Annotated in this window: 48 protein-coding genes and 2 tRNA genes (1 of these 50 running past the window's edge); 20 read left to right on the top strand and 30 right to left on the bottom strand. The window is 58.4% G+C overall.

Annotated elements, in window-relative coordinates; translation table 11 throughout:
- The 3 genes from IC231_RS13765 to IC231_RS13755 form a co-directional block, all read right to left on the bottom strand.
- On the bottom strand, positions 1-536 hold the 5' portion of the coding sequence (locus IC231_RS13765) for an AlbA family DNA-binding domain-containing protein (RefSeq protein WP_190785095.1). The gene continues 97 nt to the left of window position 1, outside the view; 536 of the gene's 633 nt are visible here — the first part of the coding sequence; its start codon is at positions 534-536; its stop codon lies beyond the left edge, outside the window.
- 64 nt (positions 537-600) lie between these two features.
- Positions 601-1,473 (bottom strand): SDR family oxidoreductase, encoded by an 873-nt coding sequence (locus tag IC231_RS13760; RefSeq protein ID WP_190785094.1) that lies wholly within the window; start codon positions 1,471-1,473, stop codon positions 601-603.
- A gap of 205 nt (positions 1,474-1,678) precedes the next feature.
- The gene (locus IC231_RS13755) at positions 1,679-2,098 is read right to left on the bottom strand and encodes a DUF3127 domain-containing protein (RefSeq protein ID WP_190785093.1); all 420 of its coding nucleotides are present in this window, start codon (positions 2,096-2,098) and stop codon (positions 1,679-1,681) included.
- A 145-nt stretch (positions 2,099-2,243) separates the two neighbouring features.
- Between IC231_RS13755 and IC231_RS13750 the strand changes: the two genes are divergently transcribed.
- Complete coding sequence (locus tag IC231_RS13750; RefSeq protein WP_190785092.1) at positions 2,244-3,239, top strand: isoaspartyl peptidase/L-asparaginase family protein; 996 nt, start codon at positions 2,244-2,246, stop codon at positions 3,237-3,239.
- Between the two features lie 113 nt (positions 3,240-3,352).
- Here the strand turns inward: IC231_RS13750 and IC231_RS13745 are convergent, their stop codons facing one another.
- Together IC231_RS13745 and IC231_RS13740 are read right to left on the bottom strand one after the other, a co-directional pair.
- Positions 3,353-4,297 carry a cyanophycinase gene (locus tag IC231_RS13745; RefSeq protein WP_190785091.1) on the bottom strand — a complete coding sequence of 315 codons (945 nt, stop codon included), beginning with the start codon at positions 4,295-4,297 and terminating at the stop codon, positions 3,353-3,355.
- A gap of 122 nt (positions 4,298-4,419) precedes the next feature.
- Positions 4,420-6,228 carry a M1 family metallopeptidase gene (locus IC231_RS13740; RefSeq protein WP_190785090.1) on the bottom strand — a complete coding sequence of 603 codons (1,809 nt, stop codon included), beginning with the start codon at positions 6,226-6,228 and terminating at the stop codon, positions 4,420-4,422.
- A gap of 338 nt (positions 6,229-6,566) precedes the next feature.
- On the opposite strand from IC231_RS13740, the gene IC231_RS13735 reads away from it, so the two are divergent.
- From IC231_RS13735 to IC231_RS13725, 3 genes are all read left to right on the top strand, one after another.
- Positions 6,567-8,372 carry a L,D-transpeptidase family protein gene (locus IC231_RS13735; RefSeq protein WP_190785089.1) on the top strand — a complete coding sequence of 602 codons (1,806 nt, stop codon included), beginning with the start codon at positions 6,567-6,569 and terminating at the stop codon, positions 8,370-8,372.
- A 308-nt stretch (positions 8,373-8,680) separates the two neighbouring features.
- A complete protein-coding gene (locus IC231_RS20440; protein WP_190785088.1) occupies positions 8,681-9,328 on the top strand; it encodes a helix-turn-helix domain-containing protein in 648 nt (215 codons plus the stop codon).
- A 754-nt stretch (positions 9,329-10,082) separates the two neighbouring features.
- Positions 10,083-10,253 carry a hypothetical protein gene (locus IC231_RS13725; RefSeq protein ID WP_190785087.1) on the top strand — a complete coding sequence of 57 codons (171 nt, stop codon included), beginning with the start codon at positions 10,083-10,085 and terminating at the stop codon, positions 10,251-10,253.
- Between the two features lie 166 nt (positions 10,254-10,419).
- On the opposite strand, the gene IC231_RS13720 is transcribed toward IC231_RS13725, so the two are convergent.
- Together IC231_RS13720 and IC231_RS13715 are read right to left on the bottom strand one after the other, a co-directional pair.
- On the bottom strand, positions 10,420-10,890 hold the full coding sequence (locus IC231_RS13720) for a hypothetical protein (protein ID WP_190785086.1): 471 nt from the start codon (positions 10,888-10,890) through the stop codon (positions 10,420-10,422).
- A gap of 189 nt (positions 10,891-11,079) precedes the next feature.
- Positions 11,080-12,513 (bottom strand): DEAD/DEAH box helicase, encoded by a 1,434-nt coding sequence (locus tag IC231_RS13715; protein WP_190785085.1) that lies wholly within the window; start codon positions 12,511-12,513, stop codon positions 11,080-11,082.
- A 374-nt stretch (positions 12,514-12,887) separates the two neighbouring features.
- Here IC231_RS13715 and IC231_RS13710 point away from each other — a divergent pair, with 374 nt between their 5' ends.
- Positions 12,888-13,403: an NUDIX domain-containing protein gene (locus tag IC231_RS13710; protein WP_190785084.1), complete on the top strand. Its 516-nt coding sequence runs from the start codon at positions 12,888-12,890 to the stop codon at positions 13,401-13,403.
- Between the two features lie 103 nt (positions 13,404-13,506).
- On the opposite strand, the gene IC231_RS13705 is transcribed toward IC231_RS13710, so the two are convergent.
- Positions 13,507-14,067 carry a hypothetical protein gene (locus IC231_RS13705; protein WP_190785083.1) on the bottom strand — a complete coding sequence of 187 codons (561 nt, stop codon included), beginning with the start codon at positions 14,065-14,067 and terminating at the stop codon, positions 13,507-13,509.
- Positions 14,068-14,313: 246 nt separating this feature from the next.
- Here IC231_RS13705 and IC231_RS13700 point away from each other — a divergent pair, with 246 nt between their 5' ends.
- Positions 14,314-16,278, top strand: a complete 1,965-nt coding sequence (locus IC231_RS13700) for an OmpA family protein (protein WP_190785082.1) — start codon at positions 14,314-14,316, stop codon at positions 16,276-16,278.
- Positions 16,279-16,310: 32 nt separating this feature from the next.
- Here the strand turns inward: IC231_RS13700 and IC231_RS13695 are convergent, their stop codons facing one another.
- The 5 genes from IC231_RS13695 to IC231_RS13675 are packed head-to-tail and all read right to left on the bottom strand — an operon-like array spanning position 16,311 to position 20,402.
- A complete protein-coding gene (locus IC231_RS13695) occupies positions 16,311-17,354 on the bottom strand; it encodes a S41 family peptidase (protein WP_190785081.1) in 1,044 nt (347 codons plus the stop codon).
- Between the two features lie 47 nt (positions 17,355-17,401).
- The gene (locus IC231_RS13690; RefSeq protein WP_190785080.1) at positions 17,402-18,067 is read right to left on the bottom strand and encodes a HEAT repeat domain-containing protein; all 666 of its coding nucleotides are present in this window, start codon (positions 18,065-18,067) and stop codon (positions 17,402-17,404) included.
- 34 nt (positions 18,068-18,101) lie between these two features.
- Positions 18,102-18,275 carry a hypothetical protein gene (locus IC231_RS13685; RefSeq protein WP_190785079.1) on the bottom strand — a complete coding sequence of 58 codons (174 nt, stop codon included), beginning with the start codon at positions 18,273-18,275 and terminating at the stop codon, positions 18,102-18,104.
- Positions 18,276-18,313: 38 nt separating this feature from the next.
- Positions 18,314-18,664: a hypothetical protein gene (locus IC231_RS13680; RefSeq protein ID WP_190785078.1), complete on the bottom strand. Its 351-nt coding sequence runs from the start codon at positions 18,662-18,664 to the stop codon at positions 18,314-18,316.
- A 28-nt stretch (positions 18,665-18,692) separates the two neighbouring features.
- Complete coding sequence (locus IC231_RS13675) at positions 18,693-20,402, bottom strand: M28 family metallopeptidase (RefSeq protein ID WP_190785077.1); 1,710 nt, start codon at positions 20,400-20,402, stop codon at positions 18,693-18,695.
- 121 nt (positions 20,403-20,523) lie between these two features.
- Here IC231_RS13675 and IC231_RS13670 point away from each other — a divergent pair, with 121 nt between their 5' ends.
- Entirely contained in the window at positions 20,524-21,291 is a 768-nt protein-coding gene (locus IC231_RS13670) for a nucleotidyltransferase domain-containing protein (protein ID WP_190785076.1), read from the top strand.
- Between the two features lie 90 nt (positions 21,292-21,381).
- Here IC231_RS13670 and IC231_RS13665 read toward each other — a convergent pair whose 3' ends face one another.
- Entirely contained in the window at positions 21,382-21,861 is a 480-nt protein-coding gene (locus IC231_RS13665) for a GNAT family N-acetyltransferase (protein ID WP_190785075.1), read from the bottom strand.
- A gap of 31 nt (positions 21,862-21,892) precedes the next feature.
- On the opposite strand from IC231_RS13665, the gene IC231_RS13660 reads away from it, so the two are divergent.
- The gene (locus tag IC231_RS13660) at positions 21,893-22,987 is read left to right on the top strand and encodes a DNA polymerase beta superfamily protein (RefSeq protein WP_190785074.1); all 1,095 of its coding nucleotides are present in this window, start codon (positions 21,893-21,895) and stop codon (positions 22,985-22,987) included.
- A 232-nt stretch (positions 22,988-23,219) separates the two neighbouring features.
- Here the strand turns inward: IC231_RS13660 and IC231_RS13655 are convergent, their stop codons facing one another.
- Positions 23,220-23,450, bottom strand: a complete 231-nt coding sequence (locus IC231_RS13655; RefSeq protein WP_190785073.1) for a hypothetical protein — start codon at positions 23,448-23,450, stop codon at positions 23,220-23,222.
- Positions 23,451-23,802: 352 nt separating this feature from the next.
- Here IC231_RS13655 and IC231_RS13650 point away from each other — a divergent pair, with 352 nt between their 5' ends.
- Complete coding sequence (locus IC231_RS13650) at positions 23,803-29,979, top strand: carboxypeptidase-like regulatory domain-containing protein (protein WP_190785072.1); 6,177 nt, start codon at positions 23,803-23,805, stop codon at positions 29,977-29,979.
- Between the two features lie 107 nt (positions 29,980-30,086).
- Positions 30,087-31,049, top strand: a complete 963-nt coding sequence (locus IC231_RS13645; protein ID WP_190785071.1) for an ADP-ribosylglycohydrolase family protein — start codon at positions 30,087-30,089, stop codon at positions 31,047-31,049.
- A gap of 73 nt (positions 31,050-31,122) precedes the next feature.
- On the opposite strand, the gene IC231_RS13640 is transcribed toward IC231_RS13645, so the two are convergent.
- The 4 genes from IC231_RS13640 to IC231_RS13625 all read right to left on the bottom strand — a co-directional run bounded on the left by IC231_RS13640 (position 31,123) and on the right by IC231_RS13625 (position 34,220).
- The gene (locus IC231_RS13640) at positions 31,123-31,368 is read right to left on the bottom strand and encodes a hypothetical protein (RefSeq protein WP_190785070.1); all 246 of its coding nucleotides are present in this window, start codon (positions 31,366-31,368) and stop codon (positions 31,123-31,125) included.
- A gap of 312 nt (positions 31,369-31,680) precedes the next feature.
- Positions 31,681-31,754: transfer RNA gene (locus IC231_RS13635), tRNA-Asp, on the bottom strand.
- A gap of 227 nt (positions 31,755-31,981) precedes the next feature.
- Complete coding sequence (locus IC231_RS13630; RefSeq protein WP_190785069.1) at positions 31,982-33,706, bottom strand: tetratricopeptide repeat protein; 1,725 nt, start codon at positions 33,704-33,706, stop codon at positions 31,982-31,984.
- Positions 33,707-33,713: 7 nt separating this feature from the next.
- Entirely contained in the window at positions 33,714-34,220 is a 507-nt protein-coding gene (locus tag IC231_RS13625) for a hypothetical protein (RefSeq protein WP_190785068.1), read from the bottom strand.
- A 252-nt stretch (positions 34,221-34,472) separates the two neighbouring features.
- On the opposite strand from IC231_RS13625, the gene IC231_RS13620 reads away from it, so the two are divergent.
- The 3 genes from IC231_RS13620 (at position 34,473) to IC231_RS13610 (ending at position 37,722) form a co-directional block, all read left to right on the top strand.
- Positions 34,473-35,771 (top strand): site-specific integrase, encoded by a 1,299-nt coding sequence (locus IC231_RS13620; protein ID WP_190785067.1) that lies wholly within the window; start codon positions 34,473-34,475, stop codon positions 35,769-35,771.
- A gap of 565 nt (positions 35,772-36,336) precedes the next feature.
- Positions 36,337-36,495: a hypothetical protein gene (locus IC231_RS13615; protein ID WP_190785066.1), complete on the top strand. Its 159-nt coding sequence runs from the start codon at positions 36,337-36,339 to the stop codon at positions 36,493-36,495.
- Between the two features lie 51 nt (positions 36,496-36,546).
- The gene (locus IC231_RS13610; protein ID WP_190785065.1) at positions 36,547-37,722 is read left to right on the top strand and encodes a hypothetical protein; all 1,176 of its coding nucleotides are present in this window, start codon (positions 36,547-36,549) and stop codon (positions 37,720-37,722) included.
- A gap of 226 nt (positions 37,723-37,948) precedes the next feature.
- Here IC231_RS13610 and IC231_RS13605 read toward each other — a convergent pair whose 3' ends face one another.
- From IC231_RS13605 to IC231_RS13585, 5 genes are all read right to left on the bottom strand, one after another.
- Positions 37,949-40,951, bottom strand: coding sequence for a type I restriction endonuclease subunit R (locus IC231_RS13605; RefSeq protein WP_190785064.1), 3,003 nt, complete (start codon positions 40,949-40,951; stop codon positions 37,949-37,951).
- Positions 40,952-40,961: 10 nt separating this feature from the next.
- Positions 40,962-42,353 carry a restriction endonuclease subunit S gene (locus tag IC231_RS13600; RefSeq protein WP_190785063.1) on the bottom strand — a complete coding sequence of 464 codons (1,392 nt, stop codon included), beginning with the start codon at positions 42,351-42,353 and terminating at the stop codon, positions 40,962-40,964.
- Positions 42,353-44,071, bottom strand: a complete 1,719-nt coding sequence (locus IC231_RS13595; RefSeq protein ID WP_190785062.1) for a type I restriction-modification system subunit M — start codon at positions 44,069-44,071, stop codon at positions 42,353-42,355. The genes IC231_RS13600 and IC231_RS13595 overlap by 1 nt, the downstream gene beginning before the upstream one ends.
- Before the next feature lie 328 nt (positions 44,072-44,399).
- Positions 44,400-44,669 (bottom strand): helix-turn-helix domain-containing protein, encoded by a 270-nt coding sequence (locus tag IC231_RS13590; protein WP_190785061.1) that lies wholly within the window; start codon positions 44,667-44,669, stop codon positions 44,400-44,402.
- A gap of 304 nt (positions 44,670-44,973) precedes the next feature.
- Positions 44,974-45,047 (bottom strand) — tRNA-Asp (locus IC231_RS13585).
- 236 nt (positions 45,048-45,283) lie between these two features.
- Between IC231_RS13585 and IC231_RS13580 the strand changes: the two genes are divergently transcribed.
- From IC231_RS13580 to IC231_RS13560, 5 genes are all read left to right on the top strand, one after another.
- The gene (locus tag IC231_RS13580; protein ID WP_190785060.1) at positions 45,284-46,231 is read left to right on the top strand and encodes an acetyl-CoA carboxylase carboxyltransferase subunit alpha; all 948 of its coding nucleotides are present in this window, start codon (positions 45,284-45,286) and stop codon (positions 46,229-46,231) included.
- A gap of 165 nt (positions 46,232-46,396) precedes the next feature.
- Positions 46,397-47,245, top strand: coding sequence for an MBL fold metallo-hydrolase (locus tag IC231_RS13575; protein ID WP_190785059.1), 849 nt, complete (start codon positions 46,397-46,399; stop codon positions 47,243-47,245).
- Positions 47,246-47,291: 46 nt separating this feature from the next.
- Positions 47,292-48,104 (top strand): patatin-like phospholipase family protein, encoded by an 813-nt coding sequence (locus tag IC231_RS13570; protein WP_190785058.1) that lies wholly within the window; start codon positions 47,292-47,294, stop codon positions 48,102-48,104.
- 106 nt (positions 48,105-48,210) lie between these two features.
- Positions 48,211-48,783: a 1-acyl-sn-glycerol-3-phosphate acyltransferase gene (locus tag IC231_RS13565; RefSeq protein WP_190785057.1), complete on the top strand. Its 573-nt coding sequence runs from the start codon at positions 48,211-48,213 to the stop codon at positions 48,781-48,783.
- A gap of 91 nt (positions 48,784-48,874) precedes the next feature.
- Positions 48,875-49,426, top strand: coding sequence for a hypothetical protein (locus IC231_RS13560; RefSeq protein WP_190785056.1), 552 nt, complete (start codon positions 48,875-48,877; stop codon positions 49,424-49,426).
- An 81-nt stretch (positions 49,427-49,507) separates the two neighbouring features.
- On the opposite strand, the gene IC231_RS13555 is transcribed toward IC231_RS13560, so the two are convergent.
- Positions 49,508-50,176: a DUF4159 domain-containing protein gene (locus tag IC231_RS13555; RefSeq protein ID WP_190785055.1), complete on the bottom strand. Its 669-nt coding sequence runs from the start codon at positions 50,174-50,176 to the stop codon at positions 49,508-49,510.
- Between the two features lie 161 nt (positions 50,177-50,337).
- Between IC231_RS13555 and IC231_RS13550 the strand changes: the two genes are divergently transcribed.
- The gene (locus IC231_RS13550) at positions 50,338-51,768 is read left to right on the top strand and encodes an RtcB family protein (protein WP_190785054.1); all 1,431 of its coding nucleotides are present in this window, start codon (positions 50,338-50,340) and stop codon (positions 51,766-51,768) included.
- Between the two features lie 8 nt (positions 51,769-51,776).
- Here the strand turns inward: IC231_RS13550 and IC231_RS13545 are convergent, their stop codons facing one another.
- Positions 51,777-52,493 (bottom strand): 16S rRNA (uracil(1498)-N(3))-methyltransferase, encoded by a 717-nt coding sequence (locus IC231_RS13545; protein WP_190785053.1) that lies wholly within the window; start codon positions 52,491-52,493, stop codon positions 51,777-51,779.
- Between the two features lie 159 nt (positions 52,494-52,652).
- Between IC231_RS13545 and IC231_RS13540 the strand changes: the two genes are divergently transcribed.
- Complete coding sequence (locus IC231_RS13540; RefSeq protein ID WP_190785052.1) at positions 52,653-53,675, top strand: SDR family oxidoreductase; 1,023 nt, start codon at positions 52,653-52,655, stop codon at positions 53,673-53,675.
- 76 nt (positions 53,676-53,751) lie between these two features.
- Here IC231_RS13540 and IC231_RS13535 read toward each other — a convergent pair whose 3' ends face one another.
- The 4 genes from IC231_RS13535 to IC231_RS13520 form a co-directional block, all read right to left on the bottom strand.
- Complete coding sequence (locus IC231_RS13535) at positions 53,752-54,570, bottom strand: hypothetical protein (protein ID WP_190785051.1); 819 nt, start codon at positions 54,568-54,570, stop codon at positions 53,752-53,754.
- Positions 54,567-55,109: a hypothetical protein gene (locus IC231_RS13530; protein ID WP_190785050.1), complete on the bottom strand. Its 543-nt coding sequence runs from the start codon at positions 55,107-55,109 to the stop codon at positions 54,567-54,569. The genes IC231_RS13535 and IC231_RS13530 overlap by 4 nt, the downstream gene beginning before the upstream one ends.
- Positions 55,110-55,197: 88 nt before the next feature.
- A complete protein-coding gene (locus IC231_RS13525) occupies positions 55,198-55,983 on the bottom strand; it encodes a S1/P1 nuclease (RefSeq protein WP_190785049.1) in 786 nt (261 codons plus the stop codon).
- A gap of 206 nt (positions 55,984-56,189) precedes the next feature.
- Positions 56,190-56,753: phosphoenolpyruvate carboxykinase (ATP) (locus IC231_RS13520; RefSeq protein ID WP_190785048.1), on the bottom strand; the 564-nt coding region annotated here is incomplete at its 5' end.

Raw genomic sequence — 56,753 nt, 5'->3', positions numbered from 1 at the left:
ATGTTGAGCAGCTTCATGTACTGCGCCAGCGTGATGCGCGGGTGGCTACCCAGATAGTCGAGTACCGCTAGTTCATCTTTATTGAGCGGCAGCTTTTCCAGGCGGGGCATTTCCAGGTCGTCGGGGCGCTGTAGGGCTTTCTCGGTGAGCTGGCTAGTTTGTACACTTTCGTCGCGTACGCGCACGTAGCCGCGCCAGTCGCCCTCCGCCACCTGGGCGCGGTGCGGCTTGTGCGCACTTTCGGGCACAGTCACGATGAGAACCGTGCGGCCGTCTTCCTCCCATTCCTTGATGTAAAGCGTCAGCGCGGGCTCTACGTAGTGTAGTGCCGCCTGGCGCAGCAGGTAGATTTCCTCCTCCGCGTCGCGCACTCCCACAATGCGGCCATCATCTTCCACGCCCACCAGCACCTGCCCGCCGTGGGTGTTGGCCAGCGACGCCAGTGTGCGCGAAATGCGCGACGGATGCGTGGTTTTCTTCTTGAATTCCAGCTGTTCGCCTTCACCCCGGCGAATGAGTTCCTGCAGATCAGTCATAAGAAATAAGATGGATGAGGCGTACCAACAACCGCCTTCTCTACACAATTGTCCTGGCAGGAGCCTATGAAATGCCGGTTTCTTCTTCCGAAATACGCCAGAGCCGGGCGGCTTCCGTGCGGCTTTGGGAGCGGGACGAGCAACGGCCGGGCCGCAGGTTTTTGAAATACGCACCACTTACGCGGGCCACTTCCGGGGCCGTGGCCAGATACAGACTGGTGCGGGCACCCTGCTCCGGACTAATCATAAACGGCTTGGCCGGCCACCACAGCGCCTTCATACCCCATGAGCTGCCCGGATGCACAAGGCCCGTATTAACCATGCCCGGATGCAGGCAGTTCGCCGTTACGTTGGTAAGCTCCAGCCGGTGCGCCAGCTCATTCGTGAACAGAATATTGGCCAGCTTGGAGTCGGCGTAGGCCGTGAGCCAGCTGTATTTTTCCGGGTTGTTGCGCGCTTCCTGCAGCGGCTCAATCTCGCCCAGCCAGTGTGCCTCCGATGCCACCGTCACTACCCGCCCGGTCTGGGCTTCGTTCAGGAGGGGCAGCAGCAGGTTGGTCAGGGCAAAAACGGCCAGATGGTTTGTTGCCCAGCTCAACTCATGGCCTTCCTCCGTAACCGTGAGCGGCCCCGGCATAATCCCGGCATTGTTGACCAGAATATCCAGCTGGCTATGGTCGCGCTGCAGGTCGGTGGCCAGCTGGCGCACGTTGGCCAGCAGCGACAAATCTGTGAGGCGAACTTCCAGCTGGGCTTCCGGTACGGCAAACTGAATGGCGGCGCGGGCCCTTTCGGCTTTGTCGGGGTTGCGGGCCACCAGTACCACGCGCGCCCCGCGGCGGGCCAGCTCACGGGCCGTCACCAGCCCGATACCACTGCTGGCGCCCGTCACCAATGCCGTTTTTCCGTGCAGCGAAGAAATAGAAGAAGCGGCCATGCGCAGAAAGGGGAGAAGCGTAAAGAAGAAACACGGACCAGTTGGCCGGCATAGGTGCGTTAACGAAGAACTACCGGGTAGAAGTTCTGACAACATGCTGCCAAACGGCTACAAGCTACGGGTCCGGTAATAGTCCGCCACTAAAAATGCCGCCCCATTTCTGGAAGCGGCATTTTTGGTAGTGCCTAAGCGCAACAAGGGTTGCTTAGAAGGGCAGGTCGTTGTCGTCGTCGGAAGCAATAGGAGCCGACGAAGCGCGCAGGTTGGGGTTTTGGTTCTGGGCCGGAGCCGCAGCCCGGGGAGCCGCCTGCTGGTAGCCGCCGCCCTGCGGAGCCGCAGCGCCGCCGGCAGCTGGCTCAATGCGCCAGGCTTCCAGGTTGGTGAAGTACAGCATCTGGCCGTTCTTGTTGAAGCCGCGGCCCCGCAGGTTGAACGCAATTTTAACCTCGTCTCCTACTTTATACTGGTCGATGAGGGCAGTTTTGTCCTGCACCAGTTGGAACTTGATATGCTCAGGGTACTGGCCATCTACAACTTCCAGAACGAATTCGCGCTTGCGGAATTTCTCGCTCACCTGCTGTTCGTCGAAAATTTCGTGCAGGCGGCCGGTAGCATCGTAAGCCATAAGGGTAATAGTTTGTGGGGGTGAAAACAGTCTGTCAAACGTACGAAAAAAAACGGGTTCCGGCTAGCCTCTTTAGCACGGCTTAGCGGCAGTAGCCTACGTACCTTTGTCTTACGTTCCCACTTTTCTTTTTGCTGCTTTACTTATGAATTCTTCCTTCGCACTGGCCATCCATGGAGGAGCCGGCACTATTTCGCGCCGGCTGATGACGCCCGAAAAGGAGCAGGCCTACCAGGCGGCGCTGCAACGGAGCCTGGAAGCCGGCCACGCCATCCTGCGGGAGGGTGGCCCTGCCCTCGACGCTGTGGAAGCCGCCGTGCGCAGTCTCGAAGACTGTCCGCTGTTCAATGCTGGCCGGGGAGCGGTATTCACGCATGAAGGCCACCATGAAATGGACGCCGCCATTATGGATGGCCGCAACCGGGCGGCCGGAGCCGTAGCCGGAGCCCGCGCCGTGCAGAATCCGATTCGGGCCGCCCGCCTCGTGATGGAAAAAACCGACCATGTGCTGCTGGCCTACCCCGGCGCCGACGAACTGGCCCGGGAGCATGGTCTGCCGTTGCAGTCTGCCGAGTACTTCTTCACTCAGCAGCGCTACGACCAGCTGCAGGAGGCGCTGCAGGAAGGCCGCATGCGCCTCGACCACTCCGAGCCGGTACACACGGAAACAACAGCGCCCGTCTCGGAGCCCGCCGCATTTGCCAGTAACCAAGACCCGAAAAAGAAAATGGGCACGGTGGGAGCCGTGGCCCGCGACCAACACGGCAACCTGGCCGCCGCGACCAGCACCGGTGGCATGACCAACAAACGCTACTCCCGCATCGGCGACTCACCTATTATCGGCAGCGGCACCTTCGCCGACAACCGTACCTGCGCCATCAGCTGTACCGGGCACGGCGAGTTTTTTCTGCGGGCCGTGGTAGCGCACGATATTAGTTGCCTGATGGAATACCGCGGGCTGAGCCTGGCCGACGCCTGCCGCGTAGTTGTGCACGACAAGCTGGCGCCTATTGGCGGCGAAGGTGGATTGGTGGCCGTAGACGCGGCCGGCAATATTGCCCTGCCCTTCAACTCTGAGGGCATGTACCGCGGCAGCATGGGTTCGGGTTCGGGCCTCTACATTGGTATTTACAAGGACTAGCGCGCCAGGTGTTTTGGGGCCTATATATATAAGGAGTAGCCTAGCGCTGTGAGCCGAGCATAAAAAGGCCTCGTATCCTGCAGGATACGAGGCCTTTTGCTCTTGAAAGCAGCCTACTGAGCCTCTGTGGATACCGGCGAAGCATTGGCATCCTGGCCGGCCGTCATCCGGATGGAGTCGGCGGCCTGTTGGCGCAGCTTCAGGTCCGGATAGAATTCGCGCTGGCGCACATCGTAAAGGTTGCCTTTCACCAGCACATGCAGTAGCATGCTTTCGATGGAAATGGCCTCGCCTTTTTTGGCGGCGGCGGCGTTGTTGTGCTCCAGCTTATGGCCGTCCATGATGATGACCATATTAGAACCGATAGCCTCCAGGTGGTTGCCCTCGGTGATGAGTACGCCGGTGTCTTCGCCCAGTCCGATACCGATGAGCTTGGGGTGGAGTGCCACTGCCTCAATAAGACGCCCGAAACGGCCGCGCTTCACAAAATGCGAGTCGATGACGACATTGTCGATCAGGCCCAGGCCGGTACCCATCTTCACGGCGCCCTTCATCAGCGCGTCGGGCACGCTGCCGCCTTTGATCATGGTTTTGGACATGGCCATGGCCCCGGCTGAAGTACCGGCAATAATGAAGTTGGGGTGCTCGTAGTAGCGCTGCTTCAGAATCTGCAGAAACTCGGAGCCGCCGAACATTTCCGTCAGCCGCGACTGGTTGCCCCCGCTCATCATCACCACGTCGGCTTGGCGCAGGCGCTCCAGGTATTCCGGCTGCCGGGCATCTTCGGGCGTCCGGATATCCATTATGTTCACGTTGTTGCAGTTGAGCATCGTGAACGAGGATATGTAGATGCGGGCCACTTCATCCGGAATCATGGAGGCCGTGGTGATGACCTCAATGCGGGGGTCTTCCTGACCGGATTCCAGAATAACCCGTTTCAGAATGCCCAACTCAAAAAAGTTGAGGTAGTATTTCTTTTTTGTGCGGGGATTGGGATACGTGCCCTTGTCCTCGTTGCCGCCTATGGCAATAAGCTTACCGAGAGGTTTGGATGTCATCAACGCAAAAAATCAACTGAAGGAAAACGAAAAATAAAACTACTGTCGTCCGAATGCAAGCTTCGGGCCAGCCAAATCAGTGTCGAGCTTCCGGAAGTGAGATTCCCAGCGGAAATCCGGCGCTATGGTTTGCCCACTAATACGTCAAAGGTGCTCGTAGCGACTGAATGGTAATTGGGCCGGGCCTCGGCGTAGAGCTGGCGGGCCCGCGCCGCGCCGCCGGGTGTGGCCAGCAGTGCTTTGTAGAGCGGCACCAGAAATTTGCGGCGGCCCACATGGGTTAGGAACTGATGCAGGGCTTCATAGGCGGGGGAGTAGCCGGCAGCAATGGTGTGCGGAAACCAGGCGGCCAGAATTTCGGCGTTGCCGGACAGCGTGAAGCCGAAGGCCGCATCCAGCTCCGTTAGCTGCGGAGTAGTCATTGCTTTGGGAAGGCCATGCAGAAAATGCACCCATTCGTGGCTGCTCCATTCGTCGGTGTTCAGCACGCGTGCCGGCGTGCCCTGCTGCCAGTTTTGCAGCGCATCCTCCACGGCATCAAATCGGGCCGAGCCGACGGGTGGAGCCACGGCCGGAATGCCGGGCCGGTTGATCCAGGCACCGAGCTGGACCTGCTCCTCCAGTCCGGGGTGCTTGTCCAGTAGCTCGCGGCGCAGGTACGCCACAAAGGAAGCGGTGTCCATACTCTGAAAACTGTGACGGGCGAAGTACTCCTTAATAAAGGTGTCCAGCGCCGGGCGGCCCACCAGGTGTTCCAAGGTGAGCAGGAGGTAGTCGCCTTTTTCGTAGGCAATTTCATTGAGGCCCTCGTCCGGGTCGCGGCCGGCCAAGTTCAGGTGCAGGTGCGTGTCAGGGCTGGTCGCTCCGAGTTCTTCCACGGTGTGGAGCAGCGCCGAATGGCCAAGCACCTGCAGCATATCGGCGTAGGGGCGGCCGTAGAGCTTCTCCATAATGCGCCGCTCAAAGTACACCGTGAAGCCTTCGTTCAGCCAGAAATCATTCCAGGTAGCATTGGTTACGAGGTTGCCACTCCAGGAATGAGCCAGCTCGTGCGCTACCAAGCTGGTCAGGCTACGGTCGCCGGCCAGAATCGTAGGCGTTACAAATGTTAAACGCGGGTTCTCCATTCCACCAAACGGAAAGGAGGGAGGCAGGACCAGCAAATCATACCGGTCCCAGCGGTAAGGCCCGTACAGGTCTTCGGCGGCGCTCACCATTTTCTCCAGATCCTCAAACTCGTTTGTTGCTACGGGCAGCGTTATCGGCTCAGCATAGATACCGGTGCGGGCACTGAGCGGCGTGAATTCCAGGTCGCCGATGGCCAGTGCCATCAGGTAGGCCGGAATCGGCTGGTCCATCCGGAAATGGTACTCGCCAGTGGTATTGCGCTTTTGCGGGTTGCTGGCACTCATCAACGCCAATAGCTCTACTGGAGCCTGCACACGGGCTTCATACGTGAACCGGATGCCGGGCGAGTCCTGGCAGGGAATCCAGGTGCGGGCCAGAATAGCCTGCGACTGGGTGAACAGAAACGGATACTGGCGGCCGGCCGTTTGCTCCGGGCTCAGCCACTGCAGAGCGGCAGCCCCCGGCGCGGTCTGGTAGCGGATGGTAACGGTAGCTGTGTCGGGATGAATGGCAATGCGCAGGGGCTGGCCCAGCACGGCATCCATAGTGCCCAGTTCAAAGGTGGTAGGCTCACCAGCTGGGCCGCCCAGCAGCACGGCCTCAATCTGCAGCTCCCGTGCATCGAGCAGCAGTTCGGTAGCGCCGGAGTTGCGGAGCTGCCAGGTAGCAGTGCCTCGTAGTAGGCGTGCCGTAAAGTCTACTGCCAGGTCGAGCGCCAGATGGTGGACGCTGACTTCGGTGGGACGGGCATAGCTGTGCGGATCGGGCGTGGTGTGCATAGGGGAGATGGTGGAAGCGGGCATAAGAAAACGAGCAGGTACATGAAAGCCGTAGCCAGCACTTTGAGGGCTACAGGGCGCGCCAAAGGTAGCCAAAACTGACCGCGTGGCTGGGAACGGCTGGGCTGGCGGCCGATAACATCTCTTCGCTAAAGCAAACGAAATGAGACCAGCACTCCTACTGCGTCCACACTTACTGGGAAGACCGCTGATAGGAAAGTCTAACAACAAAACTGCTATCTTGCAGGCAGTGGAATAAGCTGTGCTGTGGGCAACTAATAGGCCCGGAACACAGTAGAACGCGCAACTGGCTACTAGTATGCCGGTTGAGCGTGTTCTTTTATTCCCTCTTACTTACCTGCATGAATTCATCATTTCGTCCGGCTTTCCTGACTACTCTGCTGTTCTGGCTTCTGGGCCTCACGATGCTGGCCTCTGCCTCGTCGTGTAGCCAGGAGCAGAAGGAGAAAATCAAGGATGCCCTGCCTGGTGGCCCGGCCAAAGCCGGTGGCCCTCAGCCAACCCTCGACAGCGTGTACATCGTGAAGTACATGAGTGCCGAACCCAAGTTTAAAGACCAGATTGAGTGGGGCAAAAAGTTCTACCGGGAGCGGGATTTCCGCCTCGGCTGGTTCCGCAACCACGAGCTGGTACCGCAGGCCAAGACGATGCTGGGCGTTCTGAACAAGGCCGCCGATGAAGGCCTTGATCCTAAAGAATACAGAACCAAGGACTTCGATAAGCTTTTCGCTGACCTGGAGGCTGCCCAATCCGACTCTACCAAACGCAACGCCCTGGAAAAGGAGATTGACGTAGCGCTGTCCGGTACGTATTTCAACTGGGCTTCCGATTTCTACCGGGGCACCGTAGACCCGCGCGCTGTCAAGACCATTGACTGGCAGGTGAAACGCAATAAAATCAAGCTGCACAAAGCGCTGATGACGATTCTGAAGGAGCGCGAAAGCACGTACCCGTATTACGAGTTCGAGCCGCTGCATCCGGAATATGACCAGCTGAAGAAGGCCTTGGCAGAATACCGTGCGCTACAGCGCAATGGCGGCTGGGCTACTATCCCGGCAACTACCAAGCTCAAGCCGGGCCAGACCTCTCCGGCCGTAGCTGCATTGCGCCAGCGCCTGCTGGGTACCAAAGCCCCGGCGGCGGCTCCGGTTGCCGCTGCACCAACTGTTGCAGACCCGGCCGTTACTCCAGCCCGCACAGTAGCGAACAAGCCGGACAACACGGGTACTGCCGTTCCGCTCGCAGCCGCGCCCGGTGAGAAATATGATGCCGAGTTGGTGCAGGCAGTAAAGTCATTCCAGACACAAAACGGCCTCAACCCAGATGGGGTAGTAGGGGGCGAAACGTTGCGTTTGCTCAACATTCCGGTAGCCCAGCGCATCGATCAACTGATCCTGAATATGGAGCGGTGGCGCTGGATTCCGAAGCGCTTCGAGCCGAGCTATCTGCTCGTAAATATCCCCGACTATAAACTCCACATGATTGAAAACAACAAGGAGGTTTTCGACATGCGGGTTATCGTAGGAAAGGCCCTCAATGCCACCCCGGTCTTCAGCGACAAGATGGAATACGTGGTGCTGGCTCCCTACTGGAACGTGCCGTACAGCATCATCGATAAGGAGCTTCGCCCGAAGCTTGCGGCCAATGCGCAGGCTACCCTCGACCGGCTCGATATGGAGGTGGTGAAGGGCTCTGGTGCCAAGGCTACCCCCATCGATCCGAATAGCATCGACTGGGCCAACCTGACCCCGGCTACCTGGAAGTACACGCTGCGCCGTCGGCCGGGACCCAAGAACGACCTCGGCGACGTGAAGTTCATCTTCCCTAACTCCAACGATGTGTACCTGCACGACACCCCGCACGATGAGTTGTTCAGCCAGGCGAAGCGGGGCTTCAGCCACGGCTGCGTACGGGTAGCCGAGCCGCTGAAACTGGCTGAATACCTGCTGCGCAACAAGCCCGGCTGGGACATGATGAAGATCGAAGAAACCATAGCCGGTCGTGAGGAGAAGTATGTAAGCCTGCCGGAGCATCTGCCGGTCTACCTGGTCTACTTCACGGCTTGGGTAGACAACGCCGGCAACGTGCATTTCCGGGACGACATATATGGCCATGACAAGTCGCTGGCTAAAGAATACTTTAATTAAGGAAGTGGCTCCCGGCTGGCTGCAATCCGCAAGCTGAGGCCTGATAGCTAAGTCCGTATTAGTTCTTACTGGAAAGCCCCATTGTGCTGATACTGCACGATGGGGCTTTTGTTATGCCCCCACTTTCGGGCCGGTGGCTTACCGGCACTATGGAGTGAAGCTACAGGAGTAGGCTGTTTACATATGTTATACATATGTAAACAGCCAGGAATGCACACACAACTATTCAATACAATTGTATACTATCTACTACAGGTATGAGCAGGAAATTATAACTGTACATTTGTAATCAAACGAATGAAACGGTTATGGTAGAAAGGATCAGAACACTTTTGGAGGCCAGACAGCTTACGCCAACGCAGTTTGCGGATGCAATAGGGGTAGCCCGGCCCATAGTGAGCCACATAATGAGCGGCCGTAATAAGCCCAGCCTGGAGGTCGTCCAGAAGATAATAGCAGCCTTCCCCGACATTGCACTGCCATGGCTGCTCACCGGTGCCGGAACTATGGCTGCCGAGCCCGCTTCAGGCGTTAGTCTGCCTTCAGCGCCTGCGCTGCCCCCGGCTCCTGCTAGACGAAGCATTCTAAAAGCGCCAAAACCTGCCCGTGAGGCGCAGCAAGGCATCTCATTTGGCAATGGCACAGCTGAGCAGGTTACAAGTGCGCCTGTAGCAGCTTCGAGCACGGCAACAGAGGCTTTGCCACCCTCTGCGCTAAACACCGATATGCATTCTCAGGCTGCAATAGCCACAGCTACCGTGCCTGCCACCGTAGGCCACGGAAACAACCGCAACGAAGGTGCAACGGCCGTAAATCGCCAAGCCCCGGCTTCTGAGTTGGCCATGCCCTCTGAGTCGTCACTTGTAGCTCAGGTTGCTGACAAGGGAAAAGCAATAAGAAGGATCGTGATTTTCTACCGGGATGGCACATTTACCGACTACCAGCCAGAAGGCTAACAGGGGTGTCACCGCGGTGCGAATCCCCATCCGAGCACACCACGATAATATTCCGTATTAGGTATGTTTGCTATTCCTCAGTGCAATTTGTCAGTGAGCATCCAAATGGCGCTGAAAACCGTAATAGGGACAGGCAATGGGTATGGAAATACTATAGATTTATTTCGTTTATGTAGAGCTATAATTCAAAATGTCAGCATGCAAAAATAGGTACTGACACGTCTTTTGATATTTTTATTTATAGTGTTTAATATCAATAGTTTATGAATTTTGATTGAAGTTATGGTATATGTTGATTTAGGTTGAAAAAGGTGTTTTTGATTGTTGGTATAGTTGTATTGGTGCCTAAGAGGGGTGTAAGGCTTTCTGGTACTAGGTTTTGCTAAGCCTTTTGACAAGCCTCTTGGCAGGGTATAGTGAAATAAACACCGCGTTTTGCCCGGCTAATAGAATTGGGGTTGCTAAAGTTAGTAACAAGCTATAGACAGGCTTTGGACCAGTACGCACGAACTCGCCTTCCGGCACCTACGGCCAGGTACCACAGCCAGGGAAACAAGCCCAGCAGGCTCGGCGACGAATACTCGGTAGGTTGACATAGAAGGCTCCGAAGCGGATACGATTCTCGTTGTTTACTTATGTAATAAACTGCTGCTGGCCCAGACGCTTGCGCCTGACCTGGCTGTGCCTTCTGCAGCCGGAATTCATAGGGCAAAAGGTGCTTTGTGATTTTACGGGTGGTGCTTACCTTTGGGCCATGAAAAAATTCCGTCTGCTTTTCCTGCTTGCCGCCAGCACCCCGCTGTTTCTGACTTCCTGCTCGCAAGCCCCCGACGCCGAGAAAGACCCGAATGCTGATGCGGAATACAAGCGTGCCCACCGCGCCGAGAATTACCGCGAAGCACAACGCAGCAACGTTAACTACTAGGTTCCGCTAGTTCTCTGCAAGGGCCTGTCAGGCTTGGCTTCTGCTAAAGAGGCAAAGTTGCCCTGCAGGAGGCCGCGTACTACCTCATAAAAAGCCCCACCCGACGCCAGTCAGGTGGGGCTTTAAGGTTGTATAAGCTAGGAGCGGGATGTTCAAGCTGACTTGGCTAGGCAAGCACGGCCGGAGCCGGCAGCAGATGCGGGAGTTGGATATCGGCCAGCAGGTGGTTTTCCAGCAGGTCGGCCCAGGTACGCAGGTACAGCACCACGTCGTCGCGCTGGTTGTGGCGCAGGGCATTGCGGCGCTCGAACGGAATGGCCGCCAATACAGCCGGGTCGGAGAGGCGCTCTAAATGCGTGAGGTCGGTACGGGTGAAGCCAGCGGCCAGCATCTCGTCAATTGTCTGGTCGATGGGCAGGCTGCTGGTGGGGCAGTAGTCAAGCAGCTGCCGCTCCCAGTCGCCGTAGCGCTGCATCGCACGGGCGTGAATCTCGGCTTTGGTGAGCTTGGTAATCGTCTGGGCCAAGTGGCCGCAGTTGCAGCTGCCCATGTGGCCCCATTGATAAGGCGCTTGCGTGGCAAGGTGCTGGGCTGTGTCGCGGAGTGCCTGAATGACGGCAAGGGTACGTTGAGCCATAGGACGAAGAATGTAAACGTGGGTTAACTACGGTGCCAGCTATAAAATGCTTGAGTCCTGCATTTTGTTTCGCTGCGCCTGCAGCTTTACCGGCCTACCGGCAGTACGGCTACCTGCAGTGCCTGCCAGGCACAAAAACGGCCCTGGCAGGAGCCAGGGCCGTTGTAAGGTATGCGAAGTTGGGAGGGGCTATTGCGGACGTCCGCCGCCGTTGCCGCCGCGGTAGCGCCGGCCCTGCCCACCGTTCTGGCCACCACCGGCCCGTTCTCCGGCCGAGCGTGAGGCCGAAGCAGCCGACGAGTTCCGCTGGCCGCTGTGGCTGCGCTCCTGCCCACCGCGTGGGGCACCACCTGCCTGGGGCTGGCGTGGGGCACGCGCTGCGCCGGCACCTTCGCGGCCGGGGCGGGCCGGGCGGCCAGCCGGGCCTTTCGGGCGCTTAATGGGCGAGCCGCCGTGCAACAGTACCGGCTCTACCTGGTCGGTGCTGTACGGGTGGTCTTCCACCAGGTCTATCTGGCGCCGAATGAGCTTCTGAATATCCTGCAGATAAGCACGCTCCTCATCCTCCACAAACGTGAAGGCCGTGCCAAAGGCACCCGCGCGGCCGGTGCGGCCGATACGGTGCACATAGGTTTCGGGCTCATTGGGCACTTCGTAGTTGATAACGTGCGTCAGCTCATCTACGTCGATGCCCCGGGCGGCAATGTCAGTAGCGACCAGTACCCGTGTGCTGCCGGACTTGAAGTTGCTGAGGGCCCGCTGGCGGTGGTTCTGCGACTTGTTGCCGTGGATGGCTTCGGCCGGAATATTCACCTTGGCCAGCGCCTTCACCACTTTGTCGGCGCCGTGTTTGGTGCGCGTGAACACCAGCACCCGACGGATGCTCATATCCTGCAGCAGATGTTCCAGCAGGGCCGGCTTGTCGCCTTTGTCTACCAGATACACTGCCTGCGTGACGGTGTCGGCGGTGCTTGAAACGGGCGTAACGGCTACTTTCACCGGGTTCGGCTTCAGGATGCTGGACGCCAGCTCCTGAATCTGGCCGGGCATGGTAGCCGAGAAGAACAGCGTTTGGCGCGAAGTAGGCAGCTTCGGCAGAATCCGCTTGATGTCGTGGATAAAGCCCATGTCCAGCATCCGGTCGGCCTCGTCCAGCACAAATACCTCCACGTGGCGCAGGTCAACGAAGCCCTGGCCCATCAGGTCGAGCAGGCGGCCGGGAGTCGCAATCAGCACTTCCACGCCGCGCTTGAGCGTCTGTACCTGGCTGTGCTGGCTCACACCCCCGAAGATGACGCTGGAGCGCAGCTTGGGCAAATGCCGCCCGTAGGCTTTGAAACTTTCGCCGATCTGGATAGCCAGCTCGCGCGTTGGGGTCAGGACGAGGCAGCGGATGCGGCCGGGGGCGTGGCGCTCTACCTGAGCCGTCTGGTGCAGAATCTGAAGAATAGGAACGGTAAAGGCGGCGGTTTTGCCGGTACCGGTCTGCGCTACGCCCAGCAAATCGTGGCCTTCCAGTACGTGCGGAATAGCCTGCTGCTGAATAGGGGTAGGGGTCGTGTAGCCTTCTTCGTGCAGGGCACGCAGAATAGGCTCAATAAGGTTAAGGTCGTCGAAAAGCATCAAAGGAAAATGAAAAAGCGAGGCCGCCAGCAGAGGTGGCGAATCCAGCAGACATACGGTTGAGTCTGCAAAGGTCGTTGTTTTGCGTCGAGTTGGGGGTGCCAGCTTCGTTTCAGGCTGGGCTGCCGCAGCAGATCCGCAGGGAAGGGCCGCAAAAAAGCAGCTCTACACTACTTCCGGCAAACAAAACGACGGGCCGGTGCCGTGAGAAATTAATACGGATAAAAAAATTAAACGACTGACTACCAGGGATACGATAGATGAAAACCCGGCCCGCCAACCCAAACGATAGTACGAGTCGGCTTGCTCATAACCTCCGCCGAGGCATTTTCCGTTTACTTTTCGAAAAATAACTTCGATTTCTGCCTGACTCTATGAAAATAATAGACCGGACGACTGCCTATGATGGCCACTTCAAGCTTCGTGTGCTCACGATGCAGGATGGTGCCGACCAATTGAAGCGGGAACGGTTTGAGCCGGGGCGGGCCGTAGCAGCGCTGGTCTGGGACACCAGCAAGCAGCGCTATTTCCTGACCCGCCAGTACCGGATTGGGCCGGAAGCCGACATGCTGGAGCTGGCTGCCGGCATGATCGACGGCGACGAAGCCCCGGAGGCCGCCGTGCGCCGCGAGCTGCACGAAGAGCTAGGCTACGACATCGACCGGCTGGAGCAGATTTCCCGCATCTACCCGTCGCCGGGTACCAGCGCCGAGGTCATCACCGTATTCTTCGCGGAGGTCAGCAACCAATCCGGACAGGGCGGTGGGCTGGCGGCAGAGAATGAAAAGATAGAAATCGTGTCCATGAGCCGGGAAGAGCTGCACCAGCACGAGTTCGAAGATGCCAAGACGATTCTGGCGGTTCTTTGGGCACGGCTACATCATAAGTAGAGCCGACTTGTGTCTTGAACTTGGTATTTACCCAAATGGTAACAACAACAAAACTCCGCCGAACAGGCGGAGTTTTGTTGTTGTATAACACTGGTTTTCAAAGCTATTGAGCCTTTACAACGTATTCGAAGGTTTGCTTGGTCTTGATGTCGTTGATGAACAGGGACAAGTCCTGTGGTGTATCGGTTTTAACAAATGGTATAGTGCGTTTGCTCACGTACAGGTCGCGGTTCCAGAAGCGGCCCTGGCCACCTTCGAGGGCTGGCAGGCTAAATACTTCCTTACCGGTCTTGTCCTTGGCTGACACACTCAGATAGGCGGGGTCGGCATTGGCACCGCCCCGGCGATACATCGTTACGGTAAGCTGGCCGCCGGGCGGCAGCTGGCTGAAACGCCGCTGATATGTCGTGTCGGCCCAGCTGTTCATTTTGCGCTGCACATCAATGTCGGCGAGCAGGTCGGAGTAAGGGCGGTAGGCAACGCGCGTCACGCAGGCATCTACCTCGGCATCTTCATCCGTGTTTTTGGTCACGTTCAGCACGTAGGGGCATTCCTCGTCCTTTTTTGCCACCATGTATTTCTTGCGGGGCTTGCCCGGCATGTACTGGGCCGATGCCGCCAGGGTGCAAGTCAGCAGCGCAACAAAGAGAATGGTTTTTTTCATAAAAAAACTGATTATAGAGCTAAAAAGACAATTCCAGCCTTCCAAAGATACGGAAGCGCGAGAAGCCGGAGGCTTGTTTTCGTTCAAAAAACATTTTTGCCAGCCGGGGCATTTAGTGGCCCGCCGGAAATAGCCGCCACCGCTGGACGGCGTGGGAAGCGTGGTTACGTACGGCCTGCCAGCGGTGAGAGCAGGTTTAGTACTTTCGAACTTTCGAGGAATACTTCTGGTCTGCTTCCGTTGCTTATGAAGGTTTTGCTGACGCTGGTTCTGGCAATATGCTGGCAGACGCTATGCGCGCAGCCGACGGCCGGGCTGAGCACGTACACCGATGCCAAAGGGCGGTTCCGGCTCGGCTACCCCGGCGCGTGGCAGCTGCAGCAAACGGGGGAGCAGCTCACGTTTTCTCCTGGGGGCTCTCCAACTGCTCCAGGGCAGGCGACCCTGACCATACGGGCCCGGCCCGATAGCCTCAGCACGCAAAATCCACTGACGGCCGGCCAGCTGGATACCGTATGGCGGCGTGTTCGGCAGCTTGCCCGGGCGCAGGTATTTCAACTGGTGCAGCAGGATGCCGGCAACTACCAGGAGCTGCGCTACGACTACGCCTATGCTGCCTCCACCGCGCCGGCTGCTACCGGCCGCATCCGCGTGCTGGGGCGCCGGCTCTGGCGCGGCGGCTACGAGTACCAGCTGGAGTACCGTGCCGCAGCCGGCCCGGATGGGCAGTGGCAGCCGGCCCGGCAGCTTCTGGACTCGTTTGTCTTCCTCGGCGCTTCGGGCACCGGCAGCAACAGCTCCGGGCCACTCTGCGACGATACGATGTACGGCATTGCGGCCCTGCGCTATACCAACGACCAGTGGGAGGACGACTGCCGCACCATTCATGAATTCTCCGTTGCTGATCCGGCCCGCCCGCCCAGGATTCACCGCCAGGTCCTGCCGTTTCAGTCGTATGCCCTGACCAAAGGCTTCGACAACTACCTGTATTCAGTAACGAAGGCCCCCACCAATACCCCCGAATACGTGTACCGCTACAACCCTGCCACGCGGCAGGGCAGCTACACGGCCTGGCAGCTGCCGGCCCAGGGCCCCGAAGCCGTCTGGATTGCGGCGGCCACGGATGCGCAGGGCAACTTGTATTTCAGCACTTCGGATGCCAGCAAACTGGTCCGGGTCAGTCCGGGCACCGGGGCCGTGGCGGTGGTCTGGACCTCCGACCCGGCGCGTCGGGCCGCTTATTACGCGTCCATCATGTTTGCCGGGGCGGGGTCCCACGGCAACTTCTGCCTGGATGAAGCCGGCACGCTCTACCAGATCTACAGCACCGACGGCTCCCTGATTAAAGTGGACCTGAAAAGCCGCCAGCCGGCTCCCACCCTGACTCTGCTCACGGGCCTGCCGGAACGTGGCGGCTACAGCGACCTGCTGTTTCAGTACGATGCCGCCGGCCACCGCCGCCTCTATCTGGCCGGCCCCAAAGCCCTGTATTGGGTGGATATGAACAGCCGCGAAACGCATTTTGTGCGTCAGGGCGTCTACACCGATCTGGCGGGCTGTAATCTGTTTCGTGGTCCGGCCAGGGCCAGCGGTGAGCCGGTGGTAGCGGGTACCAGCTGGCGGGGCCGGGTGCTCGATGCCGCTACCCTGCAACCGCTGCCGACGGCGCAGCTGCAACTCGGCACCGCCGACGAAAAGGTGACGGTGCCCCTCACGCCTAACGGAATATTCTCCTCTTCCACGGCTCCGGGCCGCTCCGTTGTGGCGCAGGTCCGCCTTCCCGGCTATTTCCCCACCGACAGTACCTATACCATCGGCTCGGGCCCTTCGGTGCGCGATATTCTGGTGCAGCCCCTCACGGTGGGCTCCATTCTGCGGCTGCCCGGCGTGCAGTTCGAGCAGGGCACTACCCGGCTGCTGCTCACCTCGTATCCGGCCCTGGATGAGCTGCTGGCCCTATTGAAGCAAAACCCCGGCCTCACCATTCAGCTGCGCGGCCACACCGATAATGTCGGCGACCCGCAGAAAAACCTGGTACTGAGCGAGCAGCGCGTGTCGGCCGTGAAAATCTACCTCGTGGGTCTTGGCATTGCCCCGCGCCGCATTTCCGGTATCGGGCTGGGCGGCACTGAGCCCCGCGCCAGCAATGCCCGCGAAGCCACCCGAAAACTCAACCGCCGCGTGGAGTTCCAGGTGACCGGCACGAAGTAGCGGCGCTGCAGCCGATGACCTCGGAAGCCGCCTTAGCTTCTGGTTTTCTGCTTCTTCAGCCACTTCAGCGCCGCGGCTACTTTGGCATCCTGGCTTAGGTCCGTGAAGTTGTCGCCGCCGGAAATGGGAACGTCGGGGGTGAGGCTGGTTTTGTAGATGACGCGGTTGCGGTCGGTTTCCTGCAGGCCGGCGATGGTGAGGTAGCTGCTGCCGCTGATGCGGTAGCTTTCGTTGGCGGTGGTGGCCCCGTAGGTGGGCTCCCCAAACGAGCGGGTGGTGGGCCGGCCCCGCAGGCTGATGGCCACGATTTCGCCCGAGCTGGCCGTCATCCCGCTAAGCAGCACGGCCACGGGCTTATCGGTGCGGCGCACGGGGCAGCGGTTTGGCAGCGTCGTGACCTGCATCGAATCCATGTAGAAGTTGCCCTGGCGGAGGTACCACTGCTGGTCGGGCTTACCGTCTTTATCCACGAAGCCGCCCAGGTGGCCGTCGCCGATGAGGGGGGCGAGGCCGGCCAGCATGGGGGCCATGGCCCCGCCGTCGTTCAGGCGCAGGTCGATAATCCATGCCCGGGCCTGGTCGGGGTTGATGCGGCACAGGGAATCCTGCACCACCAGGGCCGCCGCCTGCATGGCTTCGAGGCTGCCCCCGGCGTTGATGCCAGGCAACTGCACGTAGCCGATGCGGCCGGGCAGCATCCGAATAACCAGGCCGGGCTTCCGGGCCAGGGCCGCTTTTACGGCGGCGTTGGCGTAGGTGGGGCGGGCGGTGTTGTGCCACTTGTAGGTTTTGCCCTTGTAGGTGAGCCAGCCGTGGTCGTCTTTGAGCTGCTCGAATACATAGGGAAACACCGGCAGCAACTCCCGCACCGATTGCGCGCCCTGGGCTTTCTGCTGCACCGTCTGGCGCAGTTGGGGCCAGTTCACGGCGTTGCGCTCCAAGGAGTGCGTTTCCAGCAGCGTCAGGCTCTTATCGAGGAAGGCTTGTACGGAATCGGGGAGTGGGGCCGGGGTAGTTTGGGCGCGGGCCCCGGAAGTAGCCGCCGCGCATAAGGTCACGAGCAATATGTGTTTCATGCCGGGAAGATGCGGATTCGGCCGGTAGGGTTGGCTGGGGCCGTGAATTAGCAGCTTGGCTTGTGGCGATTGTGCAATAATCCGAGGTATCTCTCAATCCATGCTGCATCAAAGATGTGCGCTTTCAGCAGTGCCTGCGCCGTTACTTCCAGCTCGGTGTAGACTGGCTCAAAGTTATATGCATCACTAGCCATTTTTTCGAATGGCCGAAGTGGACTCATATCCATCAGTGCATTCAGTGCAGCATATTGGATATGAGGGTTCTTATCCTGCAACAGCCCTCGCAATGTGGTAACTACCAGCATCGGATACTGACGGATGTGGGCGTTTCTGCCTAATGCCCAAGTACAAGCTTCCCGGCTATGCTCATCCGTAGAAGAAGCAATGCACCTAATTAGTTCGTTTATTGAGTTTTCACCCGTTAAGCTCAAGGCCCAGATAGCTCGGTCAACTACCGGCCCATCGCCTGTGGTTAGCAACTGAATCAGTTGCGGCGTGAGCAGCTCAGCGTCTCTCCGCACTTGTGCAGCATACTTCCTTATTTGCATATCGAGGCTGAAGAACACTACCCCATGCTCCGTGCTGGAAAGGTTTTCAACCGTTATATCGTACAAATCAGGCATTTCTTCCAGCGAAGAAAGTGTCCGCAAAGCGGCTAGCTGTTCTTCTGTATCAGGTGAACGTAGATGTTCCAGCGCCTCTTTAACTGTCATTATATCGGCTTTCGCAACAAGGAAAATGTCAGACTCACGCCGCCTCTTTTGGGCGGGTTGATGCCTTTTTGGGCAGACCTACTTTCTTGAACATTTCGTTCGCCTGAGCCATTTTATCCGGGAAAAGCACCTTGCCATTGTATTCATTTAGTGCCGAACCAGGTTGCACGAGAGTGGCGTTGCTGGTATTTAAGTTATCGTGTTTCATACTGACTATTAGCAACTGGAAGTGTCAGGTAACGAAAATTACTGTTGCGGATCGAATAGACCTACATTATGCTTGATGGCAAAAGAGCTTGCAGTGTGGTAGGCCGCTTTTGCTTCAGAGAAGGAGAAGGCGGCATATATCACCTTTGTGCCAACGCCATAATCCGTTGTTTTGGGGTCGTCTATATCCTCTGTTGCATAGGGGCCATTTAGCGGGGGAAATACGGATATCATGTCCATAAACCAGTTGCGCAATGCTACTGTGATATGCGCTGGGTTCTCATAATCGTGGTCTTCGGTCCACTCTGTTTGCTTCTCATACCATTGCATGAAGTCAGCCTTATTTTTTGGGGCCGCTTCTTTATCAAAAGCCATTAAGTCGAAGCTCATATCAGTGTTTTATTGAATAAGGTGCTTTCTACCGCCCGCCCATACTCTTATCCCGCGCGCCCTTGAACTCCGAGCCTTCGCGCCATTTGGGGAACGTGGTTTCACTGGCCAGGCGCTGGCCCACGCGGAAGTAGAGCTGGGCATCCTGGGCAATGCCGGTCAGGTCCCAGCTGGGGTCGAACTGGTCGGCGGGCTTGTGGTACATGGTGGCGGTGTAGTTCTGGCGCTGTTGGGCAATGGTGGCCTTGCCGCCGGTGCGGCTCTCGAAGCCGCCGCTGGCGTAGAGCGAGGGCACGCCCACGTGGGCAAAGCTGAAGTGGTCGGAGCGGTAGAACATGCCGGTTTCAGGCGTCTGGTCGGGCAGCAGGTAGCGGCCCTGCTCTTTGGCAGCGGCGCGGGCGTAGTCTTCCAGCTCCGACTGCCCGTAGCCGATAACCGTGAGGTCCTTCATCGGGCCGTAGGGCCAGAGCATGTCCATGTTCAGGTCGGCCACGGTTTTGTTAAGCGGGAAGGGCGGGTGCTGGGCGTAGTAGGCCGAGCCGAGCAAACCCTGCTCTTCGCCGGTCACGGCCAGAAACACGAGGCTGCGCTGGGGCTTCTGCTTGGCTTTTTGGAAGGCTTCGGCAATGCTGAGCAAGGCGGCCAGGCCGGTGCCGTCATCCACGGCCCCGTTGTAGATGGAGTCGCCGGCAATGGCTTTGCCCACCCCAAAATGGTCCCAATGGGCCGAGTAAATGATATATTCATCGGGGCGGGTGGTGCCGGGCAGCACGGCCAGCACGTTGCGCGAGGTCTGGCGGCGCAGCTTGTTCCGGATGCCGGCCGTGAGCGTGAGCCCGCCCAGCGGCCGGGGGCGGAAGCCGCGGGTGTTGGCGGCGGTGTAGAGCTGGTCGTAGCTGAGGCCAGCGGTTTGGAACAGCTTCTTGGCCGCGTCCAGGGTCAGCCAGCCTTCCAGGGCGCACTTGTCGGCGCCTTTGTTGGCGGTCTGGGCGCGCAGCTTGGGGCTGGTGGCCCCGCTCAGCACCACGCTCCACGGGTAAGCGGCTGGCTGGGTGTCGTGGACGATGAGCAGGCCGGCGGCGCCGTGGCGGGCGGCTTCCTCGTATTTGTAGGTCCAGCGGCCGTAGTAGGTCATGGCCCGGCCCTTGAACAAAGTGGAATCCGTGCCCGCGTTGCCGGGGTCATTGACGAGCACCACCACCGTTTTGCCCCTCACATCGAGGTCGGCGTAATCGTCCCAGCCGTACTCGGGGGCCACCACACCGTAGCCGGCAAATACCAGCTCGGAGTTCGTGACGCTGACCTGCGGCTGCTCGCGCTGGGTGAAAGCCACGAAATCAGTCTTGTACGCCAAGTTCAGCGGCTGGCCTTTGCCCTTGATTTGCAGGGTAGCGGAAGGCGTGCCCGTAATTTCCACCAGCGGCACCGGCTGGAAATAGGTGCCATTCGGGCCGGGCTGCAACCCGAGGCGCTTGAACTCATCGGCCAGATATTGGGTGCTGCGCTGCTCACCCACAGTAAACGGCTTGCGCCCCAGCATCTCATCTGAGGAAACTGCCTGCAAATACTTGCTGATACCAGCCGCGCTGATGGCTGCAGCTGTATCCGGCGCGGCAGCCGGGGCGGTGGTGGCGGCCGTTTCAGTGGCGGCTGGCTTTGATTGGCAGCCGGCCAGGGCCAAACCGAGCAGGAGGGAGACCGGAAGCAGGCGGGCCGGGAAATGCGTGAAACAGGGCATAGCGTGTGGGGCAGAGAGTTGGCGGAAAACCGGCTTGTTCGGGCCGAACGGCGGTTGTTTCCCAATAGTAGCGGATATTCGTTTACGAATTTTGAAGTTGCCGCCTCCTTTTTACGTTTCCATGCACGCCCGCATCCAAACTGCCCTCACCCAGCTTGAAGCCACGCACAACATCCGCATCCTGTACGCCTGCGAGTCGGGCAGCCGGGCCTGGGGCTTCCCCTCGCCGGATTCCGACTACGACGTGCGCTTCCTCTACGCTCACCCGTCCGCCTGGTACCTGACCTTGGACGAGGGCCCTGACACGCTCAACTTCCCCGTGGATGAGGAGCTGGACCTAGCCGGCTGGGAACTGCGGAAGGCCCTGAAGCTACTGCGCGGTTCCAACGCGGCGCTGTTTGAGTGGCTGCAGTCGCCGGTAGTGTATCGGGAGGCGGCCGGGTTTCGGGCGGCACTGGAGCCGCTGCTGCCAGCTTGCTGGAACCCGCGTGCCGGCCTGCACCACTACCTGGGCCAACTGCGGCGCGGGGTAGAAGAGGACCTGGCCGGCGAGCAGGTGCGCCTTAAGCGGCTGTTCTACGCCCTGCGCTCGGCTTTGGCCGCCCACTGGATTCAGCGCCATCCTGACCAAATTCCGCCGATGGAATTTGCCCTGTTGCGCGAGCTGCTGCCGTCAACTTTAGATGGCGTAGTCGAGGAACTGCTGGCCCACAAAGCCACTGCCGACGAGAAAACCACCGTGCCGCGCCCACCCGCGCTGGTGGCGTTTCTGCAGCAGGAATACGCCGTAGGCCAGGCCGCCCGCGCCACGCTGCCCATACCGCGCCATCCTGAGCCGACGCCAGCGCTGAATACCGTGTTCCGGGCGTGGCTGCAGCCGCAACCGTAGCCCGAAACCGTTGCTTAGGGTGCTGCCGAACGGCAACTATGCGGTGGTTTAGGATACTTGAAGCAACGGTTTCAGGCTACGGGCAACTGCTTAGGGCAGTTGATAGATAAATTCTTCTATTTCGGCTTGGCGCGCACTGGCAAAGCCTTTGTCGGTTCCCACTTTACGAAAGCCGCAGTTGGTTAATACCTTCTGTGAGCCAAAGTTGTCGAATGCCACCCGACCAAATAGGGGGCGAGCTGGCTCTAACTGTAGGAAGCTACGCAGCGCGGCGATAGCCACGCCCCGGCCCCAGTAGCGCCTGTCCAGCCAGTACGTAATTTCGGCGTCGCCTTCGATTTCGAACTTGGCGATGCTGCCGGCCAGCTCGCCGTCCACCACAATGCTCTGCATGTGAATGGTGGGGTCGAGCAGGAAGCGGCGGTATTTGGCGAGGTAGGCCGCTTGGTCGGTATGGTCTTTCGGCATAAAAGCCGCCAGATACGCGGCCTCCTCATCGAGCTGAAAACGAAAAAGATGCGCTAAATCGATTTCCGTAGTGGGGCGAAGCTGTATGGAGTTGTGCGGCATCCTGAACTTGTAGTTATACTTCAGTAACAATATGCTTACCATTTTCGACCTGCGCCAGCGCGGCCTGATTCTGTTTGAGGCCCTGAGTGGCAGCCGCGCCTACGGCACCGATTTGCCCCACTCCGATACTGACCTGAAAGGTGTCTTCATCCTGCCCGAAACCGAGTTCTACGGCCTTGACTACGTGCCCCAGGTAGCCAACGAAACCAACGACGAGGTATACTACGAGCTGCGCCGCTTTGTGGAACTATTGCTCAAGAGCAACCCCACGGCCCTGGAGCTGCTGGCCTCTCCCGAGGACTGCGTGCGGTACCAACACCCGCTGTTTGGGGCGTTTCGGGTGGAGGATTTCCTCTCGCAGCTGTGCCGCCAGAGCTTCGCCGAGTACGCCGTGGCCCAAATCCGGAAGGCGCGCGGGCTCAACAAGAAAATCAACCACCCCGAGCCGCCCGCCCGCAAGTCGGTGCTGGATTTCTGCTACGTGACGGTGGGCGCGGGCGCGCAGCCGGTAGCCACCTGGCTGGAACGGCGCGGCTATACAGCCAGCCAGTGCGGCCTGGCTAACGTGAATCATTTGCACGACCTGTACGCCCTGTTCGTGGACGAAACGCCCGACCGCCACCACAGCTACCGGGGCCTGCTGCGCGACGCGGAAACCTCCCAGGATGTGTTACTCTCGGCGGTGCCGAAAGGAGAGGTGCCTGTCGCGTATCTAAGCTTCAACCGCAACGGCTACAGCACCTATTGCCGCGTGTTCCGGGAGTACCAGGAGTGGGAGCAGAAGCGCAACCCCGAGCGGTACCAGAACACGGTGCAGCACGGCAAAAACTACGACGCCAAAAACATGCTCCACGTGTTCCGGCTGCTGGGCATGGCCCTGGAAATTGCCACCACCGGCCGTCTGCACGTGCGCCGGCCCGACCGGGAGTTTCTGCTGCAAATCCGCCGAGGCGAGTTCGAGTATGAGGAACTTGTAACGCGCGCCGAAGCCCTGGTAGCGCAGGTAGAATTTGCCTTTGCCGCCTCCACCTTGCCCGAAACTCCCGACCGGGGCACCGCCGAGCAGTTGCTGGTGCAAGTGCGGCGGGCCTGGTACGCGGCGCAGGGGTATAGCCTGCTCGGATGAAACGGCCATACTGAGCGCACAGGGCTGCAATCGAGATAGTTGTGATGATTTGCTGTAGCGGAACATCTTACCCCCCCCAACTTCGTTCTCCGAGGAGAGGTAAACATGCTTGGGTTAGCTCAGCATGACTATTCTGGTGTGTGTTGAACGACTAGCCGCCAACGCCCTAGCAAAAAGCCCGTCGGCAGAAAGCTGCACGACGGGCTGGCGGTACTTGAAACCTGATGGATGGCTAGAGGCGGCCGGACCGCTTGGAACTGTACTTGGCTTTGCTGCGGCTGGTCTTGCCGAAGTGGAACAAACCCTTCTTTTTGCGGCCTTTGTACATTTTGTAGTTGGGGCGGTGCGTGTACGAGCGGCCGCTCATTTTGGCACGGGCGTAGGCACTTGGGCGGGCGGCCTCGGCCGTTTCCCCACCGCTTATCATGAGCAGCGCGAAGAGCAGAATCAGGATTCTGTGCATGATGAAAACGGGTTGGTGTGCGCTTATAACTGCGGTGAAACAGAAAAAATTGCACAGTTGGGTGTCATCCCCGCATTTTGCGGGCCATTTGCCTGCTGTTTTGTTCTGACTGCCAGGAAAAATGGATGTACTAGCCAGAAGGAGCCGGCTTTACACACTGCGCCTGATTCGGTATTGGTAGTGGCTGGCTAATGATTTTTGAATCAGATGATTATAGTTGTCAACTGGCTTCTGCTTTCTGCCCGCTACAGGAAGTAAAGGCCGGCTCAAAATTCAAAAAACGATGAAAAACGGGGCTGGCCATATGGAATAGGAGCCGCCCAGGCATCACAAGCAGACACTCCCCCTGCTTATGCCGCTATTCCTACGCTTCCTCGTTGCCTGCTGTCCGCTGCTGGTGCTGCCGCTGCACCTGCCGGCCCAGCAGAAACTGCCTGCCGCCCGCCAGCGCAGCTACCTCACCAAGGTGTTTCGCCTCACCGACGCCCAAACCCGGCAGCTCTACGAAACCAACCTCAGCCGGACCCGGCCGGAGTTCTTCACCCAGCCCGTCGACTCGTTCCCGACCGACAGCCTGGCGGCGGGCCTGCGCCGCCCGCTGCCGCCCGGCTACTACCTGGTAGCCCACGCCGAAGGGCCGCAGCTGGTATACTGGCTGCGCGCCGTCACGTACCGGCAGCTGGTGGTGCTCGACAATCAGGTGGACCTCACGCTGCTCGTGCGCGACTCGCTGGGCCGCCTGCTGCCCGATGCCCGCGTGAGTTTGCCGAAGGGTGGTCTGGTGCCGTTTGATGCGGCCACGCGCACCTACCGCCTGCCCGGCAAAGCCGGCCGGCCGGGGCTGCTGGCCGTGGAGCAGGGCGGGCGCACCACGTATCACGCGCTGCAGCAGACGTTTCCGTATGCCCACTCGGGGCGGCCACCCCAAACCTGGCGGCGCGTGCTGAGCCGGGTGGTGTACGGTTTTCCGCTGGGCTACCTCACGCGGCCGGTACGCCAGCTGGTGGGGCAGCTGCGGCACGTTTCCTACGCAACCACCGGGCTGGTTGGGCTGCTTCGCTCCCCTTTTGATGCGTATGTGCGCGAGGACCGGCAGAACCGGCGCGAGCAGAAGCGGGCGCAGCGCACCCGGCAGTGGACCGGCTACCTCGTACTGAGCCAGCCCCGCTACCGCCCCGGCGACACCCTGCGCCTGAAGGCCCGCGTGCTGCGCCGCCGTGATGGCCGACCGTACCGGAAACCATTGGACCTGTGGCTGTCGAATACGGAGCGCCGCAAGCCCGTGGCCCGGCTGCAGCCCGTGCGGCCCGGCACCTACGAGTACGTGCTGCCCTTGTCGGACACGCTGGGGTTGCGCCTCGACCGGCTGATTGAAGTGCACCTCGACGACCCGAAAAACGAAGACGCCGACGCCCTGGTGCGGGCCAGCTTCCGCTTCGAGGACTACGAGCTGAACAACACCCGCTACACGCTGCGCGCTGCCGAAACGCCCCACCGGCGCGGCACTACGCAGGCGCTGTTTCTGCGCGGCCAGGATGCCAACGAGCTGAACCTGCTGGATGCGCGGGTGCGGCTGAGCGTGACGCCCGGCACCGTGGGCCGCTTCCCCGGCCGGCAGGTGTTTGTGCCCGACACGCTCTGGACCCGCGCCCAGCCGCTGGATGCCACCGGCGAAACCCGCCTCAACCTGCCCGAAACCGCCCTGCCCGCCGCCAACTTCTCCTACGACGTGCTGGCCGTTTTCCTCAACGGCGACAACGAGCGGCGCACCCAGGCCACGTCGGTTTCCTACGCCCTCGACCCCGGCGAGCTGAAGCTGGCGCTGCGCCACGACTCGTTGGTGGCCCGCTATGAAGTGCGCGGCGTCGGGCAACCCCACGCCGCCACGCTGGAAACGGAAACCATCAACTACCTCGGCCGCACCGTGCGGCGCACCGAAGCCGTGCAGCTGCCGCTGGCCCGCCCGCTCGACGTCCGCGCCACCTCGTACCGCCTGTCCGACGCCACGGGCCACGCCGAAACGCTGTACCTGAACCCCGCCAACGCCGGCCTGCAGCTGCGCTCCGACCGTAGCCACGACTCCATTGTGCTGGCCGCCGAAAACCCGCACCGCCTCTCGTTCTGGTACTATGTCTACCGCGGCAACGAGCTGGTGCGGCGGGGCTACAGCCCCGACCTGGCGCTGGCGCTGCCCGCACCGGGTCCCGAGCCGTGGTACGTGTCGATGCACTATTTCTGGGCCGGGCGGCTGCAAACGGCCGAGTACAACGTGCCGCTGCCCCAGCACCGTCTGCTGGTGCAGGCCGAGCAGCCCGCGGTGGTGTATCCGGGGCAGCGCGTGCAGCTGCGCTACACCGTTACGGACGGCGGCGGGCGGCCCGTGCCTCGCGCCGACCTCACGGCCTACGCCCACACCAGCAAGTTCGAGCAGAGTGAAGCCCCCGAACTGCCGGATTTCGAGCCGCCGGTGGCCGGCCGGCTGTCGTTGCGGCGGTTTGGTCTGGGCGCGGGCTTTGAAAATCAGACCGCCCAAACCGGCCGGCAGCCGCTGGCATGGGGCACGTGGCGCCAGCGGCTGGGCCTGGATTCGCTGCGGTTCTATCAGTTTCTGTATCCCGACTACGGCGCGTTCTACGAGTACCAAACCGCACCCGGTGGCATCACGCAGGTGTCGCCGTTTGTGGTGGACTCGGGGCGGGTGCAGCCGACGGTGGCGGTGTATGTGGACGGGGTGCCGGTGTTTGTGGCGGCCGTGAACGGCGAGGAACCCTTCGCGCTGGTGGCCGACAGCGGCCGGCACACGGTGGCCATCCGCACGCCTGACCGCCTCGTAACGCTGCACGACGTGTACCTGCGCCACCTGCACAAGCTCACGCTCAGCATCGACCCCAACCAATCCTGCCCCGACCTGACCGTGGAAAAGCGCGGCTCCCTGACCTCGCAGGAGCAGGAGGAACTGCAGCGCTTTTTGATTCTGGTGGACAAAAACCAGCTGGACGAGCGGGTGCTGCTGCGCCAAGGCAACCGCCTGCAGCCGCTGGGCGCGGGCCGCCCGGTGCCGGTGCGCGGCCCGGCCGGCCCGCGCTACCGCCCCACGCCCTACAACCGCTACGACAACACCACCTTTCACCTCGGCGGCCCGTTTCGTCCCGATTCGGTGCTGCTGCGGCGCACCGACGGGCTGCGCCGCAAGTTTCTGTTCGAACCCAACTACCGCTACACCTTCGAGCCAAGCCTGCTGAAGCTCCGCTGCGCCCAGGGCCACGAGTTTGGCAGCCTGACGACGGCCGCCACCTTCGGCGTGCTGCCCTTCACTGATTTTGCCTACACCGAGGCCGACCTGAAGCCGCAACCCGCCACCAGCTACTACCGCGCCCCCAGCCCCGAGCCGGTGCTGAACAACCCCTACAACACGCCTGCGGGGCAGGGCCGCCTGGTTGTGCGCCTGCCCGAGCCGACAGTTACCCCCCGCGAAAACCTGCCACCGGTGCTCTACACGCTCATCACGCAGCCCGGAAACCCGAAGTTTGTCCGGCTGGAGCGGGGGCTGCCCTACGCCATTCATGCGTTGCCCGCAGGCCGCTACCGGGCCGCCCTGCTGCTCGCCGACAGCACCTTAGTGGCCCCCGGCGCCGATCTACGTGTGCAGCCCAACGGCGCGACGTATGTGCAGCTGGACCAAGCGGATGTGCTGCCGAAAGGCCCGGCCGCGCAGGCGCTGCGGCGGCGGTTTGCGCGGCTGGTGCGCGAGCGGCTGCCCAAGCCGGTGCCGCCTTCTGCTCAGGAAATCCGCGAAGCCCGCCGCGAAATCAGGGTGAAGACGCCGCTGGTGCCGCAGCCGGGCTGGCGCGTGCAGAAGGGCCGCGTGGAGGACAAGCAAACCGGCGAGGGCCTGCCCGGCGTGACGGTGCTGCTGCAAGGCACTACCATCGGCGTGGCCACCAATACCGACGGCAGCTTTGAGCTGGCCGTGCCGCCCACCGGCGGTGTGCTGACCTATTCCTTCATCGGTTACGTGACCGTAGAGCGGACCCTCGACAATCGGGACATCCTGGTGGGAATGGAAACCGATACCAGGCAGCTCAATGAGGTGGTGGTGACGGGCTACGGCGCGCCGCAAACACGCCGCGAAATCACCGGTTCTGTTTCGACAATCACAAGTTACTCCCTGAGTGGCAAAGCTGCCGGCGTGGCCATCACCGGTCAGGCTGCTGGCTCACCAAATATTATGATTCGGGGCTCGGCTACGATGAATGGCAGTAATGCGCCGCTGCTGATTGTGGACGGGCTGCCCTTCAGCGGCAAGCAAACCGACCTCAACCCCGACGATATTGCCAGCATAAGCGTGCTGAAAGGCGCGGAGGCCGCCGCTACGTTTGGCTCGCGGGCCGCCAACGGCGTTATCATCATCCGCACCAAATCCGGGGTGGGCGGCCAGACGGCCCTGGGCCTCAAACCTGACCAGGCCACCGGCCCCGACGGCCTGCCCAGCGCCAGCCGCGACCCGCGCCTGGCCTTGCGTCGCCGCTTCTCCGATTCGGGCTGGTGGCGCCCCACGCTCATCACCGACCAGCAGGGCCGCGCCAGCACCACCGTCACGGTGCCCGACGACATCACCGGCTGGGACACCTTCGTGCTGGCTTCCGACGACCACGCCCGCACCGGCACCTTCACCGCCCTCATGCGCTCCTTCAAGGCCGTGCTGGGCGAGCTGGCCGCGCCGCGCTTCCTCATCCAGGGCGACCGGGCGCAGCTGATTGGCAAGGCTCTCAACTACCTGCCCGACACGGCCCAGGTCACGACTAGCTTCCGGGTGGGCGAGGGGCCGGGCCGTACCCAGCGCCACCAACTCGTCACTGCCGTCCTCGACACGCTCACCATTACGGCGCCGGCGGATGTGGATTCGGTGCAGGTGAGCTTCAGCCTCGCGCAACCTAATGGCTACCAGGATGGGGAGCTGCGCAGCATTCCGGTGCTGCCGGCCGGCACGCGGGAGCGGGTGGGCACCTTCGCCGTCGTCACCGCCTCCGATACCACTTTCACGCTGCCCGTGCGCCCCGAGCTGGGCGAAGTGACCGTGCGCCTGGAAAGTGACCCGCTGCCCACGCTGCTCGACGAAATCCGGCACGTGCAGCGCTACGCCTACCTCTGCAACGAGCAGGCCGCGTCCAAGCTGAAAACCCTGCTGCTGGAGCAGCGCATTCGCACCATGCTGCAGCAGGAGTTCAAGGGTGAGAAAGACGTGCACCGCCTCGTCCGGCACCTGCTGCGCGGCCGCCACCAGCCCGAGGGACTGTGGGGCACCTGGCCCACGTCGCCGGTGAGTCCGTGGGTTTCGCTGCACGTGGTGGAGGCGCTGCTGGAAGCCGAAAAGCAGGGCTACACCGTGAAGTTCGACCGGGAGGCGCTGCGCAGCTACCTGCTCAAGCAGCTTGACTACGCCTTTGCCGATGCCGCCGTTCGGGTTGCCCTCACCGCCACACCCGCCGGCCGCCGCCTCGACGAGCTGTACTTCCGCTCCGACGACGACCGAATCCGGCTGCTGCAGGTGCTGCACCGTCTCGGCGCCCAGCCCGATTTTCGCAGCTACGTGGCCCGCTTCGAGCGGGAGCAGAAAGGCCGCCAGCCCCTTGACCGGTACCTGGCCCTCGCCAACCTGCGTCAGCAGTTGGGCCTGCCGTTTCAGCTGGATAGCTTGCGCCGCTACCGCCTGCGCACCGAGCTGGGCGGCGCCTTCTACGCCGATACGCTGCGCCCGGGCTCCTTCTACCGCTACCTGCTGCCCGACCGGACGGCCAACACGCTGCTGGCCTACCGCCTGCTGCGCGCCAAAGGCGGCCAGGAAGCCGAGCTGACGCGCATTCGCACGTTTCTGCTGCAGCAGCGCTCCAACGGCAGCCACTGGGGCAGCACCTACGAAGCCGCTCAAATCCTGGAAACCATTGTGCCCGACCTGCTGGTGTCGGGCGGCAACGGCCTGGTAGCCCGCGCTCAGCTGAGCGGGGCTCTTACCCAAGAAGTTACGAAGTTCCCGTTCACGGCCACGGTTGCCGCATCGGCCGGGGCTCTCACCCTGCACAAAGAGGGCGGCCTGCCGGTGTATGCCACGGCCTACCAGTCGTTTTGGAACGCCGCGCCGGAAGCCAAAGCCGCACCGTTTGGGGTGCGCACCACGCTGGCCGGGCAGGAGGGAAGCCGCGTGAAGCTGCGCGCCGGCCAGCCCACCGAACTGCTCGTGACCGTGGACGTGAAAGCCGAGGCCCGCTACGTGCTACTGGAAGTGCCCATTCCGGCCGGCTGCTCCTACGGCGAAAAGGCCCCCGGCAACTACTTCGAGGTGCACCGCGAATATCTGCGCCAGCAGGTCGGCATCTTCATGGATGTGCTGCCGGTAGGCCGCCACACGTTCCGGGTGACCTTGCAGCCGCGCTACCGGGGCCGCTACACCGTCAATCCGGCCAAGGCCGAGCTAATGTACTTCCCCACCAAATTCGGCCGTTCCGCCAGCAAGCAGGCCGTGGTGGAGTAACAACTGTCTGCGAAATGGTGGTAGATGCTGGGTAGTGAAGAATTGCCTGCTGCCCTCAGTTTTAAGCCAAACGGCTACCTTTCGGCCTCCTCATCCTGTTCTATCTTATGGCTACTAGTTCTCCTTCTTCCCCCGAAGCTCAGCTTCGCGCCGCCTTGCTGGGCCTTGCCGTCGGCGACGCGCTGGGCGTGCCGGTGGAGTTCCAAAGCCGCGCCGCCCGCCACACCGACCCCGTCGTTGGGATGCGGGCCTATGGCACCCACCACCAGCCCGCCGGCACCTGGTCCGATGATGCTTCCCTCACGTTCTGTCTGGCCGAAACCATTGCCGACGGCTTTTCGGTGCGCAAACTGGCCGAGACGTGCTGCCGCTGGTACTACGACAACCTCTGGACGCCCCACGGCACCGTGTTCGACATTGGCATCACCACCCGCGAAGCCTTGCACAAATTCAAAAGCAACCCTGGTGGCTCGCCTCTGGCTGGCGGCACCGACGAGTACAGCAACGGCAACGGGGCCCTGATGCGCATTCTGCCGCTGGCCTTCTACCAAACCGAGTTGCCGCTGGAAAGCCGCTTTCAGCTCATCTGGGACGTGTCGGCCGTTACACACGGCCATATTCGCTCGGCCATTGCCTGCTGGCTGTATCTGGAAATAGCGCGCCATCTGCGGTCTGGCCTCGCACCTGGTGAAGCATATACGGCATTGTGCCGTGACGCCCCAGGGCAGTTGTCGCGCCTGCAGGTTCCCGCCACAGAAACAGACCAGTTCGGGCGCATTCTCAGCGGCCAACTACCTCAACTAGCAGTAACGGCTATCAGCAGCGGTGGCTATGTGGTGCATACCCTGGAAGCGGCTCTGTGGTGCCTGCTTCGCTATTCTAGCTACCCCGAAACGGTGCTGGCGGCCGTCAACCTCGGTGATGATACCGATACGACCGGTGCTGTAGCGGGCGGACTAGCCGGGCTACGGTACGGAGAGGCTGCTATTCCGGCAGAGTGGCTGGCGGCGCTGGCCCGCCGCGCCGATATCGAAGACCTTCGCCAGCGCATGGCGGTTGCCAGCCACTAGCTACACAACACGCGTAAATGCACAGAGGCCCGGCGGATGACGCGGGGCCTCTGTGTGAAGGGGAGGTGGAGGGTTACTTGCCGAAAGAGAAGAGGCGGAAAATGCCTTTTTTCTTCTTGTCAGCTTTGTAGTAGGTGTAATTCGGGCGGTGCAGAATCGGCTTCGACTTGAAAATGGGCGCTGCTTCCGGAGTAGCGGCGATATCCAGTTGGCCGGTCGGGGCCGAAGGGGTAAGCAGGGTAGCAGAAGTACCCGCAGCAGCTTGCGACAGGCCAACGACGACAATAAGGGCGGGTAGTAACAGTACTGATTTTCTCATAGGTGGTTGGTTGTTGAGGGTGAACCGATGTCCTAAGATATCCAGCCTGAGTTTCCTTTGCAATTTTTTAATCCTAAAATAACAAAAAAATGTACAATGAATAGAAGTAATGGTATGTTAAAATAACTACTAAATCATGTGTTAAGACAATTTAAACGAGGTTTGGAGTAGATTTCGGGTTTTGAAAAAGTTGCCTCTCGCAACTGGCAGCAACTGCTGCATACCGGAGGCTCCGCTACCAAGTGAGATATGGTGTAGTTGGACCTGGTGGAAAAAGCAAAAGGCCCTTCAGATTTCTCTGAAGGGCCTTTGCGGTCCGGACGGGACTCGAACCCGCGACCTCCGCCGTGACAGGGCGGCATTCTAACCAACTGAACTACCGAACCAGTTCATCTTTCAGGGAAGCCAGCTGCTTTCCGTTAAGGTGCTGCAAAGGTAGGAGGGCTTTCGGGATTTACAACCTCAAAAGCTGCTTCAATGAATAAAAAATGATGTTTTTGTTGTTGCCACCAGGCTTTTCGAATGCACTGGATTGATAATCAAAGGCAACGGTAGTGTGGCATAACAGCAATTTGTTCTCACTTTTGATACTAAAGAGCAGCCTGCAGTAGCTTTATCGGCGGGCCGCTGGAGCTGCTGTGAGGTAGGCGCGTGCTTGTTTCGTCTTCCAATGGCCAGACCCAAACTTATGGTTGTAGATGGCGAATGCACGCTGGAAATATAAATTATCTGGTTGGCCCTGCCTGCGTGCCAGTTCACCTTTTCTAGGGGCTGCGTCGGCCAAGGCGTCATGGTCGGCAGGAAGCAGGATATTCAGCATGGCTGTGGCCTCCTGTATCATTGCGTCGGCCTCCGTATGCCTGTTCTGCTGTATGCGTAGCTGACTGTAGTTCAGTAATACACTTGCTGTGGCAGGGTGTGGCCCGGTAAAAAATTTGCGGTGAAGCTGCAAAGAGCGGCCAAATAAAGAATCAGCCTCTGGCAGGTCGTGCTGTGCCATAGCCACTAGTCCTAGACCATTAAGCGCATATCCTGTGGTGCTGCTGCTAGTACCAAAAGCACGGTTAATCCGTAAGGTGGCCTGATAGTGTGCTCGGGCCTTGGGGTATTGGCCGGAAGCATAGGCGACGTAAGCTGCTGCAGTGAGGATCGGAGTCTGGCTGGGAGAATGCACTTCCTTAACTGGAAGCTGAGCCGCGTAGGAGCGCGCGGCTTCCAACTCGTCCAACGTCACGCTCAGTTCAGCCAGTTCAGCCTGAATACCGGGTAGCACCATTGTGTTACTTGTTGTCTGAGACTGCAAAAACCTAAGCTCCTGCTGGTATAGCGCAGCCGCCTTGGTATAGTGGCCCTGCGCTTTGTGGATAGAAGCCAGCAGCGTAGAACATTTGTAATAGGCCGCGTTGTTGGAACCTGATTTCTTTGTGATTCGAACTTGTGCTGTGTTAGCCAGTTGCATAGCCTTTGCATACTTGGCTTGGCTTAGAAAATTATATGCCAGTACAATTTCAACTCCTACCAAACTAGTCCAATTGTCGCGGGCATTCTTTTGATAATGCCGTAAACAGCGCAGAAGGAACTGTTCGGCCACTGCATAGCGGCTTTGCTTGAAAAAGCAAATACCTGTGTAAAAACTAGCTAAGTAATAAGAGGTTGAATCGGTCGAACTGATGTGCAAGGCCTGAAGCCCCGACAACGCCTGCGGAATACTGTCTTGGCCTATGTGGTTCAAGGCAATCTGGATGGCATTTGAGGTACGGTCAGTATAGGCTTGCTGCGTGGTGTCACGAGCCAGGAATCTATTTGCCTGGCGGTAAAGCTGGTTGGATACCTCATAATGCCCTTGGCTGCGCTGGGAGTAAGCGAGATTAGCTGCAAGTCTTGCCATACCATCATCCGGTTTTTGATGGACACTTCGGTACAGCTTGGCCGCCCGCAAAAAGAATGTATCACCTTTGACGGGCTGCTGCAGGTGGCCGTAGCAAAGCGCCATGTCATTGAGCAACCAAGCCTTGTTTTCTTCGTGGTAAGCAGGAGATTCTTCGGTGCCATCTCTGCGGAAGTCGCCTTGATGAAGAAACTTCAAGGCCTGCTCATAACTGCGCAAAGCCTCTGCGTAGCGTTGCTGAGTGTAGGCCGCATCTGCCTGGCATTTATAGGCTTTATACAGAAATTCGTATGTGCCACTGATTTTCCACCTCTCAGCCTGGGCCGTAGTATCCGCGTCGATACCCAACCATTGACGGCCAGCCCTATTGGCCAGGTGTGCATACCGGATAGCCGCCTGGCAGTCGTGTTCGGCATACGCTTCTTCATACGATGCTATAAAGCCAAACATGCGCAGATTAGCTGTTAAATACTCGTTGCTGCGGTTCAGAAGGAGCAGTGCATGTCGGTAAGGAGTAAACGTAATGGGGGGGGTAAGCGAAAAAGGCACAGAGCCCAAACACGACCAAAGTGCGCAGTAGTAGCGGCTTTAATGCCGCTGCCTCTTGGTTGCGTTTGCCATATACAAGTAGCACAAAGGCAAAAACGCCGCTTGCTGCTGGCAGCAGTAGGTCGTGGGGTTGAGCCCGCAACTCAATAGCAGGGAGTAATCCAAGCACGGAGGCCGCCAGGCAGATGCCGCCCAGAATACGAAACGAGGCTGGTGGAGTTGGAGGTGTACGAAAAAGCCAATAGCCCCCGACCAGATACGATCCTGCCAGCAGCCACAGAAGCATGGTAAATAACCCCGTTGCTCCGCGGGTAGGGGCGGCCAGCCAGACAAGCGCCAGCCCAAGCAGCGCCAATAATACTTTCTCGTAGCGCTTCATATTGGATGGAATAGCAGAGTAAGTAATAAGTAACAAGCCCGAAAAAAGCAAAAGGCCCTTCAGATTTCTCTGAAGGGCCTTTGCGGTCCGGACGGGACTGTAAAGTAATGATTTTACTTAACCTGAAATGTGCTCAGGATGCTCAAAAAGGCTATTTGTTGCCTGCTCAGTGCTTCAAATATACTATAATCTTTCCCATACCGATACCTAAACGTTATCCAGGGGTGTATCGGTTTGCTAACTTTGGCTTGTTGTCTAACCGATACACCCAACCGATACCCCTCGAAAATGAAGGCCAAAACCACCGCTGCAAGCCTCGTACTGCGTAAGCCCGCCGATGGGTATGCAGTGCTGACAGTCGAATACAGAGACGTTAACGGCAGCTTCAAACGTATTTCAACCGGTATCAAGGTAAACGCGAAGAAAAACGCCAACGGGGAGTACATTTTCTGGGACGGTGCCACCATCAAGGCCGCAGGCAGCACAGACCCAACCGGCGACACCCGCCGCGCACAGAAACGCCTCAGGGATACCAACGCTACTATACACCGTTTACACGATACTCTCAACCGATACCCCAGCGTTTCAGAGTTAACCGCTGCTATTGACGCCCAGGCTGCACCAGTAGCCGAGGCCGTAGAAGAGCCTGAGCTAGTCGAAGTCCTAGAAGCCTTTATCCTGGCCGGTCGCCCCGAATGGAAGTCAGAAGGCTCCAAAATCATGTACCGCAACCTGCTAGCTAACCTGAAGCTATGGCAGCAGCAGACACAAAAGAAGCGTTTCATAGGCCTCAGAGACCTAACTCTAACAGATACTCAGAGCTTCCAAGAATGGCTTACCCAACCCCGCGAAACCACTGGGAAGAGAGGCACCCGCACTATACTCAGTCAGGATACCACAATACAGCGGCGGGTGAAGGCCTTGCGCAAGTTTCTATCCTGCTACGCTTCAGAATTGACATTTGATTACAAGAAGATTCAGACCCTGTACACCGTCAAGTCAGAAAGCAATTATGCAGACGTTACCCTAACGCCTGAAGAGGTGGCAGCTTTGGAAACCCTCGACTTGAGCCATAGCCCACGACTTCACACCGTTCGCAATCTATTCCTGTTGCAGTGCTGGACAGCCCTGGCGTACATTGACCTGATGCAGCTCCAAAAGCATCACGTGAAGGCCGGTAGAATTGTTTTTGACAGGCAAAAAACAGAATCAGGCGTCAATTGCCCGGTTTTTCCGGTCGCTGGGCGCATACTGGAAGAATTTAACTGGAAGATACCGCAGTTATCAAACCAGGTTTACAACCGCTACGCGAAGGAGCTAATGCAGCACTTAGACACCATGCACGAAGAAATAACAATAGAAGTCAAGATAGGCGGCAAGAAAACCACCCGTACCGGCCCCCGGTGGGAATTTGTCGGCACACACTCGCCTCGTCGCTCCTTCGCTACAAACATGATGCTACGGCCGCAGGTAACTCAGAAGATGGTAATGGTTTGGGGCGGATGGACTGATTACAGGAGCTTCAATCGTTATCTGAATGCAGCAGCAGGGGAGGCCGAAGCTATTGCCGCCATCTTGGCCTCATAATCTTAACCGAATTCATTACAGGTAGCCTCCGGCCTTTCAGTTGGGGGCTTTTTCATGCCCTGTCGTATCAAAAAAAGATGCCATAATTAAGAAGCTCATGCTCCTGGGTTACAATAACGTCCTTCAAACCTTACCTTAGGTATGAAGAGAAGAATCCCCAACTCACCGGAAATTTCTGTCAGCAGAAGTTACAGCAGGCACCTTTTACGCAGAGCCGTGCTAGTCCAGAAAGTAAGCTTCACTAAACGTTCCGTAACCCCTGTTTATCGTTCCGCACAGTACCAGGATACGTCAAAATCGGGCCTTGTTGAACTCAAATACAGGTTTGCAAACTGTTGTTTGAGCCTCCTGGACGACAATTTAGGTACAGGGCCTAGCTGGCTCCCCAAAAACAGCATGCATTAGCTTAAAGCCAGGGACTACGCATGTGATTTTTCTATTGCGGAATTGAATTTCAAAACGAAAATGAAGAAAACGCATCAGTACGGCGTGATTTTCATTTTCCCATGAACACAAAAAAGTGGACACTTGGGCACACCCCCTCTATTTAGGGCAAACCCCAAGTATGAAATTCAATGACAATCGCCTGCACGTCCGGGTACCCGCAAAGCTGCTGAATCTGGCTCACGAAACCGCCCGCCAGAACAGTGAAACCCTCTCGCGCCTAGTCCGCGCCTACTTGGAAGCCTACACAGCTTCACAGCCCACCAAAATGGCTGAATAACAGAAAAGCCGGGACCTCATCCCAGGCCCCAGCTTCTTTGATTCCAACACCGTGTTTACTACACTTACATACGTGGTATGTATAGATAAACTTGCCTTAAATCTTAAATCCGAGCAAGTTTTCGACTACCAACGCATCATCAAATTCCCCAAATCGGGCAACGTCTACCGGGTAAGTCCTGAAGTCTCCTTACGACTTCAGTCGAGCCTGACTAAAAACTACCGGCATAGCTGGGAAATGTGGATTAACGACATCCACGTTGGCGACTTGTCCACTGACTGCACAAAGCCACAAAAGCTGAAAGCGCAACGCTTCGCCTTCAAAAATGAAATCCTGTATACTTTACCTGGGTGGTCGTACTACCTTGGTATTATACAAAAGTCCACAGGCTTGCGTTACAGTTCGATAGGCATTCTAGAAATAGCTTTAGACATACAGTATCAGGATAGAAGCCAAGATACCACAGCCCTACTGAGGCAGTTGGATGACATCTTTAAATACCTGCCACGAAAGCATAATACCGATATTCGTTATCGACCTGTGCAAGGGAGACTGAGTATTACGGAACGAGAAGGCACCTACTACTTTGGAGGTTCTTACACTTCACCTAATAGCAGTGGCAAACAGATAGTTGCTTATTGCAAGAGCGCAGAAATCCTAAATAACGGTAAAGGATACATTTCTGAATTCCACGCCGATAACGGCTTGGACATTTGCAGGCCTGTGGTACGTATAGAAGACCGCTGCACCAGCAAATTCTTTCGAGGCTTACCAAGCTTCCATGTGTTGCAACTCTTGGACCAGGAGCGGCTAGAAGCATTATTTCTTGATGCCGTTGGGACTAGCTTTCAGTTTCAGGACTTGAGTGAGTCTACACGTGACGCCCATCGTAACCTAAAACATGCCGTGGTAACCCTGTTCGATTTTAGCTTTCTGAATCAGCAGCCGGTAGTACGCCAGCAGCACAGTGTAGCGCATGAAGCGAGCAGCGACAATAGCAACGTGCGAACCGTGAAGCGTCTGACAATCGACCTCATTCGTCACAGAGCGGAGCCAACTGTAATAGGATTACGGCACTTCATCCGAGTAAACCCAGCTCCTCACGGCCAATGCTGGTACCGTAAAATTCAACAGTACGCCCAGAGCTATCCAGATAAGCCAGGACCAAAGCAGATGGCTATGATAGAGTCAATTGTCAGCATATTGAAGCATACTGTGCCTGCGTAGGCCATACCAATAACATATATTGGGTTTCCCCACGCAACATACCCTGGCTTCAGCTACAATAGCGACAGGTAGTACAACGCCGTGACAAGCAAAATACCCACCCAGCACATGACTAGGTGGGTATTTGCGTAAAAACTGGTGTTGAACTCTACTTCCAAATACTCATGGGGGAAAGAGTGGTCATCGGTGTTCTGCATCCGACCGGTGTAACAATGGCCCAAAAGCTTCAAGGTGCAGGTGGCGATTTTCGCAGGGTATCGTACACCCGCTTCAGCATCCATTCCTGGACCATGCCACCGAAGTCCTTATCCGCGAACAGGCGGTTGAATATTTCTTCGTTCTGGTCGCGGCGCTCCAAAAGGAACTGCCGGTACATGTCATCGAAACCGAACTTGAAGTTTTCGATGGTGTTGGATTGCGCTTGTTTGCTGAGCAGGGCGTTTGATACAAGGTCCTTTTCTATCTGGTCGAACAGCAACTTATCAGCGTCATCGAATTCGGTGCCGAAACGTTCGTTCAGCACGTGGATGATAGCGGACAGTCGTTCCTTCTCTTCCTTGGCTTTGCGTAGGCCTGCTTCGGTTGTGGGGTCCAGTTCGGAAGTCTGACCCTTCTCAGGTTCGATAGACGTGGTACCAACCTTTTGCAGGCGGTAATACTCCAAGGCTACTTCGTCGTTGAGCACAAACGATTCCAGGTCACGGCTGGCGGGGAGCTTGGTGAGCAGCAGGCGGCCGTAAGCGAACAGCTTCTCCAGGTCCGCATCCGTGAAGGGCATAACCTGGGAGAGGTAAGCGTACAAGCGCGTAAAAGAGGTCAGGGTGTGCTTAAAACCATCTTTGGCCTCTTCATCCACGATGTAGCTGTAGCGTTGCACAGCGGGGTCCAGAAAGCCATTTAGTTTGCCCTGGTCCGTTGGCGTAAGGGTGCTGGCCGATTTGAAATACACCTGGGCAAAGGCTTCTACTTCTTCGGTGTAGATAACGTTCCGCAGCTCCAGGCGGGCCTTCAGGTCGTAGAGCAGGTTTGGGTCCGGGCTTTCCTTCAGGTAGGTTACCTCGTAGTAGGGCTGGAAGGAATCCAGGATGGTTTCAAGGTCGTTAGCGAAGTCCAGCACGAAGGTGTCTTCCTTGCCGGGGCTAGTGCGGTTCAGGCGGGAAAGGGTTTGCACGGCCTTCACCCCGCTCAGCTTCTTGTCCACGTACATGGTGTGCAGCAACGGCTGGTCGAAGCCGGTCTGGTACTTGTCAGCCACGATTAGTACCTGGTATTCGCCGGTGTTGAATTCCTCGGGTAACGCCTTTTCACCGATACCGCCGTTCATCTTGGGTTCGGTGTACTCCAGACCGTGTTCGTCCACTACCTTGCCGCTGAAGGCCACCAGGGTCTTCATGTCGGTGTAGCCCTTCAGCTTAATATAGCGGTCAAACTCTTGCTTGTAGCGCACTGCATGAAGCCGGGAACCGGTAACGACCATTGCCTTGGCCTTGCCACCGATTTTGTGCCGTACTACTTGCCGGAAGTGCTCTATCATCACTTCCGTTTTTTGAGCAAGGTTATGAGGATGAAGGCTTACGAAACGCCCGATGGCGCTGGCGGCTTTCTTCTTGTTTAGCTCGGGGTCGTCTTCAATAGCCTTGCTGACCCGATAGTAGGTCTCATAGCTGGTGTAGTTACGCAGCACATCCAGGATAAAGCCTTCCTCAATTGCCTGCCTCATGCTGTACAGATGGAAAGGCTTGTGCTTGCCCTCGGCGGTGGGCTGGCCGAATACCTGGAGTGTTTTGGGCTTGGGTGTGGCCGTGAAAGCGAAGAAGCTCAGGTTCGGCTGTTTCCCTCGCGACTCCATCACCTTGCGGATGTTGTCTTCGGCGGTATCGTCACTGGTGTTATCGTCGGCTTCATCGGCGGCGGCTTGCTCCAAGGTGCGGCCGGTGAGTACCTGCTTCATCTTGGTGACACCCTCGCCGCTCTGGGAGCTGTGGGCCTCGTCTACAATTACCGCATACCGGCGCTTCGGCAAGCCTGCGACCTTCTTCACCACGAAGGGAAACTTCTGGAGCGTGGTAATGATGATGTTGGTCCCAGCCTGGAGGGCGGCGGCAAGTTGGTTACTGTCCTTCTCTATCTTCTGAACAACTCCCTGCTTGTGCTCAAACTGGAAGATAGTTTCCTGCAATTGCTGGTCCAGTACGCGGCGGTCCGTAATGACGATAACGGAGTCGAAAACCCGTTCGGCCTGGGCGTTGTGCAGGCAACTCAGGCGGTAGGCCAGCCAAGCAATGCTATTGCTCTTCCCGCTGCCAGCAGAGTGCTGAATTAGGTAGTTGTGACCAGCACCCTGGCTACGGGCGTGGCTACCCAAGCGGCGCACGGCATCGAGTTGATGGTAGCGGGGGAAAATGAGGCTGTGCTTCTCCAGTATCTTCCCGTCCTGGGTTTTTATCTTCTCTGTCTGAACGTGTAGGAACCGACCTACGATGTCGAGGAAAACATCTTTGGTCAGCACTTCTTCCCAGAGGTAAGCCGTGCGGTAACCGCTAGGGTTGGGCGGGTTACCCGCGCCGTTATTGTTGCCTTTGTTGAAAGGTAAGAAGCGAGTTTTGGTACCCGATAGCCGCGTGGTCATGTACACTTCATCCGGGTCCACGGCGAAATGCACCAGGGCACGGCGGCTGAATTGGAACAGCAGCTCCTGCGGGTCACGGTCATGCTTGTACTGGTGTTGAGCATGGCGCACGGTTTGGCCCGTGAGGTGGTTCTTCAGCTCCAGCGTAGTCAATGGGATGCCGTTCAGACTCAGCACCACGTCCAGGGACTTCTTGTTCTGCTTGCTGTAATAGAGCTGGCGGGTGAAGCCCAGCCGGTTGAGGCCATATAGGCGCTCGGTATCGGGGTTCAGGTTGGTTTCCGGTTGGAAGTAAGCCAACTGGTACTTTACCCCGAAGTCGGTGATACCGTTGCGCAGCACGTCTAACGGGCCGCGTAGCTCCAACTCTTTATGCAGGCGTTGAAGCAGCTTAACGGCTGCCTGGGCACCGTGGGCCTTCTCGGTTTTGAGCCAGGCCTGCGGCTGAGTTTTCTGGAGAAAGGCCAGCACCTCGGTCGGAAATAGCGCCGTGGCTGGGTCGTAGAACTCTGCGGGTAGCGTGTGGTAGCCACCAGCGGTAACTAAATGATGTTCCAGGGCCTCTTCAAAGGCCTTTTCAGTATGAATAGCGGTAGCCATAACGGATGGATTAGCCGACTAGTTCGGCGGTGAGAATAGATGCAGGCTCGTAATTACGCACGTCGATTTGCCCAGTAACAGCCTCGGCAATGAGGGCGGCACGGTATTCCTGAAGCAGAGATATTGAATTTATTTCAATTGCTATAGCTTCATTGATACGTTTAGACTGCTTCTCAACGTGCTGAACAATATCAACCTGTTCATGCATTGGAGGGACTGAAATCCACAAATTTTCTAGTGCTCCCATGCCAATGTTAGGTTGGGTTCCAAAGGACCAAAAATTCTCAACCTGCTTTCTAAACGTGTGCGACTGAATGCACAGAAATAAATATTTGTGATTTATTAAAGCAGCATTAGCTCTGATTATAGCCAAAGGAGACCATATTCCGAAGTCTTCATCAGTTTCAACCAAAGCAGATTTTCCTGTAGTTGACCCAGATTTACAAAACAGAATATCATTTTTCTTCACACTGCTTTTCTGACTGTAGATTTGATGTTGTTCTACAGTTATGTAACCACGCTTGGCTTCAAAGTCGAGCTTATTGTCTTTTATGGATTCGGCAGATAGAAAAGGTACTCCCTCTTCTAAAAACTCAGGTGTTTCATGAGGTCCATCAGTAATTTTTTCACTGACCAGAGTCTTGAGTTTAGCCCTAATCCAGTGAACCGGAAGTGCCGGAACCCATTGTAAGCCGGAGTCGCGCACTGGTGCAGCGGCATCCAGGCCTTTGGTAACCGCGTGGTTGATGAGGGCCGCACGCTCTTCTTGCAGCAACACTAGCATCTGCTGCTTCTGGGTGATGAGCTGGTCTATCTGGGCGGTTTTTTCGTCCAGGAAGCGGGCAATGGCGCATTGTTCTCCGAAAGAAGGAAGACCTACCTTAATGTTCAAAATATCCTCTTTCGAGATATTTTTCATACTTGGGCTGGTGCCTGTCGCCAAGGACGAAATAAGCATCCTGAACGGCGCACTGATGAAGACATAGCTGAGCCACTTAGGCAAGCAGACGTTAATGTTCTCCTTTGTGAATACCATTTGCCAAAGCCGGTCTGGCAAAAACAAATTTGGTAAACCGTACTCAACATAACCACTGGCACCAACCAAATCAGGAGTGTTCATCCTGCTGATGATTATTGTATTACTTTTTACAGGAATTCGGACTCTATCTATCTCTTCCGCTAATACTTTTTTGTTTTCAGCTGCATCAAAGGCAAACGTGTAAACGCAGCTTGTTTTTAGAATACCTATTTCCGCCCCAGTAACAGGCTCATCAAGAGAATTAACGCTTACTCCGGATTCAAAATCTTTAACAAAGTGCTTGATTTGCTTTATTTCCCAACTAGATGGGATTTTAGGCATCCATTCAACCCCTGACGATTTATAGTCTTCGTACCGCTCCATTAGTCTTCAATAACTTGGTTCAGCAAGCCTTCTGTCTGGGTTTCCAGCTGCATAATGTCCTTCCGGATGTCCTGGAGGGAACGTAGGGCCTGGTACTGGTAGAAGTAGCGGGTAAAATTGATTTCGTAGCCCTCCTTGGTCTTGGTATCGTCCAGGAAAGCATCGGGCACGTGCGGCAGTACCTCACGGCGGAAATAGTCGTCGGGATTTTCCAGCAGCGGCACGTTCTCAAAGTCGCGCAGGCTACCGTCGGCCTTAGGCTTGCCCTTCTTATCGGTTACCGGCTTGCCGTGGGCGTCAAGCAGTGGGCGTTCTACCGTCAGGCGTCGGTACCCGAAGGCTTCGTTGGGGAATATCTTGCAGAATTCACCTTCTTGGAAGTTGCCGTAGAGGCGGGTAATATCGGCCAGCTGGTCTTCAGTAATAAAATTACGCTTGCTGCCCAGGCTACGCGGCATCTTTTGGAAGAAGCTAACGGCGTTGAGCAGTTGCACCTTGCCCTTGCGCTCCGCTGCCTTACGGTTCGTCACAATCCAGATGTACGTAGTAATGCCGGTGTTGTAGAACAGCTGGTCGGGCAGGGCTACAATGCCTTCCAGCATGTCGCGCTCCAGCAGCCACCGTCGAATTTCACTTTCGCCACTACCTGCCGCCCCCGAAAACAACGGCGACCCATTGAACACGATAGCCAGGCGCGTACCCTCGCTGGTGTTCTTCATCTTACTGGTCATGTGTTGCAAGAACAGCAGTGACCCATCGGAAATACGAGGTAGCCCCGCACCAAAGCGCCCGGCGTGGCCCAGCTTCTCATGCTCCTGGGTGATGAACTTCTGAGCCTTCTTCCATTCTACCCCAAACGGTGGGTTCGACAACACGTAGTCGAACTTAGTGTCCGGCAATTGGTCCTGCGTGAAGCTGTTCCCGAGCTTGATATTATCCGCACGGTGTCCTTTAATGAGCATGTCAGCCTTACAAATAGCGTAAGACTCCGGGTTCAATTCCTGACCAAAGGACTCCAGCCGGGCCTCGTCGTTCAGCTCATGCAGGTACTCTTCCGCCACCGATAACATACCACCAGTACCACAAGCAGGGTCGTAAATCGTCTTCACAATGCCCTTCTTGGTCAGGATTTCCCGGTCCTGGAGAAACAGCAGGTTCACCATTAGGCGAATTACCTCCCTAGGGGTAAAATGCTCACCGGCGGTTTCATTGCTACTCTCTGCGAACTTCCGGATAAGCTCCTCGAAAATGTAACCCATGCCAAGCGGCTTCACCGTGGTAGGGTGCAGGTCAATTTCTTGGAACTTCTTCAGCACCATGAACAGCAGGTTAGCCGACTCCAGCTTGGTTATCTGGTGGTCGAACTCGAAGTGCTCCAGGATTTCGCGGGCGTTCTGGGAAAACCCGTTGATGTAGTGCCGCAGGTTAGCAGCTACGTTGTTCGGGTCACTAACCAGTCGCTCAAAGTCGAAAGGGCTGTGGTTATGGAAGGTCAGGCCGGACTTCTGGTTCAGCACCATGTCAGCCATTTCCGGGGGTAGGCTTTGAGTACGTGGGTACTCGGCCACCACGGCTGCCTTGGTGTTAGCCAGCACACAATCGAGGCGGCGTAGGACCGTTAGAGGTAATATTACCTTGCCGTAATCGGCCTGCTTATAATCGCCACGTAGTATGTCTGCTACGGCCCAGATGTGCGCGGCGTATTGCTTAAAATCCATGCTATGCTACTAAAAAAGCCCCGGCGAATAGCACGGGGCCTTGAAAGTACATGCAGGCTGCTAGATTGGCAACTGAAAATTAAGCTCAGATGCTAAGTGGTTGAATACTAAACTCAGTATTAAGAAAAGCAGCGTACAGGCCGCTCATGCTTGGCCAGGCCTCGACTATAACACCGCAAAGGAGTAGAACCAGCTACGTGAGCGTTATGGTAGGGTAGGCCTCCCCCGGTCAGTATCCCCCCCTGGGGGGAGGGGCAATTTGACCCTACATTCACGGGACCTTGTCCATAAAATTTCTGGTAATTTTATGGTCCTGCGAACTCAAATATTACCGCAGGCGCTTCAAATACGCGCTAATATCCGACTCCCGCACCCGCCAACTAGCCCTTGTGCCGCTTACCTTGTGGTTGCTGTTATCTGCTTTGAGTCTGCCACGCTGGATTTCATCCCGGATGAATTTCTCACTACGCTTGAGGCGTTTGGCAGTCTCCTTAACAGTCAGGATAGCATCAGTTGCAGCGGTAGGGGCTACAGCTGTAGCAATAGCTTCGGCAATCAGTATGCTTAGTTGTTCAGGAGTTAAAAGTATGATTTCCATTTGATTATGCCTGATTGGGAGGTGAGGTATACTAAGGTAAGGTCTCCGGGCCGCTATTGTTACCCCAGGCCTCTGCCTCCCCATTCTCTTACTCCCAGAGGGGCTAATTTCAAATACTGGCTTATAACCACACTCCCTAGCTTTGATTCGGCTACCAAGCACCTATAAGGCATACGGGCTATTTCAGTGTATAAACTTTTATATAATCTGAGGGTAAACAACGCCCCTCAGGTTAAATACCGATACCTAAACGATACCCCTAAATGAAAAAAGGCCCCTAGCGAAGTGCTAAGAGCCTTTTTTGCGGTCCGGACGGGACTCGAACCCGCGACCTCCGCCGTGACAGGGCGGCATTCTAACCAACTGAACTACCGAACCGTTTACTTCGCTGCCGGGGCGGTGAAGTGGTGCAAAAGTAGAAGGCGGTGGCGGACTACGCAACACTGAGCGCAAAAAAGATGGAAAAAAGTACCAGGCAAGACTGTTGAAGGCTGTTTCTCAGGGAGAAAAAAAATGAAAAAATCGGCCGGGCCAGGCGGTGCGCGGTGTGCATGGCTTCGCTTACCTTTGCTTTCTTCTCTCACTCCGCCAAACACACCCACTCTGCCGTGGCAATGCTCCTCGATTTTGAACAACCTATTGCCGCTCTCGAAGGCAAGCTCCGTGAAATGCAGCAACTGGCCCTCGATAGCCAGGTTGATGTGTCGGAAGCTGTAGCGGCCCTTGAGGCAAAAATCAAGACCCTCAAAAAGGAAACTTACGCTAACCTTACCCGCTGGCAGCGCGTGCAGCTCTCGCGCCACCCCGAGCGGCCCTATACACTCGACTACATTGAGGGCATGGCCGATAAGTTCGTGGAGCTGCACGGCGACCGGACCGTGGCCGACGACCAGGCTATGGTGGGGGGCTTTGCCGAACTGGATGGCCGCTCGGTGATGTTTATCGGGCAGCAGAAGGGGCGCAACACCAAGCAGCGCCAACTGCGGCGCTTCGGGATGCCCAATCCGGAAGGCTACCGCAAAGCCCTGCGCCTGATGAAGCTGGCTGAAAAGTTCGGTAAGCCCATCGTGACGCTGATTGACACGCCCGGAGCGTTTCCGGGTCTGGAGGCCGAGGAGCGGGGGCAGGGCGAGGCTATTGCCCGCAACCTCAAGGAAATGTTTCTGCTGAAAGTGCCGGTTATCTGCATCATCATCGGGGAAGGAGCTTCGGGCGGCGCGCTCGGTATTGCCATCGGCGACCGGGTGCTGATGCTGGAGAATACTTGGTACTCGGTTATTTCGCCGGAGTCGTGCAGCAGCATTCTGTGGCGCTCCTGGGACTATAAGGAGCAGGCCGCCGAAGCCCTAAAGCTCACGGCTATTGATATGCTGGGCAACAAGCTGGTAGACGGCATCGTGAAGGAGCCTTTGGGCGGGGCCCACACCGACGCGGCGGCCATGATTAAAACGCTGAAAAAAACCATCCTCAAAACGCTCGACGAGCTGGAAGCTCTGCCGTCGGAGGAGCGCATCAGCCAGCGCATCGACAAGTTCTCGGCAATGGGCGTAGTGCTGGAATAAAGCAGCTCACCGAAAGATAGTTTGTCATCCTGAGCAGCGCGAAGGACCTTGGCATTGCAGCGCGAGTCATACGTACACGTATCGTTCTGCAATGATAAAGTCCTTCGCGCTGCTCAGGATGACATTTTTTTATTCCTTTACTGCCCAAACCCAACCCACCTGCCCATGCACGTTCACACCCTCGATACTGGTTTGTTTAAGCTCGATGGCGGCGCCATGTTTGGCGTGGTGCCCAAAAGCATGTGGCAGAAACTGGTACCGCCCGACGCCAACAACATGTGCACCTGGGCCATGCGCTGCCTGTTGATTGAGGACAGCGGCCGGCTGGTGCTGGTAGACAACGGCATCGGCGACAAGCAGGACGAGAAGTTTCGGGGGCACTTCTACCTGCATGGCGACGACACGCTGGAAAAGTCGCTGCGGAAGCTGGGCTTCACGTCGGCGGACATTACGGACGTGTTCCTGACTCACCTGCACTTCGACCACTGCGGCGGCTCGGTGGTGCGCACCGCCGCCGATACGCTGGAACTGGCTTTCCCGAATGCTACCTACTGGAGCAACCAAAATCACTGGGACTGGGCCGTGACGCCGAACCCGCGCGAAAAAGCCAGCTTTCTGAAGGAAAATATCCTGCCGATTCAGGAAAGCGGCCACCTGCGGTTTGTGAACTCCGGTGCCGGGGTGCCAGCCAGCTTGCCCATGTTCCAGGAAATTATTTTTGCCGATGGCCACACCGAGAAGATGATGGTGCCACTGGTAAAATACAAAGGCCGTACGCTGGCGTTCATGGCCGATTTGCTGCCCAGCGCTGCCCACATTCCGCTGCCTTACGTCATGGCCTACGACATGCGCCCTCTGCAGACGATGACCGAAAAGGAGCAGGTGCTGCGCCGGGCCGCCGACGAAAACTGGGTGCTGGTGCTGGAGCACGATGCCGCCCACGAGTGCTGCACGGTGCAGCACACTGAAAAAGGCGTGCGCCTGGCCGAGACGTTCCGGCTCGCGGACCTATAACCTGCAGGCCGGTAGCGGATTTGCGGATTATTACGTTTACGTGACTATGTTCGGCACATTACTTCCGCTTCCAGATACTACCCGCCCTACTACCCAAGGGCTGGCGCTGGCGCTTTCTGGGGGCGGCGCCCGGGGCATTGCGCACCTGGGCGTGCTGGCCGCGCTGGACGAGCTGCAACTGCCCATCGGACATATTGCCGGCGTCTCGTCGGGCGCTATTGCGGGCGCGTTTTATGCTGCCGGCTTCGCGCCCCGCGAGATTCTGCGCCTGTTTATGGGCGTCAGCATTACCCGGCTAACGCGCATGGCATTCAGTCGCTACGGCCTGCTCAATCTGGGGGCAGTGCAGCAGCTTTTCGCGCAGCATCTGGGGGCCGACTGCACGTTTGGCGACCTGAAAACGCCGCTGACACTGGTGGCTACCGACCTGACGGAGGGAATTTCGGTGTATTTCTCCAACGGGCCCCTGATTCCACCGCTGCTGGCCTCGTCGGCGGTGCCGGTGCTGTACCGGCCGGTGGAGTATCAGGGGCGGCAGCTGGTAGATGGCGGCCTACTCAATAATCTGCCCGTGGACGCGCTGCTGGGGCGCCATATGCCGGTGGTAGCCGTCAACTGTATTCCAACCAATCGGGCGGCCCGCGTTACGAGCTTCCGAAGCTTGGTGGAGCGCACGTTGAATCTGGTGATTGGGGCCAACAGCACGCTGAGCAAGCTGCAGTGCGACCTACTGCTGGAGCCCGAGCAGTTGCGCGCCTACCGCCCGCTGGACTACCGCCGCGGCCAGGAGCTGTTCGATATCGGCTACCGCCACACGGTGGCCCGGGCCGCTGAACTGACGGCATTGGTGGCAAAATAGGCAGCTCACTACGCGGCAGCCGGAGCTGGCTGCGGCTTCACACGCTTATTTTCCTAGTTTTGACTTCCGGCAGCGTTTTCTCACCCCGCTGCTTTTTACTTCCTGCATGGCTTCTCGCAAGACCTCTACTTTCTGGTACTACATTTCCAAAGCAATTTTTTCCGTGGCCGGCTGGCGGCTGGGGCCCCAGGTGCCGCCCGAAATCAAAAAGAGCATGATGATTGCCGCGCCGCACACCAGCAACTGGGACTTCATCTTTGCCCGCGCGGCCTTCTTCCTCATGGACGTGGACGTGCGGCTTACTATTAAGAAGGAGTGGACCACTATTCCGCTGCTGGGCGGGCTGGTTCGCTCGTTGGGCGGCCTGGCCGTGGACCGCAGCCGCAACAACAGCCTCGTGGACGGCATGGTGCAGCTGTTTAAGCAGCGCGACGAGCTGGTGATTCTGATTACGCCCGAAGGCACGCGCAACTACCAGCCCAAATGGCGCAAAGGCTTCTACCATGCCGCTATGGGGGCGGGGGTTCCTATTCTACTCGGCTACCTCGATTACAAAAACAAAGAAGCCGGCGTTGGCCCCGCCTTCTGGCCCACCGGCGACTACGAAAAAGACCTGGAGGAAATCAAGGCTTTCTACCGCACCAAGCAGGGACGTTTCCCCGAAAAAGGCGTACGTTAGGTACTACCGGAGGCTGGCGCATGCCGTGCTGCCGCTAACTCCGGCCGCAACCAGCCTGCTTTTATTTTCCCACTAAACTGCCCGTTGCGCCATGGAAAAGATATACACACTGCTCTGGATACTGGTGGGGCTGGGCGCTTTTATCTGGCGCATGGTGCAGAAGGCTAGGTCCACCACGCAGCAGGAGCGACAGGAGCGGCGCTACTCCCGCCCCGATTCCGAGGGCAGGCCTCGTCCGGTAGCACCGGGTTTGCCTGCTACGTCGTTTGAAGAGCTGCTCCGGCAGATGCAGGCCCAGAACCAACAGCATAAGCCCTCAGCTGCCGAAACCACCACTCCGGCCGGCCGGCCCTTGCCTCAGGAGGCGGCACCTGCGGCGCGCAGCTTGGAGCGCACCCGACAGGTTGCTAAATCATTGGAAGCCAGTGCGGAAGCGCGCTCATTGGAAGTGCCGCTGCACGAAGCCCGCCGGGCGTCTGACCTATCGCGCGCCAGCGCCCGCCCGGTTTCTAATGACTACTGGACCCGGCAGCAGGCTCAGGAGGAAAAGCCCGCCCGGAGTGCTGTAACCGATATGCTGCGCCAGCCTGCCAACCTGCGGGCTGCCTTTGTGCTGAGCGAAATTCTGAAACCTAAGTTCTGAGGCAGCAGGCTCCGATTTACTTCACGAAAATGCCCATCCACAGCTGGATGGGCATTTTTGTGGCCGGCTGGTACTGCCGTTTTAGTCTTGGGTGAGGGCGTAGCTGACGAGGTTAGCGCCCATTTTCAGAGCGGCTTCGTGGGTAGCCGGCGTGTCTTCGGGGTAGGTGCCCAGGTCTTCCCAGCCGTTGCCCAGGTCGCACTCATAGCTATAGAAGCAAACCAGCCGGCCCTTGTAGAGCAGTCCGAAGCCTTGCGGGCGCTTGCCGTCGTGCTCATGTATTTTGGGCAAGCCACGCGGAAACTGGTATTTCTGGTGATAAATGGGGTGGGAGAAGGGCAGCTCCACAAATTCCAGCTCGGGAAACACCTTTTTCATCTCGGGCCGGATGAACTTGTCGAGGCCGTAGTTGTCGTCAATGTGCAGGAAGCCGCCGCCCATCAGGTAGCGGCGCAGGTTTTTGGCCTCCGCGTCCGAAAACAGCACGTTGCCGTGGCCAGTCATGTGCACAAACGGGTAGCTGAGCAGCTCCGGCGAGTCCAGCTCCACGGTAGCCTCATCGGGGGCAATATTGGTGCGCAGGGCCTGGTTGCAGAAGCGGATCAGGTTGGGCAGGCTGGTTTTGTTGGCGTACCAGTCGCCGCCGCCGCCGTAGTGCAGCTTGGCAATGCGGAAGCTGGGCGCCACCCGCGGTACGGCGGCCACCGTCAGCAGCACTAATAAGAAGGACAGGCAAAAGGATTTCAGCATAGGAAAGCAGGGGTAAGATATACCCACCGGTAAACAAAGTAACGGATAGCCCAGATAAGTTCAGTGCAAGGTACCCGCCCAAGCCTGTTGCACGGTGAGATTGGGAAGATTCATGATTTAATTCATTTCTTGCCGACCAACTATACAAGTTACAAGCACAAATGACAACCGGTAAGGATTTGTTAGACCTGGGATTAAAGCCCGGAAAGTGGTTCAAGGAAGTGCTGGCGCACATCAACACGCACGGGCTGACCGGCGAAGCCCTGCACGCCTACCTCGATACGGTGAAGCCGTCGCCGGTAATTCCGCTGCTGGATGAGCCCGTATCCTTCCATGAAAATATCAGCGCGGATACGCCTGTAGAGCAGGCCAATATTGAATACGTCCGCAAGTCGATGCAGCAGCTGATGCGCACGCCCACCATAGTGGCCGGGGCCATTATGCCCGATGCCTGCCCCGCCGGCCCGCTGGGTACTATTCCGGTGGGCGGCATTGTGGTGGCCCGCAACGCTATTCATCCCGGCATGCACAGCGCGGATATCTGCTGCTCGGTGATGCTGACCAACCTGGGCAAAGTGGAACCCCGGAGCGTGCTGGATACTGCGCAGAAAATCACGCATTTCGGTCCGGGCGGCCGCTTGCCGGAGCAGCAGTTTGAGCTACCCGCGGAAATTGAGGCGGAGTTCCGGGCCAATCCGTTTCTGAACTCGTTGCGCAGCCTCAAATCGGCCCGGGAGCACCTGGGTACGCAGGGCGACGGCAACCACTTTCTCTACGTGGGCGTGTCGCGTGCTACCGGCGACACCGTGCTGGTGACCCATCATGGCTCGCGGGGGCCGGGCGCGGGCTTGTATACGCAGGGCATGAAGGTGGCGGAACGGTTCCGGCAGGCCCTTTCGCCCGCCACCGATCCGCACAACGCCTGGATTCCCAGCCAATCAACGGAAGGCGAGCAGTATTGGGCGGCGCTCCAGACCATCCGCAAGTGGACCAAGCAAAATCACTTGTGTTTGCACGATGCCATTGTATTGCAGTTGGGCGCTTTGGTGCAGCAGCGGTTCTGGAACGAGCATAACTTCGTGTTTCGTGATGGGGAGTTGTTTTATCACGCCAAGGGCGCTACTCCGCTGGACCCGAAGTTCATGCCCGACATCACCGGCCCGCGCATTATTCCGCTGAACATGGCGCAGCCCATCCTGATTGTGGAGGGCGCTACCACGGCCAATAATCTGGGCTTTGCGCCGCATGGTGCCGGCCGCAACCTGAGCCGTACGCGCCACAAATACAGCAAAATCGGCCAGACCAAAGAGGAGCTGTTCGCCGAGGAAACCCAGGGTATTGACGCCCGGTTTTTCTTCAACCGAATTGACATTTCTGAGCTGCCCAGCGCCTACAAAGACGCCCACGAGGTGAAGCGGCAGATTACGGAGTTCGACCTGGCCACCACCATCGACGAAATCCTGCCCTACGGCTGCATCATGGCCGGCGACTGGGAGCAGGACGCGCCTTGGCGCAAGAAAAAGCAAGCCAAGGAAGCTGCCCGGTTGGCTGCCAACGATAGCCAGGCCGACGGTTCGGCGCTGGCGGAATAGTCGCTGAGCTACGCTTCTGCCGCCAGCTCCCGCGCCACGTGTACGGTGTGCACGGCGGCCAGGGCGGCCGTTTCGGTGCGCAGCCGGGAAACGCCCAGCGTCACGGGTCGCACGCCGTGGGCGAAGGCCGCCGCAATTTCTTGGGGCGTAAAGTCGCCTTCGGGGCCGATAAGCACGCAGCAACTGTTGCCGGCTGCCGCCACGCGGGCCAGCGGCGTCCGGTCGCCTTCTTCGAGGTGCCCGATGAAGGCGGTGGCGCCCTCTATAGTTGGCAGGAATTCGGCGAAATCCGTCAGCTCATCCAGCTGCGGCAGCCACGCCTGACTGGACTGCTTGAGGGCGCTGACGGCTATTTTGTGCAGGCGCTCCAGCTTCAACTCGCGCCGCTCCGAGCGGGCGCAGCGCAGAAATGAGAGGCGGTCGATGCCAATCTCCACGGCTTTTTCCACCAGCCATTCCATCCGGTCGAGGTTTTTGGTAGGCGCAACGGCCACGTGCACGAAGTAGGAGCGGCGCGGCACCTGCGCTTCGTGCGTGATGCGCAGCTGGCAGCGCTTGGGGTTGGCATCTGCCACTGCGGCCTGAAACACGCCGCCGCGGCCATCTACCAGCACTAACTCATCACCGGGGGCGAGGCGCAGCACCCGTACGGCATGCTTGCTTTCGTCTTCGGGCAGCGTGTAGGAGTGGCCGGAAAGGTCGGGGGCGAAGAAAGTGTGCGGCATGGGGCAAAGGTAAACCGGAAATGCACGCGCCGCCGGCCCCGGGCCAGAAAGCGCCACGTAACGAGCTCAACATAACGCTTGGCCGGCGGGTGCGTATGCCCAAAGGCGCCGGCTAACTGCCGGGCGCTACACTATTCATCCTAAGTTTGCTCAAGCACTATGTCAGTTAAACTCAAAAAACTCTCTCAGCAAACCATCGTCATTACCGGTGCCTCGTCCGGCATTGGCCTCGTAACGGCCCGCATGGCGGCCAAAGCCGGCGCCCGCCTGATTCTGGCGGCCCGTAGCGAAGACGCCCTGCGCCAACTCACCAGCGAAATCCGGCAGGCCGGCGGACGAGCCGACTATGTGGTGGCCGACGTCAGCAAGCCCGAGGATGTGCAGCGCCTGGCCCAGGAAGCCGCCACCCGCTACGGCGGCTACGACACCTGGATCAATAATGCCGGCGTGAGCATCTACGGTAAGTTGGAGCAGGTGCCCGTGGAAGATATGCGCCGCTTGTTCGACGTGAACTTCTGGGGCCTGGTGAATGGCTCATTGGAAGCCGCCAAGCACCTCAAAGGCAAAGGTGGCGCCATCATCAACGTAGGCAGCATTTTGTCGGAAGTCACGGCCATCCTGCAGACCATCTATTCGGCCAGCAAGCACGCCGTGAAAGGCTTCACGGATGGGCTGCGCATGGAGCTGGAAATGGACGAAGCCCCGATTTCAGTGACCCTGATTCAGCCCTCGGCCATCGACACGCCGTACCCGATTCACGCCAAAAACTATATGGAGCGCGAAGCCCAGCACGCGCCGCCAGCCTACGCCCCCGAAACCGTAGCGCGTGCCATTCTGCACGCGGCCGCCCATCCTGAGCGCGACGTGGTAGTGGGTGGCGGCGGCCGGGCCTTCATCGGCATGAACCGCTGGACGCCCGCTTTGCTCGACCAGTTCATGGAGAAATCCTTCGCCAAGCAGGAGAAAGCTGACTACGCCCCGCGTCCGCTGCAGCAAAACGGCCTCGACCGGCCGGTGGGCCAACTGGAGGAGCGCGGCAACTATCCCGGCAGCACCCGCGAAACCAGCTACTATACCGAGGCCATCACCCGCGGCAACACCGGCCTGAAAGCGGCCCTGCTGGTGGGAGCCGGCGTGGCGGCAGCGGCCTGGCTGAATGGCAAGGCCAGCCAGAAAAAGTAAGCTGACATTCGATAAAGAACACCAAACGGCCCCGCTGACACACGTCAGCGGGGCCGTTTGCTGCGTGATGGATACGCTACTGTTGTTGTAAAAATCGGTCGATATCCGGGAGGGATATTTCGTCGGGCATGCTCATATATGGGTCGTTAAGGCGGTAGCCCTGCTGCCACAATTGCCGGGCAATCTGCATGCGGGCCGAGGCGTCCGGCTGGTGTTGCTGCCGCAGTATAAGCGCAGTGTAGTAATCGGTTTCGGCCAGCTTCCCATTGACGGTGCGCTGCAGCTTGAAATCGGCGAGAGCCCCGGCATAGTCGTGCAGCCGTAGCTTCGTGACGCCCCGATGCAGGTAGTCGTAGAGACCCACCCGGTCCAAGGGTTTATTGTCGGCTATGCAGGCGTCGAAGGTTGTGAGGGCGGCGCGCAGGTCACCTAGTTCGCGCTGGCACAGCGCCGCCAGGATGCGCAAGTCGTAGTTGCCGTCGCCGGACTGGCCAGGTTGGTTGCGGGTGAGTTGCTGCAACCGAGTAATGTCGGCCAGCGCACCGCGGTAGTCGCGCAGAAATTTGAAGCGACACCAGCCCCGGTCGGCCAGGTAGCGGTCCGGCTGCAGCCGCACGGCTTCGTCTATCAACTTTTTCCACGTCAGAAAGTCGCCCCGTTTGAGAAACGGCACCGACTTCTCGTGGTAGGCTGCGGCAAACGTCGGGCATAGGGCTATGACCCGGTCGAAGTACACCTGCGACTGAATGGAGCCCTGCGGAAGCTCAAGCGCCTGCAGGTAAAGCTCACACGCTGCCCGCTCCGGCGAGCCAGCCTGGTATATCAGGCAGTTGGGCTGGGCGGCCACCGGGCGAAACAGCAGGCTCAGCAGCAGCACTAGTGCGTAGCGTATCATAGCAGAACATCCTGAATGGAACCCTCGCGCACGATAAACGTGCAATAGAAATAGCTGTCCTGGGTTTCGGCATCAATGCGGCCCGGCTGCCAGCTGTGCAGGTCGCGGCAGGCGCGCAACACCCACGCTACCAGAGGCGGCGCAAATGCCTGCGGCTGGTATCCAGAATCCAGCTCCTGTACCCGAAAACGGTCGGTTTCCCCACGGAAGTTCACCACGAAGCGCACCGTAAGGTAGCCGCTGCCGCTGGTGCCGGCCGGCGGCGTGCGCAGTGCCGCCAGCAGTTGGCGGCGCAGCTCAGGGCGCCCGCCGCTGTAGGTGGTGTTGAAATTGTAATACTGGTAAATGCGGCCGGACGGCCGCAGCGCAAAGTCTGCGCGGTCCTGGGCGGGGTCGAACAGGATATCACCTACTTGGTAGCGCCGGTTGTAAGGCAGCGGGATATCTGCCTTTGCCCAGGTTCCTGTAAACTGGGCCCGCGCCTGTTGCACGCCCAGTAGCAGGCCGGCCGCCAGCATGAGCTTATAGTAAAAACGCATCGGATAAATCTAATAAGAGGGACAGTAGACTACCGATGAGCAGCCCGGATAACTTCGTCCGGGCTGCTCATGCTGGCCTAACGCTGGTCTAGCCCAGCACCTCGTTCAGCAAACCCGCTAGCCGGACGCCGGCCTGCTGAATGCGTTGCTTCATCATTTCGGAGTGCGCCGGGTAGTAGTTGTAGTCGATGTCGCCGTTGGCCGGAGCGCTGCGGTACACCTGTTCACTGGCCTGATACGATTCCCAGAACCAGCTTTCCGGCGACGCGGCCTGCCACTTGCGCACTTGCTGGCGCCGGATGGGGCCGTCGTATTTAGTAGCCATTTCCGAGTAGGTGAGGCCCTGATAGTCAATCAGGCCACTGTCCCAGAGGCTGTGCATGTTGGTGTCTTTACCGCGGTATTTCACCTTGATGTCGTTGCCGCCTTTGTCGTCGGCGTGGCCGGCATGTAGTGGCTGGTGCGCATCACCCACGATATGCACCACGAACTTGAGGGCTGCCACTTTCTCAGCCTGCGACTTGGCAGGGTCGGTCAACTCCTTAAGCTTGGCCTGCAGCACGTTGTAAGCGTTGGGGCTGGTCTGGCCTTTCAGATCCTGCAGATACTGGGTTTCGTTCAGGCCCGAGGGCGAGTTGACGTAGTGCCAGGGCGCGGTTTCCTTGAACTCGGGGTAGTAGCGGATTTCGTCGGGCCAGGTGCTGACCAACGCCAGGGTTTCGGTGCCCAGCAGGCGCTGTACTTCGCGGCGTGCCTTGCGGCTGAGGTGGTTTTCGGCAATCTGGCCCACGGCCCGGTGCCCGTCAACGCCCCAGGCCCACAGGCTCAGCGGCGATAAAAGCAATAAAAACAGCGGCAGCAAACGCTTACGCATAATCTGAAGGGGAAGGTGAGAAAGTCGGAAAAGAAGGGCAAATTACTGCCATTCCAAGGATTTGCGGCAATCCAACCAGCAAAGTTGGCGCAGGTCAGCGGCTTGTCATGGTTCGTTTCAACTTCTTCGGCGGTAGCTGCTATTCCTGAAACACAAAAGCCCCGCCGGCACTGCCAGCGGGGCTCCCAAGTCAAGCAATTTAAGCGTTACACGCTGGCTTCAACGGCCGTTTTGGGCGCACCGGCCAGGATTTCGTCGTTGGCGAAATCGGCGTACTTCTGGAAGTTAGCCACAAACTTCTGGGCCAGGTCGGCGGCCGTTTTGTCGTAGGCTTCCTGGTCGGCCCAGGTGGCGCGTGGGTCCAGAATTTCGGTGGGTACGCCCGGCACTGAGGCCGGTACTTCCACACCGAAAATCGGGTGTTTCTTGAACTCCACGTCGTTCAGCTCGCCGTTGAGGGCGGCCGTAATCATGGCGCGGGTGTAGCCCAGCTTCATGCGCGAGCCGACGCCGTAGCTGCCGCCGCTCCAGCCGGTGTTCACCAGCCACACGTTCACCTCGTTTTCGTCCATCTTCTTGCCCAGCATCTCGGCGTACTTGGTGGGATGCAGCGGCAGGAACACAGCGCCGAAGCAGGCCGAGAACGTGGTCTGTGGCTCCGTAACGCCCATTTCCGTGCCGGCCACCTTGGCGGTGTAGCCGCTCATGAAGTGGTACATGGCGTGGCTCTTGTCGAGCTTGCTGATGGGAGGCAGCACCCCGAAGGCGTC

Source organism: Hymenobacter duratus (genome assembly GCF_014698995.1).
In the GTDB taxonomy this organism is placed as follows: Bacteria; Bacteroidota; Bacteroidia; order Cytophagales; family Hymenobacteraceae; genus Hymenobacter; species Hymenobacter duratus.
This window is presented reverse-complemented; position numbering and strand designations above follow the sequence as displayed.

What these genes read in the sequence shown, in the direction of transcription:
- IC231_RS13700 (WP_190785082.1), top strand. Translation starts at nt 14,314, where the DNA reads ATGAAGGTTTTGCTGACGCTGGTTCTGGCAATATGCTGGCAGACGCTA.
- IC231_RS13525 (WP_190785049.1), bottom strand. Translation starts at nt 55,983, where the DNA reads ATGCGTAAGCGTTTGCTGCCGCTGTTTTTATTGCTTTTATCGCCGCTG.
- IC231_RS13655 (WP_190785073.1), bottom strand. Translation starts at nt 23,450, where the DNA reads ATGCACAGAATCCTGATTCTGCTCTTCGCGCTGCTCATGATAAGCGGT.
- IC231_RS13670 (WP_190785076.1), top strand. Translation starts at nt 20,524, where the DNA reads ATGCACGCCCGCATCCAAACTGCCCTCACCCAGCTTGAAGCCACGCAC.
- IC231_RS13550 (WP_190785054.1), top strand. Translation starts at nt 50,338, where the DNA reads ATGACAACCGGTAAGGATTTGTTAGACCTGGGATTAAAGCCCGGAAAG.
- IC231_RS13740 (WP_190785090.1), bottom strand. Translation starts at nt 6,228, where the DNA reads ATGCCCGCTTCCACCATCTCCCCTATGCACACCACGCCCGATCCGCAC.
- IC231_RS20440 (WP_190785088.1), top strand. Translation starts at nt 8,681, where the DNA reads ATGGTAGAAAGGATCAGAACACTTTTGGAGGCCAGACAGCTTACGCCA.
- IC231_RS13555 (WP_190785055.1), bottom strand. Translation starts at nt 50,176, where the DNA reads ATGCTGAAATCCTTTTGCCTGTCCTTCTTATTAGTGCTGCTGACGGTG.
- IC231_RS13680 (WP_190785078.1), bottom strand. Translation starts at nt 18,664, where the DNA reads ATGAGCTTCGACTTAATGGCTTTTGATAAAGAAGCGGCCCCAAAAAAT.
- IC231_RS13660 (WP_190785074.1), top strand. Translation starts at nt 21,893, where the DNA reads ATGCTTACCATTTTCGACCTGCGCCAGCGCGGCCTGATTCTGTTTGAG.
- IC231_RS13565 (WP_190785057.1), top strand. Translation starts at nt 48,211, where the DNA reads ATGGCTTCTCGCAAGACCTCTACTTTCTGGTACTACATTTCCAAAGCA.
- IC231_RS13685 (WP_190785079.1), bottom strand. Translation starts at nt 18,275, where the DNA reads ATGAAACACGATAACTTAAATACCAGCAACGCCACTCTCGTGCAACCT.
- IC231_RS13590 (WP_190785061.1), bottom strand. Translation starts at nt 44,669, where the DNA reads ATGGAAATCATACTTTTAACTCCTGAACAACTAAGCATACTGATTGCC.
- IC231_RS13720 (WP_190785086.1), bottom strand. Translation starts at nt 10,890, where the DNA reads ATGGCTCAACGTACCCTTGCCGTCATTCAGGCACTCCGCGACACAGCC.
- IC231_RS13750 (WP_190785092.1), top strand. Translation starts at nt 2,244, where the DNA reads ATGAATTCTTCCTTCGCACTGGCCATCCATGGAGGAGCCGGCACTATT.
- IC231_RS13665 (WP_190785075.1), bottom strand. Translation starts at nt 21,861, where the DNA reads ATGCCGCACAACTCCATACAGCTTCGCCCCACTACGGAAATCGATTTA.
- IC231_RS13725 (WP_190785087.1), top strand. Translation starts at nt 10,083, where the DNA reads ATGAAAAAATTCCGTCTGCTTTTCCTGCTTGCCGCCAGCACCCCGCTG.
- IC231_RS13690 (WP_190785080.1), bottom strand. Translation starts at nt 18,067, where the DNA reads ATGACAGTTAAAGAGGCGCTGGAACATCTACGTTCACCTGATACAGAA.
- IC231_RS13755 (WP_190785093.1), bottom strand. Translation starts at nt 2,098, where the DNA reads ATGGCTTACGATGCTACCGGCCGCCTGCACGAAATTTTCGACGAACAG.
- IC231_RS13695 (WP_190785081.1), bottom strand. Translation starts at nt 17,354, where the DNA reads ATGAAACACATATTGCTCGTGACCTTATGCGCGGCGGCTACTTCCGGG.
- IC231_RS13600 (WP_190785063.1), bottom strand. Translation starts at nt 42,353, where the DNA reads ATGGAGCGGTACGAAGACTATAAATCGTCAGGGGTTGAATGGATGCCT.
- IC231_RS13650 (WP_190785072.1), top strand. Translation starts at nt 23,803, where the DNA reads ATGCCGCTATTCCTACGCTTCCTCGTTGCCTGCTGTCCGCTGCTGGTG.
- IC231_RS13745 (WP_190785091.1), bottom strand. Translation starts at nt 4,297, where the DNA reads ATGACATCCAAACCTCTCGGTAAGCTTATTGCCATAGGCGGCAACGAG.
- IC231_RS13675 (WP_190785077.1), bottom strand. Translation starts at nt 20,402, where the DNA reads ATGCCCTGTTTCACGCATTTCCCGGCCCGCCTGCTTCCGGTCTCCCTC.
- IC231_RS13705 (WP_190785083.1), bottom strand. Translation starts at nt 14,067, where the DNA reads ATGAAAAAAACCATTCTCTTTGTTGCGCTGCTGACTTGCACCCTGGCG.
- IC231_RS13575 (WP_190785059.1), top strand. Translation starts at nt 46,397, where the DNA reads ATGCACGTTCACACCCTCGATACTGGTTTGTTTAAGCTCGATGGCGGC.
- IC231_RS13760 (WP_190785094.1), bottom strand. Translation starts at nt 1,473, where the DNA reads ATGGCCGCTTCTTCTATTTCTTCGCTGCACGGAAAAACGGCATTGGTG.
- IC231_RS13630 (WP_190785069.1), bottom strand. Translation starts at nt 33,706, where the DNA reads ATGTTTGGCTTTATAGCATCGTATGAAGAAGCGTATGCCGAACACGAC.
- IC231_RS13580 (WP_190785060.1), top strand. Translation starts at nt 45,284, where the DNA reads ATGCTCCTCGATTTTGAACAACCTATTGCCGCTCTCGAAGGCAAGCTC.
- IC231_RS13620 (WP_190785067.1), top strand. Translation starts at nt 34,473, where the DNA reads ATGAAGGCCAAAACCACCGCTGCAAGCCTCGTACTGCGTAAGCCCGCC.
- IC231_RS13645 (WP_190785071.1), top strand. Translation starts at nt 30,087, where the DNA reads ATGGCTACTAGTTCTCCTTCTTCCCCCGAAGCTCAGCTTCGCGCCGCC.
- IC231_RS13570 (WP_190785058.1), top strand. Translation starts at nt 47,292, where the DNA reads ATGTTCGGCACATTACTTCCGCTTCCAGATACTACCCGCCCTACTACC.
- IC231_RS13605 (WP_190785064.1), bottom strand. Translation starts at nt 40,951, where the DNA reads ATGGCTACCGCTATTCATACTGAAAAGGCCTTTGAAGAGGCCCTGGAA.
- IC231_RS13735 (WP_190785089.1), top strand. Translation starts at nt 6,567, where the DNA reads ATGAATTCATCATTTCGTCCGGCTTTCCTGACTACTCTGCTGTTCTGG.
- IC231_RS13545 (WP_190785053.1), bottom strand. Translation starts at nt 52,493, where the DNA reads ATGCCGCACACTTTCTTCGCCCCCGACCTTTCCGGCCACTCCTACACG.
- IC231_RS13540 (WP_190785052.1), top strand. Translation starts at nt 52,653, where the DNA reads ATGTCAGTTAAACTCAAAAAACTCTCTCAGCAAACCATCGTCATTACC.
- IC231_RS13595 (WP_190785062.1), bottom strand. Translation starts at nt 44,071, where the DNA reads ATGGATTTTAAGCAATACGCCGCGCACATCTGGGCCGTAGCAGACATA.
- IC231_RS13710 (WP_190785084.1), top strand. Translation starts at nt 12,888, where the DNA reads ATGAAAATAATAGACCGGACGACTGCCTATGATGGCCACTTCAAGCTT.
- IC231_RS13530 (WP_190785050.1), bottom strand. Translation starts at nt 55,109, where the DNA reads ATGCGTTTTTACTATAAGCTCATGCTGGCGGCCGGCCTGCTACTGGGC.
- IC231_RS13640 (WP_190785070.1), bottom strand. Translation starts at nt 31,368, where the DNA reads ATGAGAAAATCAGTACTGTTACTACCCGCCCTTATTGTCGTCGTTGGC.
- IC231_RS13535 (WP_190785051.1), bottom strand. Translation starts at nt 54,570, where the DNA reads ATGATACGCTACGCACTAGTGCTGCTGCTGAGCCTGCTGTTTCGCCCG.
- IC231_RS13715 (WP_190785085.1), bottom strand. Translation starts at nt 12,513, where the DNA reads ATGCTTTTCGACGACCTTAACCTTATTGAGCCTATTCTGCGTGCCCTG.
- IC231_RS13615 (WP_190785066.1), top strand. Translation starts at nt 36,337, where the DNA reads ATGAAATTCAATGACAATCGCCTGCACGTCCGGGTACCCGCAAAGCTG.
- IC231_RS13560 (WP_190785056.1), top strand. Translation starts at nt 48,875, where the DNA reads ATGGAAAAGATATACACACTGCTCTGGATACTGGTGGGGCTGGGCGCT.